This window comes from Flavobacterium antarcticum DSM 19726, from assembly GCF_000419685.1.
Classification (GTDB): Bacteria; Bacteroidota; Bacteroidia; order Flavobacteriales; family Flavobacteriaceae; genus Flavobacterium; species Flavobacterium antarcticum.
Genome location: NZ_ATTM01000008.1, coordinates 1 through 57,671, shown reverse-complemented (window position 1 = coordinate 57,671; position 57,671 = coordinate 1). Strand labels below are relative to the sequence as shown.

The 57,671-nt window shown below is 34.7% G+C and carries 49 protein-coding genes and 2 pseudogenes (1 of these 51 running past the window's edge); 31 read left to right on the top strand and 20 right to left on the bottom strand.

Translation table 11 applies throughout. From position 1 onward, the window contains the following. Together YWA_RS0113505 and YWA_RS0113500 are read left to right on the top strand one after the other, a co-directional pair. Positions 1 to 725: the 3' portion of an AAA family ATPase gene (locus tag YWA_RS0113505; protein WP_022829049.1), read on the top strand. 229 nt of this gene lie to the left of the window's left edge; only the last 725 of its 954 coding nucleotides appear in the window; its start codon lies beyond the left edge, outside the window; its stop codon occupies positions 723 to 725. A gap of 307 nt (positions 726 to 1,032) precedes the next feature. Continuing rightward, on the top strand, positions 1,033 to 3,297 hold the full coding sequence (locus YWA_RS0113500; protein ID WP_022829048.1) for an aconitate hydratase: 2,265 nt from the start codon (positions 1,033 to 1,035) through the stop codon (positions 3,295 to 3,297). Between the two features lie 291 nt (positions 3,298 to 3,588). Here YWA_RS0113500 and YWA_RS0113495 read toward each other — a convergent pair whose 3' ends face one another. The 3 genes from YWA_RS0113495 to YWA_RS0113485 form a co-directional block, all read right to left on the bottom strand. Next, the gene (locus YWA_RS0113495; protein ID WP_245557719.1) at positions 3,589 to 5,025 is read right to left on the bottom strand and encodes a glyceraldehyde-3-phosphate dehydrogenase; all 1,437 of its coding nucleotides are present in this window, start codon (positions 5,023 to 5,025) and stop codon (positions 3,589 to 3,591) included. A 221-nt stretch (positions 5,026 to 5,246) separates the two neighbouring features. Beyond that, on the bottom strand, positions 5,247 to 5,726 hold the full coding sequence (locus tag YWA_RS0113490; RefSeq protein ID WP_022829046.1) for a MepB family protein: 480 nt from the start codon (positions 5,724 to 5,726) through the stop codon (positions 5,247 to 5,249). Between the two features lie 89 nt (positions 5,727 to 5,815). Further along, on the bottom strand, positions 5,816 to 7,213 hold the full coding sequence (locus YWA_RS0113485) for a trypsin-like peptidase domain-containing protein (RefSeq protein ID WP_022829045.1): 1,398 nt from the start codon (positions 7,211 to 7,213) through the stop codon (positions 5,816 to 5,818). Between the two features lie 133 nt (positions 7,214 to 7,346). Here YWA_RS0113485 and dapF point away from each other — a divergent pair, with 133 nt between their 5' ends. The 5 genes from dapF to YWA_RS0113460 all read left to right on the top strand — a co-directional run bounded on the left by dapF (position 7,347) and on the right by YWA_RS0113460 (position 11,380). Further along, a complete protein-coding gene (gene dapF / locus YWA_RS0113480; RefSeq protein WP_022829044.1) occupies positions 7,347 to 8,126 on the top strand; it encodes a diaminopimelate epimerase in 780 nt (259 codons plus the stop codon). A gap of 6 nt (positions 8,127 to 8,132) precedes the next feature. Beyond that, positions 8,133 to 8,666: a GNAT family N-acetyltransferase gene (locus YWA_RS0113475; RefSeq protein WP_022829043.1), complete on the top strand. Its 534-nt coding sequence runs from the start codon at positions 8,133 to 8,135 to the stop codon at positions 8,664 to 8,666. A gap of 10 nt (positions 8,667 to 8,676) precedes the next feature. After that, a complete protein-coding gene (mltG, locus tag YWA_RS0113470) occupies positions 8,677 to 9,717 on the top strand; it encodes an endolytic transglycosylase MltG (protein WP_022829042.1) in 1,041 nt (346 codons plus the stop codon). A gap of 2 nt (positions 9,718 to 9,719) precedes the next feature. Beyond that, entirely contained in the window at positions 9,720 to 10,634 is a 915-nt protein-coding gene (locus tag YWA_RS0113465) for a DUF2279 domain-containing protein (protein WP_022829041.1), read from the top strand. 98 nt (positions 10,635 to 10,732) lie between these two features. Beyond that, positions 10,733 to 11,380: a hypothetical protein gene (locus YWA_RS0113460; protein WP_022829040.1), complete on the top strand. Its 648-nt coding sequence runs from the start codon at positions 10,733 to 10,735 to the stop codon at positions 11,378 to 11,380. Between the two features lie 53 nt (positions 11,381 to 11,433). Here the strand turns inward: YWA_RS0113460 and YWA_RS0113455 are convergent, their stop codons facing one another. From YWA_RS0113455 to dnaA, 3 genes are read right to left on the bottom strand one after another with little or no spacing between them, the layout of a single operon-like run. Then, complete coding sequence (locus YWA_RS0113455) at positions 11,434 to 12,147, bottom strand: SAM-dependent methyltransferase (protein ID WP_022829039.1); 714 nt, start codon at positions 12,145 to 12,147, stop codon at positions 11,434 to 11,436. Further along, complete coding sequence (locus YWA_RS0113450; RefSeq protein WP_022829038.1) at positions 12,147 to 12,614, bottom strand: low molecular weight protein-tyrosine-phosphatase; 468 nt, start codon at positions 12,612 to 12,614, stop codon at positions 12,147 to 12,149. The genes YWA_RS0113455 and YWA_RS0113450 overlap by 1 nt, the downstream gene beginning before the upstream one ends. Position 12,615: 1 nt before the next feature. Then, positions 12,616 to 14,043, bottom strand: coding sequence for a chromosomal replication initiator protein DnaA (dnaA, locus tag YWA_RS0113445; RefSeq protein ID WP_022829037.1), 1,428 nt, complete (start codon positions 14,041 to 14,043; stop codon positions 12,616 to 12,618). A 198-nt stretch (positions 14,044 to 14,241) separates the two neighbouring features. Between dnaA and YWA_RS0113440 the strand changes: the two genes are divergently transcribed. Then, a complete protein-coding gene (locus YWA_RS0113440; RefSeq protein ID WP_022829036.1) occupies positions 14,242 to 14,658 on the top strand; it encodes an acyl-CoA thioesterase in 417 nt (138 codons plus the stop codon). 7 nt (positions 14,659 to 14,665) lie between these two features. Here YWA_RS0113440 and YWA_RS0113435 read toward each other — a convergent pair whose 3' ends face one another. From YWA_RS0113435 to ribD, 3 genes are read right to left on the bottom strand one after another with little or no spacing between them, the layout of a single operon-like run. Next, entirely contained in the window at positions 14,666 to 15,277 is a 612-nt protein-coding gene (locus YWA_RS0113435; RefSeq protein ID WP_022829035.1) for an IMPACT family protein, read from the bottom strand. A 5-nt stretch (positions 15,278 to 15,282) separates the two neighbouring features. Then, positions 15,283 to 15,888, bottom strand: coding sequence for an HAD family hydrolase (locus YWA_RS0113430; protein ID WP_022829034.1), 606 nt, complete (start codon positions 15,886 to 15,888; stop codon positions 15,283 to 15,285). Then, positions 15,881 to 16,924 (bottom strand): bifunctional diaminohydroxyphosphoribosylaminopyrimidine deaminase/5-amino-6-(5-phosphoribosylamino)uracil reductase RibD, encoded by a 1,044-nt coding sequence (ribD, locus tag YWA_RS0113425; protein ID WP_022829033.1) that lies wholly within the window; start codon positions 16,922 to 16,924, stop codon positions 15,881 to 15,883. Before ribD ends, YWA_RS0113430 begins: the two co-directional genes overlap by 8 nt. 27 nt (positions 16,925 to 16,951) lie before the next feature. Between ribD and YWA_RS0113420 the strand changes: the two genes are divergently transcribed. The 3 genes from YWA_RS0113420 to hisS all read left to right on the top strand — a co-directional run bounded on the left by YWA_RS0113420 (position 16,952) and on the right by hisS (position 19,892). After that, entirely contained in the window at positions 16,952 to 17,437 is a 486-nt protein-coding gene (locus YWA_RS0113420; RefSeq protein ID WP_022829032.1) for a GNAT family N-acetyltransferase, read from the top strand. Positions 17,438 to 17,440: 3 nt separating this feature from the next. Further along, on the top strand, positions 17,441 to 18,337 hold the full coding sequence (gene prmC, locus YWA_RS0113415) for a peptide chain release factor N(5)-glutamine methyltransferase (RefSeq protein WP_022829031.1): 897 nt from the start codon (positions 17,441 to 17,443) through the stop codon (positions 18,335 to 18,337). 184 nt (positions 18,338 to 18,521) lie between these two features. Continuing rightward, the gene (hisS, locus tag YWA_RS0113410; protein ID WP_022829030.1) at positions 18,522 to 19,892 is read left to right on the top strand and encodes a histidine--tRNA ligase; all 1,371 of its coding nucleotides are present in this window, start codon (positions 18,522 to 18,524) and stop codon (positions 19,890 to 19,892) included. Between the two features lie 78 nt (positions 19,893 to 19,970). Here the strand turns inward: hisS and YWA_RS15155 are convergent. The 7 genes and pseudogenes from YWA_RS15155 to YWA_RS0113375 form a co-directional block, all read right to left on the bottom strand. After that, positions 19,971 to 20,416: pseudogene (locus YWA_RS15155) on the bottom strand (copper resistance protein CopD). Then, positions 20,413 to 21,630: a hypothetical protein gene (locus YWA_RS0113400; protein WP_022829029.1), complete on the bottom strand. Its 1,218-nt coding sequence runs from the start codon at positions 21,628 to 21,630 to the stop codon at positions 20,413 to 20,415. The pseudogene YWA_RS15155 and the gene YWA_RS0113400 overlap by 4 nt, the downstream one beginning before the upstream one ends. Positions 21,631 to 21,727: 97 nt before the next feature. After that, positions 21,728 to 22,462 (bottom strand): iron-sulfur cluster repair di-iron protein, encoded by a 735-nt coding sequence (ric, locus tag YWA_RS0113395; protein ID WP_022829028.1) that lies wholly within the window; start codon positions 22,460 to 22,462, stop codon positions 21,728 to 21,730. Positions 22,463 to 22,633: 171 nt separating this feature from the next. After that, positions 22,634 to 23,140, bottom strand: a complete 507-nt coding sequence (gene azu, locus YWA_RS0113390) for an azurin (protein ID WP_022829027.1) — start codon at positions 23,138 to 23,140, stop codon at positions 22,634 to 22,636. A 359-nt stretch (positions 23,141 to 23,499) separates the two neighbouring features. Then, positions 23,500 to 24,738 (bottom strand): pyridoxal phosphate-dependent decarboxylase family protein, encoded by a 1,239-nt coding sequence (locus YWA_RS0113385; RefSeq protein ID WP_026718807.1) that lies wholly within the window; start codon positions 24,736 to 24,738, stop codon positions 23,500 to 23,502. Between the two features lie 96 nt (positions 24,739 to 24,834). Beyond that, positions 24,835 to 25,308 carry a copper resistance protein NlpE gene (locus YWA_RS15150; RefSeq protein WP_022829025.1) on the bottom strand — a complete coding sequence of 158 codons (474 nt, stop codon included), beginning with the start codon at positions 25,306 to 25,308 and terminating at the stop codon, positions 24,835 to 24,837. A gap of 198 nt (positions 25,309 to 25,506) precedes the next feature. After that, a complete protein-coding gene (locus tag YWA_RS0113375) occupies positions 25,507 to 28,047 on the bottom strand; it encodes a zinc-dependent metalloprotease (protein WP_022829024.1) in 2,541 nt (846 codons plus the stop codon). A 316-nt stretch (positions 28,048 to 28,363) separates the two neighbouring features. Between YWA_RS0113375 and YWA_RS0113370 the strand changes: the two genes are divergently transcribed. From YWA_RS0113370 to ligD, 17 genes are all read left to right on the top strand, one after another. Next, positions 28,364 to 30,211, top strand: coding sequence for a PLP-dependent transferase (locus YWA_RS0113370; protein ID WP_022829023.1), 1,848 nt, complete (start codon positions 28,364 to 28,366; stop codon positions 30,209 to 30,211). Positions 30,212 to 30,627: 416 nt separating this feature from the next. Next, positions 30,628 to 30,933 (top strand): hypothetical protein, encoded by a 306-nt coding sequence (locus tag YWA_RS0113365; RefSeq protein WP_022829022.1) that lies wholly within the window; start codon positions 30,628 to 30,630, stop codon positions 30,931 to 30,933. A 188-nt stretch (positions 30,934 to 31,121) separates the two neighbouring features. Beyond that, positions 31,122 to 31,976: a DUF3347 domain-containing protein gene (locus tag YWA_RS0113360; protein ID WP_022829021.1), complete on the top strand. Its 855-nt coding sequence runs from the start codon at positions 31,122 to 31,124 to the stop codon at positions 31,974 to 31,976. An 87-nt stretch (positions 31,977 to 32,063) separates the two neighbouring features. Next, complete coding sequence (locus YWA_RS0113355; RefSeq protein WP_022829020.1) at positions 32,064 to 32,561, top strand: heavy-metal-associated domain-containing protein; 498 nt, start codon at positions 32,064 to 32,066, stop codon at positions 32,559 to 32,561. Further along, entirely contained in the window at positions 32,561 to 33,370 is an 810-nt protein-coding gene (locus YWA_RS0113350; protein WP_022829019.1) for a hypothetical protein, read from the top strand. Before YWA_RS0113355 ends, YWA_RS0113350 begins: the two co-directional genes overlap by 1 nt. 91 nt (positions 33,371 to 33,461) lie before the next feature. Further along, a complete protein-coding gene (locus tag YWA_RS0113345; protein ID WP_022829018.1) occupies positions 33,462 to 35,981 on the top strand; it encodes a heavy metal translocating P-type ATPase in 2,520 nt (839 codons plus the stop codon). A 17-nt stretch (positions 35,982 to 35,998) separates the two neighbouring features. Further along, a complete protein-coding gene (locus YWA_RS0113340; RefSeq protein ID WP_022829017.1) occupies positions 35,999 to 36,481 on the top strand; it encodes a DUF305 domain-containing protein in 483 nt (160 codons plus the stop codon). Beyond that, positions 36,471 to 38,747: a multicopper oxidase domain-containing protein gene (locus tag YWA_RS0113335; protein ID WP_022829016.1), complete on the top strand. Its 2,277-nt coding sequence runs from the start codon at positions 36,471 to 36,473 to the stop codon at positions 38,745 to 38,747. The genes YWA_RS0113340 and YWA_RS0113335 overlap by 11 nt, the downstream gene beginning before the upstream one ends. A 134-nt stretch (positions 38,748 to 38,881) precedes the next feature. Continuing rightward, the gene (locus YWA_RS0113330) at positions 38,882 to 39,724 is read left to right on the top strand and encodes a restriction endonuclease (protein ID WP_022829015.1); all 843 of its coding nucleotides are present in this window, start codon (positions 38,882 to 38,884) and stop codon (positions 39,722 to 39,724) included. 11 nt (positions 39,725 to 39,735) lie between these two features. Next, positions 39,736 to 41,109: an MBL fold metallo-hydrolase RNA specificity domain-containing protein gene (locus YWA_RS0113325; protein ID WP_026718805.1), complete on the top strand. Its 1,374-nt coding sequence runs from the start codon at positions 39,736 to 39,738 to the stop codon at positions 41,107 to 41,109. A gap of 399 nt (positions 41,110 to 41,508) precedes the next feature. Continuing rightward, a complete protein-coding gene (locus YWA_RS0113315; RefSeq protein ID WP_022829012.1) occupies positions 41,509 to 42,261 on the top strand; it encodes a LuxR C-terminal-related transcriptional regulator in 753 nt (250 codons plus the stop codon). Positions 42,262 to 42,746: 485 nt separating this feature from the next. Beyond that, entirely contained in the window at positions 42,747 to 43,907 is a 1,161-nt protein-coding gene (locus YWA_RS0113310) for a fibronectin type III domain-containing protein (protein WP_022829011.1), read from the top strand. 271 nt (positions 43,908 to 44,178) lie between these two features. Further along, positions 44,179 to 45,867, top strand: coding sequence for a PDZ domain-containing protein (locus YWA_RS0113305; RefSeq protein ID WP_022829010.1), 1,689 nt, complete (start codon positions 44,179 to 44,181; stop codon positions 45,865 to 45,867). A gap of 88 nt (positions 45,868 to 45,955) precedes the next feature. Beyond that, complete coding sequence (locus tag YWA_RS0113300) at positions 45,956 to 46,486, top strand: hypothetical protein (RefSeq protein ID WP_022829009.1); 531 nt, start codon at positions 45,956 to 45,958, stop codon at positions 46,484 to 46,486. Positions 46,487 to 46,776: 290 nt separating this feature from the next. Continuing rightward, positions 46,777 to 46,926: a hypothetical protein gene (locus YWA_RS15705; RefSeq protein ID WP_157505361.1), complete on the top strand. Its 150-nt coding sequence runs from the start codon at positions 46,777 to 46,779 to the stop codon at positions 46,924 to 46,926. 196 nt (positions 46,927 to 47,122) lie between these two features. Then, entirely contained in the window at positions 47,123 to 47,347 is a 225-nt protein-coding gene (locus YWA_RS0113280; protein WP_022829005.1) for a hypothetical protein, read from the top strand. A gap of 230 nt (positions 47,348 to 47,577) precedes the next feature. Next, on the top strand, positions 47,578 to 50,061 hold the full coding sequence (gene ligD / locus YWA_RS0113275; protein ID WP_026718804.1) for a DNA ligase D: 2,484 nt from the start codon (positions 47,578 to 47,580) through the stop codon (positions 50,059 to 50,061). Here ligD and ku read toward each other — a convergent pair. Both ku and YWA_RS0113265 read right to left on the bottom strand, forming a co-directional pair. Further along, positions 50,058 to 50,834: a non-homologous end joining protein Ku gene (ku, locus tag YWA_RS0113270; protein ID WP_022829003.1), complete on the bottom strand. Its 777-nt coding sequence runs from the start codon at positions 50,832 to 50,834 to the stop codon at positions 50,058 to 50,060. The two genes, ligD and ku, sit on opposite strands and share 4 nt — an antisense overlap. A 77-nt stretch (positions 50,835 to 50,911) precedes the next feature. After that, positions 50,912 to 51,409 (bottom strand): CinA family protein, encoded by a 498-nt coding sequence (locus tag YWA_RS0113265; protein ID WP_022829002.1) that lies wholly within the window; start codon positions 51,407 to 51,409, stop codon positions 50,912 to 50,914. Positions 51,410 to 51,731: 322 nt separating this feature from the next. Here YWA_RS0113265 and YWA_RS0113260 point away from each other — a divergent pair, with 322 nt between their 5' ends. Next, on the top strand, positions 51,732 to 52,115 hold the full coding sequence (locus YWA_RS0113260) for a response regulator (RefSeq protein WP_022829001.1): 384 nt from the start codon (positions 51,732 to 51,734) through the stop codon (positions 52,113 to 52,115). Positions 52,116 to 52,344: 229 nt separating this feature from the next. Here YWA_RS0113260 and YWA_RS0113255 read toward each other — a convergent pair whose 3' ends face one another. After that, entirely contained in the window at positions 52,345 to 52,602 is a 258-nt protein-coding gene (locus YWA_RS0113255) for a hypothetical protein (RefSeq protein ID WP_022829000.1), read from the bottom strand. 111 nt (positions 52,603 to 52,713) lie between these two features. Then, the gene (locus tag YWA_RS0113250; protein ID WP_022828999.1) at positions 52,714 to 53,454 is read right to left on the bottom strand and encodes a DUF3891 family protein; all 741 of its coding nucleotides are present in this window, start codon (positions 53,452 to 53,454) and stop codon (positions 52,714 to 52,716) included. 464 nt (positions 53,455 to 53,918) lie between these two features. Between YWA_RS0113250 and YWA_RS0113245 the strand changes: the two genes are divergently transcribed. Continuing rightward, the gene (locus YWA_RS0113245) at positions 53,919 to 55,550 is read left to right on the top strand and encodes a helix-turn-helix domain-containing protein (protein ID WP_022828998.1); all 1,632 of its coding nucleotides are present in this window, start codon (positions 53,919 to 53,921) and stop codon (positions 55,548 to 55,550) included. A gap of 1,073 nt (positions 55,551 to 56,623) precedes the next feature. Next, positions 56,624 to 57,671: pseudogene (locus tag YWA_RS15475) on the top strand (collagen-like protein); the annotation flags it as partial.

Here is a 57,671-nt window from a genome sequence, read left to right as displayed (position 1 = left end):
CGGATTTAATGCCGTCGGATATTTTAGGAAGTGAAATTTTAGATGAGAATCGTACGTTCAAATTTATTAAAGGACCTATTTTCTCGAACATTATTTTGGCAGATGAAATCAACAGGACGCCACCGAAAACGCAAGCGGCTTTATTAGAAGCGATGCAGGAACGGTCTGTTACGATTGCAGGACATAATTATAAACTCGATTTGCCGTATTTTGTTTTGGCTACGCAAAACCCAATTGAGCAAGAAGGAACGTATCCGTTACCGGAAGCACAATTGGACCGTTTTATGTTTTCGATTAATTTAGATTATCCTTCTTTTGCTGAAGAAGTACAAGTGGTAAAAAGTACAACTTCGGATCTCAAACAGACGATTAATCCACTATTTACCGCACAAGAAATTACGGAGTTCCAACAGTTGATTCGTAGAATTCCTGTAGCCGATAATGTGATTGAATATGCCGTGACATTGGTTTCTAAAACCAGACCTTCCAACGATTTGGCAACGGACTATATTAAAAATTATATTGATTGGGGTGCTGGACCAAGGGCTTCGCAAAATTTAATTTTAGCAGCCAAAGCACATGCCGCTTTTAACGGAAAATTTTCACCAGATATAGAAGATGTAAAAGCAGTTGCCATTGGAATTTTGCGCCACCGTGTGGTGAAAAATTACAAAGCAGATGCGGAAGGAATAACGATTGAGCAAATTATCAAGCAGTTGTTTTAACAGCAAAAAAATATACTTTTTTAAAAGGCCTGCGACGTAAAAGTCAGTGGGCCTTTTTAATACAAGCGTAATTTAGAAGCGTTCTAGGTAATTGCAAATAGAAGCAATTCCGAATTTGATAAAAAATGTTGCTTAAAATAGCAAAAGCATAATTTTTTAAACTAAAAATAAAAAATATTTAATAATAATCAACTAAATTGACGATTTGAAACTAATAATTGTTCGAATAGTTGTTTTTATTATTGATAGTGCAATTCTGCCTGAAATTCACTAATTTTGTGTGATTAAAAAACTAACATACTACATTATGGCTTTTGATATTGAAATGATTAAAAAGGTGTATGAAAACATGCCGTCTCGTGTGGATAAAGCACGTGAACTTGTTGGACATCCACTTACCTTAACTGAGAAAATTTTATACAACCACTTGTGGGAAGGAAATCCGAACACGGTTTTTACCAGAGGTAAGGATTATGTTGATTTTGCACCGGATCGTGTAGCTTGTCAAGATGCTACGGCACAAATGGCTTTGTTGCAGTTTATGCATGCGGGAAAACCAAAGGTTGCAGTTCCTACAACGGTACATTGCGATCACTTGATCCAAGCAAAAGTCGGTGCTGAAGCTGATTTGAAACGAGCTAATGCTCAAAGTAACGAAGTGTTTGATTTTCTTTCTTCGGTATCAAATAAATACGGAATTGGTTTTTGGAAACCAGGAGCGGGAATTATTCACCAAGTAGTATTGGAGAATTATGCGTTTCCAGGTGGAATGATGATTGGTACGGATTCACATACCGTAAATGCAGGAGGATTAGGAATGGTTGCCATTGGAGTAGGTGGTGCTGACGCCGTAGACGTAATGTCAGGTATGGCTTGGGAATTGAAATTCCCAAAATTAATTGGAGTAAAATTGACTGGTAAATTATCAGGATGGACGGCTCCAAAAGATGTTATTTTAAAAGTAGCTGGAATCTTAACCGTAAAAGGGGGAACAGGTGCTATCGTTGAATATTTTGGTGAAGGTGCAACAGCAATGTCTTGTACAGGTAAAGGAACTATTTGTAACATGGGTGCTGAAATTGGAGCTACAACTTCTACTTTTGGTTACGATGCTTCAATGGGTCGTTACTTACGTGCTACAGGAAGAACTGATGTGGCTGATGCTGCTGATCAAATTGCTCCATACTTAACAGGAGATGAGGAAGTGTATGCAAATCCAGAAAAATATTTTGACCAAGTTATTGAAATCAATCTTTCTGAATTAGAACCACATTTGAACGGTCCTTTTACGCCAGATTTGGCTACGCCAATTTCAAAAATGAGAGAAGAAGCAATTAAAAACAATTGGCCTTTACAGATTCAAGTTGGTTTAATCGGTTCTTGTACGAACTCTTCTTATGAAGATATTTCTCGTGCAGCTTCACTAGCCAGACAAGTTGCTGCAAAAGGATTGAAAACCAAATCACAATTTGCCATTAATCCAGGTTCAGAAACGATTCGATATACAATTGAACGCGATGGATTTATTGATACGTTTGAAAAAATTGGCGCCACAGTATTTGCAAATGCATGTGGACCCTGTATTGGAATGTGGGACCGAGAAGGAGCTGAAAAAGAAGAACGTAATACAATCGTTCACTCGTTCAACCGTAACTTCTCAAAAAGAGCAGATGGAAATCCAAACACTTTAGCTTTCGTAGGTTCACCAGAGTTGGTAACTGCTTTAGCAATTGCTGGAGATTTAGGTTTTAATCCATTAACAGATACATTGATCAACGAGAACGGTGAAGAAGTACGTTTAGAAGAGCCAACAGGTGACGAATTGCCACCAAATGGTTTCGACGTTGAAGATCCAGGTTTTCAAGCTCCGGCTGAAGACGGTTCTGGTGTTGTCGTTTCTGTAAGTGAAGATTCTGAGCGTTTGCAATTATTAGCTCCGTTCCAACCTTGGGATGGCAACAATATTACAGGTGCCAAATTACTGATAAAAGCATTCGGAAAATGTACGACGGATCACATCTCAATGGCTGGACCATGGTTGCGTTTCAGAGGACATTTAGATAATATTTCAAACAATATGTTGATTGGAGCTATCAATGCTTACACTCAAAAAACGAATTCAGTTAAAAACCAATTAACCGGAACTTACGATGCGGTTCCTGCAGTAGCAAGAGCTTATAAAGCAGCTGGAATTCCTTCAATTGTTGTGGGTGATCATAATTACGGTGAAGGTTCTTCTCGTGAACATGCAGCAATGGAACCTCGTTTCTTAGGTGTGAAAGCAGTTTTAGTGAAATCTTTCGCCCGAATTCACGAAACGAATTTGAAAAAACAAGGAATGTTAGGTTTGACGTTTGCAACGGAAAGCGACTATGATAAAATCCAAGAAAATGATATCATCAATTTCGTAGATTTAAAAGAATTTGCTCCAGGGAAACAATTGACTTTAGAATTTGTGCATGAAGATGGTTCAAAAGACATCATCATGGCAAATCATACTTATAATGAAGGACAAATCGGATGGTTTGTGGCTGGTTCAGCATTAAACTTGATTGCTGCTGGGAAAGCGTAATTAAAGTTTAGTTTTTACGAATATTTAAAACTCCCGAGAAATCGGGAGTTTTTTTATGGATTAATTTTGAATCATTAAGAGATTAAGAAAATTAAGTGTTTATGAATCTTAATGCTTTTTAAAATCTATTCCATTTTTCAATTTCAAAATCTGTGCTAATTCGTGTAATCTGTGTAAAACTCAACCAAAAAAAAAGTCCGTTTCAATTAAGAAACAGACTTTTAAATATAATATCGGAAATCTAATTTCAAACTTACAACTTACGTCATAATTCAAAAATCATAATTTCTACTAGTAGTAATTGAATCTTCTTACTTTAGCAATATATTTTGCTAAACGAATTACTTGGTGGCTGTAACCATATTCGTTGTCGTACCAGATGTACAATACGATGTTTTTACCATCAGCAGAAACGATTGTAGCGTTGCTGTCGTAAATTGACGGAGCTGAAGTTCCGATGATGTCCGAAGAAACCAATTCGTTGTTTACTGAATATTTGATTTGCTCTACTAATTCACCTTCCAATGCATATTTTCTCATGATTGCATTGATGTCTTCTACTGAAGTTTGTTTGTTCACTTCTAAAGTCAAAACCACTAATGATCCGTTTGGAACTGGTACACGAATCGCGTTAGAAGTTAATTTTCCTGCTAAAGAAGGCAATGCTTTTGCAACCGCACTTCCAGCACCTGTTTCAGTAATAACCATGTTTAAACCTGCAGCTCTACCACGACGGTATTTTTTGTGCATGTTATCGGTTAAGTTCTGATCATTAGTGTAAGCGTGGATTGTTTCCAAGTGACCTTTTACAACTCCTAACGTATCTTCAATCGCTTTTAATACTGGAGTAATCGCGTTTGTAGTACAAGAAGCTGCAGAGAAAATGTCAACTGTATCTGGGTTGTATTCGTTTTGGTTTACACCGTGAACGATATTTGGCACCCCTTTTCCTGGAGCTGTCAATAAAACTTTATGAGCACCTTTTGAAGTCAAGTGTCTTGCTAATGCTTTTTCGTCTGTAAAAGCACCAGTGTTGTCAATAATTAAAGCATCTTCGATTCCGTAAGTAGTATAGTCGATGTCTTCTGGAGCATTTGCTGTAATGATGTGAACAGTTGTTCCGTTGATGATCAACGCATTGTTCTCCACATCAGCAATTACTGAACCTTGGAAATCTCCGTGGATCGAATCGTGACGTAACAATGAAGCTCTTTTCTCTAAAGTAGTAGCGTCATTTTTATCTCTTGTCACAATCGCTCTCAAACGCAACTGACTTCCTTTTCCTGTTTTTGACATCAATTCACGAGCTAATAAACGTCCAATTCGTCCAAATCCGTAAAGAACTACGTTTTTAGGTTGGATTTCTTTGCTTTCTTTCGCGTCTTTCAATTTAGCGATGACAAAAGATTTTGCATCGTTATATTGGTCGTGCTCTAAATGAAATTCGTATGCTAATTTACCGATGTCTAATTTAGAAGGTGGTAAATCTAATGAAGCGATTGCTGCAGCGATTTCCACAGAATCAAACACAGAAATTGGTTTGCCCACGAAAGCGTTTGCATATTCGTGCAAATTGATAATGTCACTTACGTTACGGTCGATCAACTGATTTCTGAAGAAAACCAATTCAATTGATTTGTCGTACCATAAATCACTAATGATGTTGATGAATTTTACTCCGGCACGTCTTCTGTCTGCTTGAAAAGAAAGTTCCTTTTCGTAGGTCATGTTTTTGTCCATTTCTGTAATTGTAAAAAAGTTAGTGTTGTTTTTTAAAATTTGGTGCAAAAGTACTTAATTCAAACGTTTTCGTAAAGCATTTTAAGAACAATTTGCCAAATCGATTGAAATACTTTGCAAACCTCTTATTTTACGGTGTGAATTTGAGTTTTTATTTTCTAAAAAACTGATATAAAAGTTTTTATAGTATTCTAAAATAATAATTTCTGCTAATAACGAACTATTTTATTTAGTAAATTTGAAACTTCCCTAAATGATGAAAAATACAGCATTTGCCACTTTTGTGAAGCGAATCCTTGTTTGCTTTTTGGACCGCTTGATGGCGGATAAATTCGAAATCCTCGTTTACCTTCTTTTAACGATGTTGAAATTATATTTTTCTCCATAAGAATGGTTTTTGGAAAAATAAACCAACCAGAATCAATTTCATTTTTTACTTCAATTATTAAGAAGTCGAAATCATCATTTTTCTCAAAAGGTGCGATCACACCGCTTGGAATTCGTTTCCAAAAAGTTACAAATAATCCTTCTTTTTTAGGTGTTACTTTCGCTTTTCGAAAATGAATTTGTCGTTCCTCAATCTTAAACCGACAAGCGTCGTATTCTTGACTTTCTTTTTCACGCATAAAATCGGTTGCAATTAAATTTGCTTTTAAAAGGTTCTCATTTATTTGTTCAAAAAGTCGCATTGTAAATTTTTAAGGCTAAAATAGTTTTTTTTGAACAAAAAAAAGAGCCAACACGGTGGTTGACTCTTTTAAATACAATTCTTTGATTTCTAAATAATAATCCGAACGATTTGGCGGCTATTCGTCATAATTTCCAACTGAATTGCTTCCGATTCTTGTTTGCTATTAATCAACTTATTCACTTGTTCCATATCAGTAACCGGAATAGTATTTATTTTTAAAATAACAGCTCCTGTCAATTCACTTTTGAACTGTGCCAATCGCGGATTTTCAATGGATGTAATTTTTACTCCTGAATTAATTTGTAATTTTTGCCTGTCAGCCGAAGTTAGGTTTTCTAACTCCATTCCTTTGAATTTCGTTTGAACGATATCGTTTTTCGACAAGGTTACAGTTGCAACCATCATTTTTTCGTCTCTTAAAATGGTGACTTTTACTTGGTCGCTCGGTCGTTTCGTATTGATGTACCCGTTTAAATCTGCAAACGTGTTTATCGCTTTGTTATCTATTTTTATGATTACGTCTCCTTTTTTTAGACCTGCTTTTTGTGCTCCAGAATTTTTAGTCACATCACCGATGTAAAATCCTTCTGAAGTTTTTAAACCCAACTCTTTTGAAATCGTGCCGTTTAATTCAGCTCCTTGAACACCCAGCATTCCACGTTGCACCATTCCATATTCTAAAATGTCTTCAATAATTTTACGCGTAATATTTGAAGGAACTGCAAAAGAATAGCCTACGTAAGAACCTGTATTTGACGAAATCATTGTATTAATTCCAATCAGTTCACCTCTAGTATTCACTAAAGCGCCACCACTATTTCCAGGATTCACCACGGCGTCGGTTTGAATAAAAGATTGCAGTCCTGAAGTGTCTAGATTTCTAGCTTTCGCCGAAACTATTCCCGCCGTAACTGTTGAATTTAAATTATACGGATTCCCAACGGCTAACACCCATTCGCCCACTTTTACATTGTCCGAATCCGCAAAAGTCGAGTAAGGAAGTTTTTCATCTGCATCGATTTTCAGTAATGAAATGTCCATCTTTTCGTCTGTACCAATAAGTTTTGCTTTGTAGGATTTTCCGTTATTCAAGGTAATTTCAATATCTTGAGCGGCTTTTATCACGTGATTATTCGTCACAATATAACCGTCCTCCGAAATAATTACGCCTGAACCCGTTCCAATTTGCTCCTGCTGTTGTCCGCCTCGATACCCGTAATAATACTCTAAAATTGGGTTAGAAACCGTTCGGTACGACACATTTTTTACGTGAACCACCGAGTGAACTGCTTTGTCGGCCGCGTCTACAAAATCAATGTTTTCTGCTCCAAGACCAACCGTTTTCATATACGATTGCGGTGCAACACTTACCGTATTTTCTGATTTTGAAAATGTGTTATTTTCATCAAAGACCAACTTGTAAGCACCAAGTGTAGTCGCCCCACTTAACAATGCTACTGCGAAAAGACTAGTATATTTTTTCATTATCAATTAATTATTGGATTATTTAACTACAAATTTAGAAGTTTCATTTGCTAACTAAAATTCGTTTAACGCTCGATTAACAATGATTAACTTTTCATTAATAAGTGTAACTTTGTGAAACTAAATTGATCCAATGGAATTACAATTCGACAAATACCAAGGCACGGGAAATGATTTTGTGATGATTGACAATCGTTCGGGAGCTTTTCCAAAAAGCACACAGTTAATTAGTAAACTCTGCGACAGGCGATTTGGAATTGGTGGCGACGGTCTTATTTTGTTAGAAAATGACGCGACCACGGATTTTAGAATGGTCTATTACAATTCGGATGGAAACGAAAGTTCCATGTGCGGAAATGGCGGCCGTTGTTTGGTGGCTTTCGCCAAAAAGCTTCAGATTTTTGACAATGAAACTACTTTTATAGCGGTGGATGGTTTGCATTATGCAAAAATTAATTCGGATAAAACAGTTTCGTTACAAATGAAAAATGTTGATAATATTAAAGTTGAAGAAGATTATGTCTTTATGAATACGGGTTCGCCTCATCATGTTCAAATGGTGAATGCTATTAAGAATTTCAACGTAAAAGAAACGGGTTTTCAAATTCGATACAGCGATTTATATGGAAATGCAGGAAGTAATGTGAATTTTGTAGAACAGGTTAACGACGATACTTTTACGGTGCGAACTTATGAACGTGGTGTCGAAGATGAAACGTTGTCCTGCGGAACCGGAGTTACAGCTGTTGCAATTGCAATGTTTGTTATTGGAAAAACCAAGAGCAATGACGTAAATTTAAACGTAGAAGGTGGTTCGTTGACGGTGAAATTTCAAGGTGGAAAAGATAATTTTACGGACGTTTTTCTAACCGGACCTGCAACATTCGTCTTTTCAGGAAGTATTCAAATCTAAAAACATATGATTACTTTAAAAGGAACTAATTTATATTTAAGAGCGCTAGAACCTGAAGATTTAGAGTTCGTGCACAGCATTGAAAACGACGAAGCGATTTGGAATGTAAGTAACACCCAAACGCCATACAGCAAGTTTTTAATTCGCCAGTATTTAGAAAATGCACACCAAGATATTTACGAAGCCAAACAGTTGCGGTTGGCGATTTGCAAAAACAACTCTGAAGAAGCCATTGGTTTAATTGACTTATTTGATTTTGACCCTAGAAATAAAAGAGCAGGAATAGGTATTGTAATTCAAAATCTAACAGAAAGGGGCCACGGTTATGGCGCTGAAAGTTTAGAGTTATTAATCAATTATAGTTTTAACCAACTGAATTTACATCAATTGTATGCAAATATTGGGGTGGAAAATCAAACTAGTATAAAGCTTTTTACTACTTTTGGTTTTCAAAAATGCGGCGTCAAGAAGGATTGGAATTTAATTGAAAACACCTACCAAGACGAAGCACTTTTCCAACTTATTAATCCATTCATTTAAACTTTGACTCGTGAACTTTAAAAAAATTCTTACTTATTTATCTCTTGCAGTGGTAATTGGTGCTTCCGTTTACGGCTATTTGATTTACAAAAATATCTTTTCTGCGAACACGACTTTTTCAGAGAAAGAGGTTTACGTAAATATTCCAACCGACTCGAATTATAACGATGTGATACAAATAATCACGCCTTATATCAAGGACATGGAATTATTTCAAATGACGGCAGAAAAGAAATCTTATGTTGCAAACGTGAAACCAGGTCGCTTTTTGTTAAAAAGAGATATGAATAACAATGATTTAGTAAATGCACTGAGAGTTAATGTACCGTTGAATTTAGCATTTAACAACCAAGAACGTTTAGAAGATTTCGCAGGACGAATTGGTTCTCAAATCGAAGCAGACAGTAGAAGCCTAATGAGAAGTTTTACTGATGAAGATTTTTTGAAAGAACAAAACATGACGCGCGAAAATGTGTTGAGCTTATTTATTCCTAATTCTTATGAGTTTTTCTGGAACACTTCTGCGGATAAATTTCGTGAACGCATGGCAAAGGAATACCGCAAGTTTTGGACGCCTGAAAGATTGCAAAAAGCAGCAGCACAAAACCTGACTCCATTAGAAGTGGCTACATTAGCTTCAATCGTGCACAAAGAAACCGTAAAATCGGACGAGCGACCTAGAGTTGCCGGAGTGTACTTAAACCGTTTGAATCGCGGAATTAAATTAGAAGCAGATCCAACGGTGATTTATGCGGTTAAGAAAAATGCCGATGATTTTGACATTGAAATCAAACGCGTTTTATACAAGGATTTGGAGACCAATTCGCCCTATAACACTTATATGTATGAAGGTTTACCTCCAGGACCTATCGCGATGCCTGATGTTACTGCTTTAGATGCGGTTTTGAATCCGGAGAAGCACAACTATATTTTCTTTTGTGCAAGCGTGACGAATTTTGGATACCATGAATTTGCCGTAACTGCTGCTCAACATGAGGTGAATCGTCAGAAATATGTAGCGTGGATTAGTAAACAAGGCATTAAAAGGTAGAGTTGAACTACAAATTTATTTTAATTTTAATTTTCAGTATTGGTCTGCAATCGGTTTTTGCGCAAGGTAAAATAGAATCATTTTTAACACCTTCCGATACCTTGAACCTGAAGAGACAAAATGCTGTTTTTACAACCCAAATTGTTACAGCATCCGCGACACTTTTGGCACTCAACCAATTGTGGTATAAGGATTATCCCAAAAGTGATTTCCATTTCTTAAACGATAATGGGCAATGGCTCCAAATGGACAAAGCAGGTCATATTTTTTCTGCTTATCATGTCGGTCGCGTTGGTGCAGAAATGTTAGAGTGGAGCGGAAGTAGTGTCAAAAATCAGCGTTTGTATGGCGCTACTTTAGGTTTTGCATTTCTTACCGCTGTTGAAGTAATGGACGGTTTTTCGGCAGAATGGGGAGCTTCTTATGGTGATATTATAGCGAATGCATCAGGAACTGCATTGTTTATTTCCCAAGATTTACTTTGGAACGAACAACGGATCATTCCAAAATTCTCCTATCATCAAACCGTTTATCCATCGGCTCGTCCAAATACGTTAGGAAGCACTTGGAACGAACAAATTCTAAAAGATTATAACGGGCAAACCTATTGGTTATCTGCCCATATTGCTTCTTTTGTTCCTAGTGCGAAAGTTCCAAAATGGTTGAATTTAGCTGTTGGTTATGGTGCTGAAGGAATGATTACAGGCGATGCTGTTTTAGTGAATAGTATTTTCTTACCTGAAACGAAGAGAATCCGCCAATTTTACTTGAGTTTAGATGTCGATTTAACCAAAATTCAAACTAAAAACCATACTTTAAAAACCCTTTTCTCCCTTTTTAATACAATTAAAATTCCTGCTCCATCTCTAGAAGTCCTTGGTAATGGTAGGTTTAAATGGCACGCTGTGTATTTTTAGATTTTATTAACACGCTGATTATCAGATTTATATTTTTATTCGTATATTTGCAGGCTGAAATTTCTCAAAGTGACAGGGTTTGAGAAGAAATTCAAGTTATGATCAAAAAATGGATATATTACACTAGTATTGCACTTATTACTGCTTTTATTACTTTAAGTTTTAAAGCGACTACACACAACAATCGAAACGTTGTAAAACAAGACGAATCGTCTTTTTACATTCTTCCCTCTTTAGAAGAAATAGACAACGGCACCGACGAATACCTCAATTTCAATTTTCCTTATACTGGAAAAACCTTTACTGGGTTTAAAGAAGCACTTGCCTGGAAAGAATCTCAGGGAAAATATACTTTGATTAATTCCCTTGGTTATATGGGGAAATATCAATTCGGTATTGCGGCACTTCGAGCAATCGGAATTCACGACAGTTCAGAGTTTTTGAGAAATCCACGTATGCAAGAGAAAGCGTTCAAAGCATTGTTAGCTAAGAACAAATGGGAATTGCGCAAAGAAATCAAAAAGTACGACGGAAAAGTGGTAAATGGAATTGCAGTTACAGAATCGGGGATTTTAGCAGCTGCTCATTTAGGTGGAGCGGGTTCAGTGAAAAAATTCTTTAAGAACAATGGCAAAAGAAGTATTAAAGACAATTACGGAACCAGTTTGCAAAGCTATATGAAGAAATTTGGCGGCTACGATACTTCCTTTATTGAGGCAAATAGCAACGCTAAAATCAAGCATTAACAAAACGAATTATACTGAAAAAGCGACTTGTGAAAGTCGCTTTTTTTATGAATTTACATTTTATGAATGATAAAAATACAAGGTCGATTGTGTAAATCGACGTTCGTCTTTTTCCATTCTTGAACACGCATGCTCTTAATGTATTCTGTAGGTAATGTAATATCGGCTGCCACACAAATATGAGTGGAAGGTTGGAGAATTTGCAACAAATCTTCCAGCATTTTATTATTGCGGTAAGGTGTTTCAATAAACAACTGCGACTGGTTTTTATCAGCTGACAATTTTTCTAAACTTTTCAGCATCGCTTTCTTTTCGTCTTTTTCAATGGGTAAATAACCATTGAAAGCGAAACTTTGACCGTTCATTCCAGAAGCCATTACAGCCAATAAAATGGACGATGGACCAACTAACGGGATAACTTGAATTCCATTTTCATGTGCCAGCTTGACTATTGCAGCACCAGGATCAGCAACACCTGGACAACCTGCATCCGACATCAATCCAATATTCTCGCCGTCTAAACAAGGTTTAATCATTGCAAAATGTTCTGATTTTTCCGTTCGTTTGTTGAGTGAACTTAATTTTAAAGTAGCTTGGACTTTCTGGGGACAAATACTTTTGATGAATTTTCGCGCGTCTTTTTCGTTTTCAACTACAAAAGTATCCATCAGCTCAATCGCGCGTTGAACCGTTTGCGGAAGCACATCCATCGGATTGCTATCGCCTAACGTATTGGGAATTAAATAAAGTTTTCCTTTGGGTTGCATTATAAATGGTTCTTTTTGAGATTTTCAGCGATGGTTTCACATACTTCATCGAGCATGTTATATACGATTGGAAATCCATTTTCTAAACCAAAATACGGATCCGGAACATCGACATTCTCACCTTCGAAAAGTTCGTTGAGAATCATTTTTACCTTCTCTTTCGAGTTCGCATCAGGTGCTAAGGCTATAATATTTTGGTAATTTGATCCATCCATTGCATAGATATAATCGTAATCGATGAAATCTTGTGCGGTAAATTGTCGCGCTTGTTGGTGCGAAATGTCTAAACCTTTTTCTTTTGCAATAGCTATAGAGCGATGATCGGGATTTTTGCCAATGTGATAATCGCCTGTTCCAGCAGAGTCGACGGTAAAATGTTCAGGCGAAAGTTTTGAAGCAAGGATTCCCTCGGCTAATGGTGAACGGCAAATATTGCCCAAGCAAACCATCAAAATCTTCGTTTTCATTTTAGAGTGAAAGTTTTTTGTGAATATCGTCCACGTACTTTTTAAACTGCTTGTCGGTCGACACTAAATTGTCGACAGTCTTACAAGCGTGTAAAACAGTCGCGTGATCGCGATCGCCAATTTGTGAACCGATATTGGCTAACGAAGCTTTCGTGAATTTCTTTGCAAAAAACATGGCCAACTGACGTGCTTGAACCACGTGGCGTTTTCTTGTTTTTGATTGTAAAATTTCAAGATCCAATTGAAAATAATCAGAAACTACTTTTTGAATGTAGTCAATAGAAATTTCTCGTTTTACGTTTTTCACGAATTTTTCAACCACATGTTTGGCTAAATCAATCGTCACTTCTTTTTTATTGAAAGAAGATTGTGCGATTAATGAGATCAAAGCCCCTTCTAATTCACGAACGTTTGATTTAATATTTCTCGCAACATATTCAATAATTTCTTCTGGAATTTCAACACCATCTCTATAAAGGATGTTCTTCAAAATTGAAATTCTAGTTTCATAATCCGGTTGATGCAATTCTGCTGAAAGTCCCCATTTGAAACGAGACAATAAGCGTTGCTCAATGTCTTGCATGTCAACAGGCGCTTTATCCGAAGTCAGAATAACTTGCTTTCCGTTCTGGTGCAAATAGTTGAAAATGTGAAAAAACACATCTTGCGTTCCGGTTTTACCTGAAAGAAATTGTACGTCGTCAATAATCAAAACGTCAATCAGTTGATAGAAGTGAATAAAGTCGTTCCGGTTATTTTTCTTAACCGAATCAATGTATTGTTGTGTGAAAATCTCGGCTGAAATATATAAAACCGTTTTTTCAGGATATTTATCTTTAATTTCTACTCCAATAGCGTGTGCCAAATGGGTTTTTCCTAAACCAACACCACCAAATATAAGTAATGGATTAAATGCGGTTCCGCCTGGTTTATTAGCGACAGCCATACCTGCTGAACGTGCCAATCGGTTTGAATCACCTTCTAAAAAGTTGTCAAAACTATAATTTGCATTTAATTGAGATTCGATTTTTAAATTGCGAATACCAGGAATTACAAACGGATTTTTCAATTCTGGATTCAAATTCTTAAAAGGAGCGTCAACTTCCTGCGTCTTCATTGGTCCACGATGAGCACTTGGCAATTGTTCCGTAAAAGGTTGTTTGTTGCCATAAGTGTTCTCCATTTTAATTTTATAGAGTAACTTTGCGTTTTTCCCGAGTTCTTTGGTAAGTGCAACTTTTAATAATTTAACATAATGTTCTTCAAGCCATTCGTAAAAGAATTTACTAGGCACTTGAATGTACAAAGCATTGTCTGTTAATTCTACTGACTTAATCGGTTCAAACCAAGTTTTGTATGCTTGATCTTGGATATTGTCTTTTATAAATAATAGACAGTTTTCCCACACTGATTGAGCAGTTTTGTTCATAATTAGACTTTAAAATGTGTTATTTATTAGTGGTTGATTTTTATAAAAAAGAAAGGCTCTTTTCCATATCTTTCGGGACAACAAATATGTGAACAATTTTCTTCAAAAAAAAATTATTACCGATTGATTTTGTAAAAAAAATGTTGTAAGTCATGTAAAATTGACGTTAAAATTAATTTAGAAAGATACGAATTTATTATGAGAATACATGAGTTTAAAGTTAGAGTTCGTTATTCAGAAACGGACCAAATGGGAGTGGTTTACCACGGAAATTATGCCCAATATTTTGAGATGGGACGCGTGGAGTGGTTGAGAAACATGGGGATTTCGTATAAATGGATGGAGGAAAACGGAGTGATGCTTCCGGTGGTCTCTTTAACGATGAATTATAAAAAACCGGCACGTTACGACGATTTGATCACCGTCAAAACTATTTTCAAAAGCCAGACGTCCGTGAAGATTGAATTTGACTATGAGATTTATAACGAGATGCAAGAGTTATTAACAATTGCCCATTCGGTTTTGGTTTTTGTGGACATGAAAACAGGTCGTCCAATTACACCTCCAAGTTATATTTTAGACAAAATTTCCGAATTAAATAAGGAAATCAAATAGAATGGGTTTATTCCTTAATTTTAACTTCAATAGGATACAAAGAATTGAAAATGTCGAATACGTGTTCGGCATTTTTTTTGCGGATTTTGAGTTCAATCTCGCAGCTCATTTCCATTTTTTGCGCTACAATTTCTAAATTCTTTTCTTTAATTACTCTCATGACTTTATTCATGTTTTCATAATTGAATGAAACTATAAAATGTACGTCAATCGTTTTTTCAACGATATCTGACTGTTCCAGCGTCATTTGAGCAACTGTTTTGTAAGCAGTAATCAATCCGCCAACGCCTAATTTGATTCCTCCGTAATACCGTACAACAACAATTAGCACGTTCGTCACGTCAAATGATTGAATTTGGCCGTAAATAGGCATTCCTGCAGAGTTATTTGGTTCGCCGTCGTCATTAGCTCGATAAGCGATTTTATCGACGCCCAATTGATACGCATAACAAAAGTGAACTGCACCAGTATTGTTTTTTCGCAAATCCTCAATGATAACTTTTACATCATCTTCATTTTCTATTGGAAATGCGTAGCCGAAAAATTTACTGCTTTTTTCTTTCAGCAAAAAAGGTTCAGACGCAGAAGCAATCGTTTTGTAAGTATCGTTTATTTCCAAAATAGCTAAAATTTTACTTTATCAAATAATTCAATCACATCTTCTTCGCCAACTTTTAAAGTCCAAACCTGAATTCCTAAATCTTCTGCCGCGTCTGTATTTTCTTTTTTGTCGTCTACGAACAATGTTTCTGATGAAATTAAATTATTTTCGCTAAGTACTTGCGTATAAATTTCAGTTTGTGGTTTTCGCAAACCCATTTCAAATGAAAAATATACTTTTTCAAAACAATTGTAAAATCGATTGTAAAAATCGCTTCCAACCTTTTTTTGAAAATGTGCAATATGAATGGCGTCTGTGTTGCTCAACAAAAACAGTCGGTAATTTTTAGTTACTAATTGTTCTAAAAATTCTAAACGATGAAGTGGAAAGTCGCCCAGAATTGTACACCAACTTGATTTTATTTCTTCTAAATTCTTATTCGAACTATGTTTTTGAATTTCCGAAAGAAAGAATTCTTCAGAACAACGGCCTTTTTCAAAAGATTCATTTAATGTGTTTAATTCCGAATTCCATTCTTTAATTCCCAAAGATTGTAATGAATGACGCAAACCTTCTTTGTCTAAATCGATAAAGACATCGCCGAAATCGAAAATGATATTTTTAATCATGATTTCTGAAAATTAAAAGTGCGTCTTCTAAAATGCTTTTTTGTGCTGTTAATTGTCCAGAAAGTTGTGGTGCTTTTGTTCCTTCTGTAAAAGATGTTTTTCCTTTAAATACACGAGCCTCGTCCCAAAGATTTTCATCGATGAAAGTTTGCAAAGTTCGGGCTCCACCTTCAATGATTACAGATTGAATGTTATGTTGAAATAAGGAATTGCAAATTTCTTGTGCTAAATCCCCTTTGAAATTAATAACTTCTGAAATACAATTTGGGTTTTTAAAACTTCTTTTGCTTTCCGAAAAAACAATTGTTTTTTCTGTCGAATTAAAAACTGCTGCACTTTCAGGTATCCGATTTTGTCGGTCTAAAATGATTTTCACTGGCGAATTACCTTTCCAATCTCGAACATTCAAACTCGGATTGTCGTCTAAAACGGTTTGCGTACCCACTAAAATTGCTTGCTCTTCCGTTCGCCATTTGTGCACCAATTGACGCGAATATTGATTTGTTATCCAAACTGGTTTTTGTTCGTCCTTACTCAATGGAGCAATTAATCCATCGGAGGTTTCCGCCCATTTCAATATAATATAAGGACGTTTCTTTTGGTGAAAAGTAAAAAAGCGTTGGTTCAATTCTAGACATTCTTCGTCTAATACGCCAATGGTAACATTATGTCCGGCTAAAAGTAATTTCTGAATTCCTTTTCCTGCAACTTTTTCATTTGGGTCAATAGTTCCAATCACTACATTGGGAATTTTATGTTCAATAATTAAATCGGAACACGGCGGTGTTTTTCCAAAATGGCTGCAAGGTTCTAAACTCACGTAAATGGTAGCTTTCGGTAATAAACTTTTGTCTTTAACCGAATTTATTGCGTTAACTTCTGCGTGAGGTTCGCCTGCTTTTTTGTGCCAACCTTCACCTATAATTTGGTTTTCGTAAACAATTACACTTCCTACCATAGGATTTGGATAGGTCGTTCCCAAGCCATTTTTGGCGAGTTGAATGCAGCGTTTTAGGTATTTTTCATGTATCTTCACGTCGCAAAAATACTATTTTGTTTTGTAATGACTGCAATATCAATCCGACCCATTGAACTTCAAGATAATCCATTTGTCGAAGCGCTGATTAAAAGTGTCTTTGACGAATTAGATTTACCTAAAACGGGAACAGCTTATGAAGATGTTTCTTTAAAAACCATGTTTGAAAATTACAATGTGGAAAACTCGATTTATTTCGTCCTCGAAAAAGAGGGAAAAATTATCGGTGGAGCTGGAGTTGCTCCGTTAGAAAATCCATCAAATGGTGTGTGCGAATTGCAGAAAATGTACTTTCTGCCGGAAGCTCGTGGTTTAGGTTTTGGAACGGAATTAATGCAATTGTGTTTAGAAAATGCAAAAAAATTCGGTTTTAAAAGTTGCTATTTGGAAACATTGCCTGAAATGAAAGACGCCCAAAAACTTTATGTGAAATCAGGTTTTGAATATTTAGAAAAACCGTTAGGGTCAACAGGTCACACCTCTTGTCCGATTTGGATGTTGAAAAAATTATAAAAAATGAACGCAAAATTATACCGAACTAAATTTATAGAAGCCTTGGAGCCAATTCACGGAATGGACGAAGCAGAAAGTTTTTTCTACCTTATTTTAGAAGACAAACACAAAATGAAACGCATTGATTTGGCACTTAACACAGATTTTGAGTTTTCAGGTGACGCGATAAATGTTTGGGAAAATTTAATTACAGAATTAAAAAAGGAAATTCCCATTCAATATTTATTAGGAAATACAGAGTTTTATGGTTTGCCTTTTGCGGTCAATGAAAATGTTTTAATTCCGCGTCCTGAAACGGAAGAATTGGTGGATTGGATTATTACTGAGGAGAAAAAGATAGAAAGATTTAAAGATAGAAGGATAGAAGGATTGCAAGATTTAAAGATTTTGGATATTGGAACGGGAAGCGGCTGCATTGCGATTTCACTGGCGAAAAATATTCCATATGCGAAAGTTTTTGCGATTGATGTTTCACCTGAAGCATTGCAAGTTGCAAAATTAAATGCGGAACAAAATAAAGTGGAGGTGATTTTTTTAGAAAAAGACATTTTGCAAACCGGAGATTTAATGGAGCAGTTTGATATCATTGTTTCGAATCCGCCGTATGTTCGGAATTTAGAGAAGCACGAAATAAAAGCAAATGTGTTGGAAAACGAACCGCATCTTGCGTTGTTTGTAGATGATTTTGATGCGTTGATTTTCTACAGAAAAATTGCCCTTTGGGCAACTAAGAATTTGAATAATGGCGGACAATTATTTTTTGAAATCAATCAATATTTAGGAAATGAAATGATTCAACTTTTGAACGAATTATCGTTTTCTGATATCGAATTGCGAAAAGATATTTACGGAAATGACCGAATGACTCGTGCGGTTTGGAACAAACAAAACAAATTTTAATTATCGCGCTTTAACAATTAGAAATAGTCTCGCAAAGGCGCCAAGACGCAAAGAGTAACAAATAGCTTTGCGACTTGGCGCCTTTGCGAGATAAAAAATATAAATTGAAATTATACGAAACAATCGTTGTAAAATTTAAGATATTTGCACAACAATATAATCAGCATAACTCATAATTAAAAAAATGGCATCTAAACCAAGCATACCAAAAGGAACAAGAGATTTTTCGCCTTCAGAAGTAGCGAAAAGACAATATATCATGCAAATTATCAGAAGTAATTTTGAGAAGTTTGGTTTCCAACCGATTGAAACGCCATCGTTTGAAAATTCGGATACCTTGATGGGGAAATATGGCGAAGAAGGTGACCGATTGATTTTTAAAATTTTGAATTCCGGTGATTATTTGGCGAAAGCCGACGTTACATTATTAGAAAATAAAGACAGTCTAAAATTGACTTCAACTATTTCTGAAAAAGCATTGCGTTACGACTTAACGGTTCCGTTTGCGAGATATGTAGTGCAACACCAAAACGAAATTGAATTTCCATTTAAAAGATACCAAATCCAACCTGTTTGGAGAGCTGATCGGCCTCAAAAAGGACGTTTTAGAGAATTTTTTCAGTGTGATGCTGATGTGGTTGGTTCAACTTCGCTCTGGCAAGAAGTAGAATTAGTACAATTATACGACAGTGTTTTTTCTGAATTAGGATTGAAAGGCGTGACGATTAAAATCAATAACCGCAAGATATTATCTGGAATCGCAGAAGTAATTGGTGCGTCGGATAAGTTAATTGATTTTACGGTAGCTTTAGATAAGTTAGATAAAATTGGTGAAGACGGAGTTAAGAAAGAAATGATGGAGAAAGGAATTTCGGAAGCCGCATTAGTAAAGGTGCAACCGTTATTTTCATTCACCGGAAGTATTTCTGATAAGATTTCACAATTGAAAGAATTACTTTCTAGTTCTGTTGAAGGAATGAAAGGAGTGGAGGAGTTGCAATTTATTTGTGATAATGTAAACGAATTGGGTTTACAAGATTCTATTTTAGATTTGGACGTAACTTTAGCTCGTGGATTAAATTATTACACAGGAGCTATTTTTGAAGTTGCTCCACCAAAAGAAGTTTCGATGGGTTCCATTGGTGGCGGTGGTCGTTACGACGATTTAACTGGAATTTTTGGTTTGAAAAACATGAGTGGTGTGGGAATTTCTTTCGGATTAGACCGCATTTATCTGGTTGTGGAAGAATTAAATTTATTCCCAGAAACAGTAAAAGTGACGACAAAAGCCTTGTTCATCAATTACGGAACTGAAGAAGCAAAATATGCGATGAAAGCGATTCATTCTTTGAGAAAAGAAGGAATTAAAGTGGAAATGTATCCCGATGCAGCGAAAGTAAGCAAGCAATTTGGTCACGCCGACAAACGAAATATTCCATTTGCAGTGATTGCTGGAAGTGAGGAAATAAAAGAAGAAAAGTATGCGTTGAAAAACTTAATTTCTGGTGAGCAAGCGCTTTATTCTTTAGAAGAATTAAAAAAGAAACTTATTTAATAAGCACACTACTTTATAGAAAAAGGGTTTAATGCAATTGCAATTAAACCTTTTTTTTGTGGATAGCTGTTTCTTTTTCTAAATGCCTCCGTAACGTACCGTTGAACCTAAAATCAGCATTAAAACGCCAATTGTTGTGACTGAAATAATGTGAAAAGCCATTACATTCAAATTCTTTGGACTTAATTTAGGAATTACACGCGTTTGAGCATTGATGGCGAGTGCGAAGGTGAGAAAAAGTAAAATTAATTTTAGAGAAACTACAGTTTCAATTGGTGAGGAGAACGAAAACCATGTACTAATTGTGGCATTAAAATCGTACGCCATCCAAATCCCGGTGATTATTAGTGTTGCCAATGAAGGAAGTCCAATTCTACCGTATTTTTCTTCAAAGATTAAATTATTTTTGGATCTTTTTTTTGCAATGCTTCGGGTAAAAAACTAACGCTTAAAACCAAGTGACCACCCACCCAAACAGCAGCAGCTAGTAGATGTAAAATTAATAAAAGATGGTGTGTAGTCATTGTTTTGTCGTTTTTAAGGTCAATAAACTTCCCATAAAAACGAGAAGTCCAATACCGATGCATGTAGTTGCAATTAAGATTGAAACATAGTAAAAATGATGGTAGCCATTTCCCATAAACAGATATAATCCTTCGCTAAAAAGCAAATATTCCATTACAGTAAAGCCAAGTAGAAATACCATAATTCCTATGTCTGCAATTTTATTTTTAATTCCGTATAAAGAAGTTTGTGTAATAAAAGCGAATAAAAAACTATTTACTACTCCGATCATTGCAAGGTGAATAAAGCCTACCGTAAAATTTCTGATCGCATGAGAAGCAATTGCCAGTTCAGTAATTGCAGTACTTGATTGAATTATTATTTTCAAAAACAGGCACGAAAAAGCAAAGTAATAAAGGAATTTGGTGATTGGTTGTTCTGTTGCAAAAATAGTTTTAATATGTGGTTTTAGAAGCAGCACGAAATAGACCATTCCTACAAATTGAAAGAGCAGTCCGATTGAATTTATAGTTCTGAATAAATTTCCATCAAAATACCAACTCAAAGGTAGAGCAAAAGTCAGTACAATTCCGATAACGGTACTTAGGTAAAACTGATTAAATGTTTTTTGCGAAAGCGAAATTTTTAAGCGTTGCACCTTGTGAATGAATAATGCAAAAACCGCTAATATAAACCACCCGTTAAATTGAAAATGCAAGAAAAACTGAATGGCCGTATTGTAAAAGGGCGAATCCTTAGCACCAGTTGAAGCTATTGGTCCTAAAAACCAAACGCCAATGGTAGAAACTGCCATGAAAATTAGTGCGGCATGCAACAGTTTGGTTTCAATTAAAGATTTTGATTTGTGGTCTTTGAAGATCAAGAAGACAAAATAATAACTGCAAAGAATATGTAATGTGGAGAAAACAATAGAGAACAAAGCATATCCTGTAATAGGAAATGTAATTGCCATTCCAAGAACGGATATTTCGGTCAACCAAAACAACCGATTGTATTTTGGCTTATCGCGCATCTTTTTAGGTATAAAATTAGCGACAATAAAAGTATACACTGCAAGATAGCACCAACCCAATATTACGGTATGCGAATGAGAATGTAAGAGGTACGTATAATTAAAATTTGTAGGGAATACATAAGCGGAACGCAAACCGATTGCCATTAAAATTGCGAGGCAAAAGTTGATCAAGCATGTGATGAGCCAAGATTTTTTCATCGAATTCACGTTAGAAAGTAATTATTTTCCGATTTAAATAGAACATAAAAACAAGATTGCCGAGGTTGTGTTATTTCCTCGGCAAACTTTTATTTATTTAGTGTGCTACTGCTTCAAATGTTTTTTCAAGCGCGATTGCTCTTGGGAACATGATGTTGTTTTCAATATGAATGTGCGTGTGCAAATCTTTTTCGAATTCATCTAACATTGCGAAAGTCACTTTGTAGGTATTACAAGCATCTGCCGGAGGTGTATAGTTGTTTGATAATTCCACAATTTTTCTGAAACGGTCGCCTTCTACTTCGTGTTCGTGTTTCATCATTTCCACTGGATTTTCCACTGTTCCAAAATGAGGAGTTGCGATGTCGCGGTTTTGTGATTTGGCTTCAGCCATTAAACGAATGAATGGGAATAAAACGGTTTCCTCTTTAATCATGTGAGCGCCTAAATCTGCTGCTGAACCTTTAAAAAGTGCAGTAATTTCGAACAATTCAGGATGAGTCGCACCATGTACTTTACATAATTTGTCTAAGAACTGAATCAATACAGGCGTTTTTTCTGTTACGTAACGGTGGTGTTTTTTCTCTACGTAATCTGCAAGTAAATCCAGAGGCCATGATTTGTAATCAATGGATTCTCCACCTTTATCATTCATTACATCGTTTAATTCTTGCGATAACGACGCGGGATTTAAGTTATTTTTTTCGCAAACTTCTGCGATGCTGCGTTGTCCTTTGCAACAAAAATCGATTCCGTGTTTTGAGAAAACAGCTGCTGTTCTAAAATCGAATGCTACGATTTCGCCTATTGGAGAATTATTATTTGTTTCCATAATCTATTTAATTTATATAATTTTAGTAATCACTTAAAATAATTTTTAACGTCTTTTGTCCTAATTTTTAGACATAATTAGCCTCCTGCGGAAAGAAAAACACGTCTTAAGTGTTGTTTCTCTCCGCAAAATTTTAAAAAAATAAGGCTAATGGATTTGTTTAGAAAATGCTTATTCTACGATTAGCTTTCCTTTCATCAAAGCTAAATGTCCAGGGAATGAACAGATGTAATCGTAGGTTCCTGGCTCAGAAATTGTGAACGTGATTGTGTCACTTTCTCCACCACCAATTAATTTTGTGTGTGCTACAACAGATCCTGACTCAGAAGCTGGAATGTAGTCTTGGTCTTTTGCTTCAGCTGCTTTTGCGCCAAATGCATTTACATCAGTACCTGGTTTCAAAATTACTAAGTTATGACCCATCACTGCTTTTTCCATTTTTCCAGTGTGTTTCAATGTCAATGTAATCTCTCCAGCCTTAGCACGAAGTTCGCCAGTAGAATACTGCATCGCGTCATTACTTTCAATTGTAATGTCGTTTGATGTTGTAGCATCTTCTACTTCGTAAACTTCTTCAGTTGTAGTAGTTTCTTCCGTTTTTTCGGTTTTTCCACCACAAGAATTCAATGCAAAAATTGTCGCGAATGCTAAAAACGAAATCTTAAAAATTCTCTTCATAATAATAAATGTTTGTAATTAGGGTTAAAAATTAGTGTTACTCGTGATTATATAAATGTACTTGAAATGTCTCTCAAATCAGCTCATCAAGTTCTTATTTTTAACACTACAAAGATATAGTGGACTTTATTGTCCGCTTTATGATTGTAATCATAAGAGCGTTATTATTTTGACTTAAAATGAGCAAAAAATAGAGCCAATTCGATACTAAAGTTACATCTTTTTTTAATAATAAAAAAATCAATATATTTTAGCAAGTGGTTAAGCGTATATAAACCCATTGCTTAGCGCAAAAAAAATACCTAGAAAAAAAGTGGGGACAAATTTTTCTAGGTAGATTAACCAAATAAAAGTAGGTATTACAGCACGATAACTTGTTTTAATTCATCGATCAATAGGGTGAGATGTTCAATTTCTACATGTTCCATCATGATGACTTTGTACCACTGATTCGTATGATCGTGTTTTTGGGGAACCAAATCAAAACGCTCCGCTAAATGTTCTGGAATATAGGAAGCTTTTAGCGTTACAATATTCATAAAAGGATTTCTAAAATAGGCAATTCCCAACGCGTCAAGTTCTTTACAAAACCATTTTGTTCGCATTTGTAAGATGCTGATTTTTTCAAACCAACCATTTCCTCCGTAAGTGAATAAAATCATCCATACGGCAACTGCATTGGCTCCAGAACGACTTCCGCAAAGGGTTAAGTCCATTCCTTCTACATATTCGGCTTCTTTAGTTAGTACGTTTTCAATCAAACCCTTTCGGCAGATGAAAATACCAGTTCCGTAAGGCGCTTGCAGCATTTTATGTGCGTCAATGGTAATCGAGCTCACATGTGGATTTTCAAAATTTAAAACGCTGTCCGGATTGCTAAACGGATAGAAAAATCCACCGTAAGCCCCGTCAATGTGTAATTTGAAAATGATATTATTTTCAACGAGAACGTCGGTGAGTAAATTTACATCATCCACAGCTCCAAACATTGTAGTACCCATATTGGCAGTAACGATAAAATATTTCTTGCCTTTTTTCTTTGCTTCTAAAATGTGGTTTTCAAATACTTCTTTTGAAATCGTTCGGTTGTCAAAATTGACAGGAATTTTTATAGAATCAATCATCAACAAATTAGATGCTTTTGCGATTGAATAATGCGTGTCTTCTGAGGCAACCAAAACAATTTCGTCTAAACGTGCATTAAAATCTTTGATGTATTGGTTTCTGTAAATCCAGAATGCTTGAATATTTGCTTCGGTACCTCCTGGAGAAATGTATCCGTCAAAACCGTCGGGTTGCGCCTTAAAAATGTCAACTGCAATTACGTTTAATACTTCGCGTTCGATATTCTGTGTTCCCGCAAATGCTTTTTCAGAAGTACCAAATGTATGGCAACCAATATTATTAGGATTAGCAACATATGCTTGTAAAGTAGGTGCGTCTTTCAAAAATGGAGCATCGTCGTAAAAAACCCTATTGTCCAATTTTGAGGCAGGATAGCCAAGAGAAGTGTCTTTTGAAAAGTTGACATTCTTTTGCAACGCTTCGGCAATTCGATTCACGCGTTCCTGTTGCGATAATTTTTTCCAATACTGCATGGTGGTAAAATTTTTCACAAAAATAAGACTATCCAGCAATGCAAAAGTATGATAATTGTTAGTTTTAGATGAAAAACACGAATTCGAAAAGATTTGTTATTTATTTGCTACCTCTTTTTTCATCAAAAAATAATTCTCCTTATCTGTTTCAGGCATCATGTTTCCTTCATTATTCAATAAAATTAATTTGTTTTCGCCCACTTTATACATGGTTGTTACACCTTTAATTTCCATTGAAATATTTGAACCTGACTCATCCCATTGGTATAAGCCTTCCTCGGAAGTTTTGTCTTTTTTGTCACCGTTCATTTTTGTAGAATGCAAAATAAATTTATTGTCGGTGCTAATTGTTAGCTCAGTAAAAGTTCCGTCGCAGCCATCACAAGGCAATGTTCCTTCGTACGTTCCTTGCCAATCTAGAGAATTTATACTCGTGTGACCGTCCATATTCTGTTCTTCGTTTACAATTTCTTTTTGCTCATTGAAATCACCGTCCGTTTTTGCCTCTTCTTTGCATGAAATGAATACGGAAGAAGATAATGCGATTATAAATAGTGCTACTTTTTTCATGATCTTTTTATTTTAAAGTTGGGGTAAAGCTATTTAACAATCATTCGTTTACTGTTACGACAAGCATGTCTAAATGTTATAAGTTCTACTGTTTTTGTTTATGATGAAATTGAATTTGGTGTAAAAACATATTCGAACTAGTACAAAAAAAACCATTTCAAATGAATGAAATGGTTTGTAATAGAGTTAGTCTAAAAACTATTTTGGATCTAAAGCCATGCTGATTTTCGACACTAAGTCTAACAAGTGGAACTTGCTCAAACGATCAGAATTTCTAGAAGCGCCTAATTTAAGCTTGTTTTTCAATTCAGATAACTGACCTCGTGCAATTGACGGAATATCAGTTTCGTTGTACTGAACCGGTCTTCTATTCAGTCCCGAAGCTGACTTTTTACCTTCGTTGTCTAATGCTTCAATCAAATTGTTCACATAGAGTTTTTGAAGATTTCTTCTGTAAATATCAATTGGAGCATTTGTATTTACTTCTGTGAAAATACCTTTTCCTAAATCCGACATCAATTTATCTACCGAATAATTCGTTTTGTCTAAAGAAGAGGTTTCAATTAATCTGATCAATCGGTCTCCAGCCATCAAACTATTTAACGTACCGCCTTGTAATGATTTCATTGCTTCAACACCATTGTCAGGATTGATTTTGTTCAAGATATTTTGGTCTAACAACCATGTTGGCGTTTTGAATAATTGATTTTGTAAGAATGTAATAGCTTCAATTTGCGTTGCTGCTGGAACTACATCGTATTCATTCCCTTCCATTTCAGAAGTTTTTGGGTTGAAATAAATTCCTCCCACATTTTTAGTAACGTGTCCCATATATCTTCTAAATTGACCTGTTAATGAATTGTACAAACCGTTTAGCTCAGAATAATCTTCGCCACTTTCGTTCGCCCAAGTTGCCAACTGCGGTAAAATTCTTTTCAAGTTTTTGATTCCATATTCAGAAGCTTTCATCGCGTTATCGCCTAAATCTTCGGTCTGGTATCTTGGGTCGTACGGACTTGATTCAGTTCCAAACCACAAACGTCTGTCTTTATAAGCTTCCTTAGTCATTTCATTTAACAATGCTTTTTCTTCTTTAGAATCTTTCGCATCAGGAAAATAAGAATAACCCCATTTGATCGCCCATTTGTCGTAATCACCAATTCTTGGAAACAAATCAGTTACATTATCTTCTGGTTGTGCCACGTAGTTAAAACGAGCATAATCCATAATTGAAGATGTATGTCCTTTTTCTTTCTGGAATTTAGCATCTCTCAATTTTTCAACTGGCGTTGCATTACTCGCTCCCATATTGTGGCGTAAACCTAAAGTATGGCCAACTTCATGCGAAGAAACGAAACGAATTAATTCGCCCATTAACTTGTCGTCAAATTTTTTATTTCTCGCTTGAGGATCAACAGCCGCCGTTTGAATCAAGTACCAATCTCTCAATAAACTCATGATGTTGTGGTACCAACCGATGTGACTTTCTAAAATCTCACCTGTTCTTGGATCGTGTACATTTGGACCATAAGCGTTTTGAATGTCTGCTGCGAAATAGCGTAAGACAGAAAAACGGGCATCTTCAAGACTCATCGTTGGGTCATTTTCAGGCCAATATTCACCACGAATTGCGTTTTTCCAACCTGCAAATTCGAACGCTTCTTGCCAATCGTCAATTCCAGCTTTGATAAAAGGCCTCCATTTTTCTGGAGTTGCTGGGTCGATGTAATATACAATTGGTTTTTTAGGTTCAATCAATTCACCTCTTTTTTGTTTCTCAGCATCTTCGGCATTTTTAGGCTCTAATCTCCAGCGAACCGCGAAAACATCTCTTTCTACTTTCAAAGATTCATCTTCAAAAACAGAATATCCATTGGCGAAATAACCCACACGTTTATCGTATGTTCTTTTACGCATTGGCACTTCTGGTAAAAGTAAAAGCGAAGTATTCAATTCCACTGTAACCACTCCAGCATCTAAACCAGCAGGAAAATCTACGCCAATTTGTGGAGTAGGAGTTCTTGAAATTTTTCTTGCTTCAGTTGTAAATGTTTTTACACTTCTGATTTCAGTATTGATTGGGAAACTTTTTATGCCTTGAATAAACGATCTGTCTTTTTGAAAAGATTGAATTTTCAGAAGTTGTTTGTTTACAGGACTCAAAGAAAATGTTTGCATATCGGCGTCGAAACTTGAGTTCATGTCAATCACATAACCTGTATTTTTCTTTCCGTCAGCTCCTTTTTTGTAAGCTAAAATATCGTAGTTTCCAATAATTGGATCTGCACTTGAATTTTTTACGGCTTGACCAATTGGTTTATCCTCATCTGGAGTCGTAATTACATACGTAATGGAACGCAGTAGAATGTTGTCGTTTGGACCTTTTTCAAAACGAACAACTTGACGATTGATTTCTTCACCACCAAAAATCCCGCCACCGGCTGGCACTTTTGAATACCTCGTGATGGTCATGATTTCTTTGCCAATTAACGAGTCGTTAATTTCAAAAAGATACTTGTCTTTTGTTTTGTGGATGTCAATTAATCCCTTTTGAGTAACAGTTTTCGAAGAGTCGATAACTGTATTGTAGGGTTTAGGTCCTTTTTTCTCTTCGGGTTTTTTCTGTGCAACTTCAGTCTGGTTCTTCGACTTTTTATTTTTGTCCTTCTTTTGAGCCAGAGTCGAACAGCCAAGAAGCATTACTGCACAAGTGGAAAGTAGTGTAATTTTCTTTAACATAAAATAATTGGTTAATGGTTTCTGTATGAGTTTTCAAATCTATTTTAAATTGTATAGATTTTTGACTTTTCAGACCAATTATTAGATTTATTTAACAATTTTATGACTTGTTTAATTTTTTAATGCGCTCAAATTTATATTTCTAAAACGTATTATAATCTTTTCAGCACTCTCAATCATATGTATAACGCTAATATAAATTTATTATCACTTTAAGATTATTAGATTTAAATTCAAACGTCCTTTAAAATCACCTTAGGTTACTTTCTTAAGAAGTCTAAAGTCCGTAAATTGCGAGTTCTATAAAAACAGAATGATGAGCGACAATAAAGTATTAAGTTTTATAAAAGAAGTACTGCAAAACAGACCTGATGGATGGTTGACTACGACCACACATCGCCTTGATATTTATGAAGAAGAATTGGCTAAAACGCAATTTTTAGAGCAGTTTGAAATTTTGTACAAGGAGTCAAACGCCTCTTCAATTGCATTAAATAAATTGCCAACGGCTTATGATTACATTCGTCTGGGTCATCCACTTTCGTGCGTTTTAGAATGGGGAATTGCAAAATTAAACCACCAAAACGCAGAGAATGTAATCAGCTTTTCGTCCCAGGCGGTTCCAATTCTATCTGTTTTGCGTAAGAATGGATTGGAAAATAAAAAAACTCAAATTCTATATGTTGGGAAATTGCCTGCAAACTTTGATCTAGAAGTAGTTCGAAATATCTACGGATACGATTTTGAATTGAAAGCATTTGATTCTTCGCAAGATGTACCTGAGTTTAACGGCAGTACAATTTTAATTGCAAATGAAGATAAATTTGGACCGACTAAAACACGAACCGGTGTTGATTTTCACATCAGTCTTTACAATGGTTTGGGAAGTGTATTAGTGGTTAATGGAGTTGAAAATGAAAATTATATCGCAGATATTCAACATGTACGAAGAAGAGAAACAGTAGCAATGACTCCTGCAGATTGTTTTATAGCTTTAGCATCTTTAGTTGCTGAAAGTCCGTTTAAACTTGCAGATCACAACAGTGATAAAGAAAAAGAATCGGTAGTACGTTCCATTCAAAAAATTACGGAAAGTCCTACAAATGCATTGGTAGCCTCAAGTGGATTGTCCATTCAGTATGCGATTATGATGGGATTGATACACGATGCAGATGAAAATCATACCGGAAAATCAATTAAAATTATTGTTCCGCCCAATTGTTACGGAGGTACAAATGATCAAGCAAGACGCGTTGCAGAATGTCTTGACCATGTTGAAATTGTAGATTTACCAGTTGACGGAGAGAACGATATGGTGCAAAGTATTGATCGGATTCTTGGAGAAATTGCATTGCAGGATGCCGTACCTTACATTATTGCAGAAATCCCAACAAATCCACGTGTTGAGGTGCCTAATCTAATTGATTTGCAAACCGTATTAACCAAAGAGCGGAAAACGGCGAATGGTGCGGTTGCAATTGATCCTGTTTTTATTTTAGATCAAACATTTTGCCCCAATGTCCATTTTTTAGGGGAAGGGAAAACACTTTCAACAGTTCGAACGATTTCTTTTGCCAGCGGTTCTAAGTTTCCAAGTGGTGGTCAATGTACCGCAGGCTATTGTGTGGGAAACAAAAAAACGGACGAATTGATGAAAAAAATAGAGGTGCATTTGGCACTTTGTGACAATGAAGCGACTGCTCTTCAATACGAAATTCTCGCCAAACAACTGCCTTCCATGAATCAACGAATTGTGGACGCTTATAAAAACACCCGCGAATTTGTGACTTACATTCACGAAGTGTTACCGACGGCGAAAATCAACTTTGTTTCAGAAGAATTGGCCCAACAAGGTTTTACACCTTCTGTTTTTTCTCTAGATCTTCCAACAAAAGGAAATTCAGACGCTGAAAAAGAAGCGTATAAAAGAGAAGAAAATTTAAAATTAATTCATCTAATGATTACCAAAATTCCGGACGAAAGTAAATTTTGCGTGAGTTATGGTCAGTTGAAAGGATGTTATTGGACGATTCCCGCAACTTCTACACAAGGCACAACGAAAGAGGGTGACAAGGATTATATTGTTCGTGCTTCACTTTCAGGAAACATGGATTTAGAAAAACACAAAGAAGTATTCTTGGAATTTGTAAAAAATAGGAGCTAAAAAAAAGCGGTAGTAAATAAATTTTACGAGTAGCAGATTCGGTTACGATAAACAAATCACAGAAGCTGAGTATCAGTTCGAATAAAGAAAATAAAAGTCAGAATAATGTCTGACTTTTATTTTTTAAGAAAGTTGAACCACAACACGTGTCTTTCTGAAGTTTTGAAAATAAAGCAACTGCAGCACATTTTCATAATTATATAAAACGAATTTTATAGTTCGTTTTCAACTAGTAAGTTAAACGCAATAAAATTAAGTGGATTTGCATTGAAAGAATTAAAAGCACGATTAAAATTTACCTTTCAAAAAGTTAAATCTAAATAGAAAATAATAAAAAACAGTATCTTTGACTTATGCAAAAAAGGTTTCACACTTATTTTATAATATTCATTCTAGGCTTATTTCTATTGCCTACGATGAGTTACGCGTGTGAAATGAAGGTAGAAAAAGCATGTTGTAAGAAAGAAATTCCTGTAAAAACGGAGAAGAAATCGTGTTGCAAAGACAATCATTCGCACGACGACGAGAAAAATTGTGGTGGGAAATGCGGTCACTCTAATTGTACTTCAACAGTGGCATCTTCTAGTTTTGCAGTTTTAAACGACTTTTCGTTTACATCCAATGCATTTGATTTTTCGACTGAAAAACAAAAATTTCAAGACACAAAAACCTTTATCTCATCAGGTTTTTCATCATTATGGCTTATTCCTAAAATAGGCTAGATTTAGTATTTGACAGCTACACTTATGTCAACTTTATAGCAAACGCTATACTTTTTAAACAACTTGTTACAGAAAACTCACCTATTTACACAGGGAAGAATTTCGTTTTGTTGTTACTTATTCGAAAAATTTTACTAAAAATCAAATTCAAAAAAGGCTAATTCTTTTTTGAATCTAAAATTATACTGATGAAAAATTCAATATCAAAAATTCTGGTAGCACTAACTTTGGTGCTATCCTTTACTGCAAGTCATGCACAAATAAAAAATGCAACAACAGCAAACGTAAAAATTTACGGCAACTGCGGCATGTGCGAAAAAACAATTGAAAACGCAGGCAATCTGAAAAAAGTTGCTTCTGTAGATTGGGACAAAAACACTAAAATGGCAACGCTAACTTTTGATTCTAAAAAAACGAATCAGGATGAGATTTTAAAGCGTATTGCTTTGGCAGGTTACGACAGTGATTCTTTTTTAGCTCCAGACGATGTGTATGAAAATCTTCACGGATGTTGTCAGTACGATAGAGAAGCAAAAGTTGCCGTAAAAGAGTCAGCTGAAGTTGGAACTCATAAAGATCACATGCAAACTATGACTTTACAAGCGCCACAAAACAAACCGTTAGACCCCGTGTTTAATAATTATTTTGCTGTGAAAGATGCATTGGTGAAAACAGATGCTGCATCTGCTTCTAAAAATGCGACTGCATTATTAGCTGCAATCGGAGATGTTAAGATGGATAAATTAGAAATGGATGTTCACATGGTTTGGATGAAAGTTTTAAATGATTTAAAAAAGGATGTAAAATATATTGCAGATTCTAAAGATGTTGCTCAGCAAAGAGATGGTTTCATAAATCTCTCAAAAGACATGTATACGTTGATTAAAATTTCAAAAACGGATACTCCTGTCTATTATCAATTTTGCCCGATGGCAAACAACGGAAAAGGTGCTAACTGGTTGAGTAAAGAAAATGCAGTCAAAAATCCATATTACGGTTCTCAAATGATGAGTTGTGGTAAAACAGTTGAAACTATTAACTAAGTCACTTTTAATTTGAAATTATATTCGCAAAAATTAATTGTAGCGTTATAATTTCTTCACTAAAAATTAATTCAAAATACAAATAAAATGAAAATAGTAAATATAAAATACATCGTACTAATACTAATTGTTGCTTTATTCAGTACAGCTGCTTCAGCTCAAATTTCAAAAGCCGAAATCATAGCTACAGGTTTAACGTGTTCTATGTGTTCCAATGCGATCAACAAGCAATTGCAATCGCTTCCAGAAGCAGTAAATGTGGAAACGGATTTAAACACAAATACTTTTACTGTTACGCTGAAAGAAGGCAATACATTAACGCCTGCTACTTTCAAGGAAAAAGTAGAAAAAGCAGGGTTCTTCATTGGTTCACTTGTTTTAACTGTTCCTTCAGAAACTGCGAATAAAAGTCCTTATATTATTGTAAAAGATGTAACGAAAAAATCCAAAGAAATTCAAATTCAAGTATTGGATAAAGGATACGTAGTAGATAAAGAGTTTAAAAAATTAGCAAAAGCGTATAAAAATATTCCTACATACGCAAGTTCGAATGAAGCTGATTTTCATGTAAAAGTGTTGAACTAATGAAGAAGATTTTAGTAGTCCTTACATTAGTTATTTTTCAAAAAGGGATTAGTCAGGAATTGTTTCTAATGACCGATCCCGCAAGTAATGTGCCCGCGAATTCTTTAGGTGTAAATGTGTTACAGTCGCTTTTTAAAGAGGAATTTAAAAGTGGTTACGATTACCAATTAATGCCTGAGGTTTCTTACGGACTCAATCGGAATTTGATGTTTAGAGCAACCGCGTTTCTCAGCAATCGCGATAATAATTTTGCAGCAGAAGGCGGTAGTTTGTATACAAAATACCGCTTCTACTCTTCGGATGATTTAAACAGTCACTTTCGAATGGCTGCGTTTGGACGATATAGTTTTAACAACGCGAAGATTCACCAAGAGCAGATAGAAATTATGGGTAATAATACAGGAATTGAAGCCGGAATTGTGGCTACAACTTTGATTAAAAAATTGGCCATAAGTTCGACGGTGAGTTTTGAAAAAGCCTTTGACAACACATCCAGTAATCCGTTTCCAGATAATTTAGGAAATAATGCTACGAATTATACATTGTCATTTGGTCAATTAATGTATCCTAAAAAGTACACAAGTTTTAAGCAAACCAACATTAATTTGATGGTTGAATTTGTCGGCCAAACCATTAACGAAAATGGAAAATCATACTTAGATGTTGTTCCGGTTGTACAATTTATTTTCAACAGTCAAGCTCGAGTGGACTTGGCTTACAGACATGAATTACTAAGTTCGATGACACGTTCTGCACCAAATGGAGTGTATTTGAACTTGTATTATACTTTTTTTAATTTGAAAAAGTAACGGTCTATATTTATGCAGGAACGCTCAGCTTTAGAATGAAAAGTAAAGAATACTAATTAGCTAGTTCACGCTGCTATTAATGTACATAAAAATGACACATAAATATACGGTTACAGGAATGACTTGTTCAGGTTGTGAAAGCACTGTGCGAAAAGACTTATTGAAAGTTGAAAATGTTACAGAAGTGCTTGTTTCGAAAGACAATGAAGAAGCTACCATTACAATGTCAAAGCATGTTGAATTAGAAATTTTTCAGAAGGCATTAGGCGGAAGCGAAAGCACGTACCAAATATCTTTACCAAATTCCAAAGGTGCTTCGGAAATAAAAGATAGTTGTTGCTCCACTGAAAAAAAAACAAGTAAATCTAAAGCTTCAAGTAAAAACGAACCAGGCACTTATTATTGTCCAATGCATTGCGAAGGAGAGAAAGTCTACGATAAAGCTGGAGATTGTCCTGTTTGCGGAATGGATTTGGTCAAACAACCTTCTCATAATCAAGCAACACAATACACGTGTCCGATGCATCCTGAAATCGTTGAGGACGAACCGGGAAGTTGCCCAATTTGCGGAATGGATTTAGTGCCTATGGAACCTACAGAATCGGACGAAGAAAAGGCATATTTGAAGTTATCTAAAAAGATGAAAATCGCTTTGATATTCACTATTCCAGTGTTTATAATTGCGATGTCAGAGATGATTCCTAACAATCCGTTATTTCAAATTATGGAATTGCGGTACTGGAATTGGGTTCAATTTGTTCTAACACTTCCTGTTGTATTTTACGCATGTTGGATGTTTTTTGAACGAGCGTGGAAATCCATTATTTCTTGGAATTTAAATATGTTTACGCTAATCGGAATCGGTACCGGAGTTGCATTTCTATTCAGCATATTTGGAATGTTATTTCCAGAATTTTTTCCCGCACAATTTAAAACTGAAAGCGGAACTGTTCACTTATATTTTGAAGCAGCGGTTGTGGTTTTAACTTTAGTGCTATTGGGTCAATTATTAGAAGCAAAAGCACATAGTAAAACCAGTGGTGCGATTAAAGAACTGTTGAAATTAGCACCTACAGAAGCGACTTTAGTTGTTGATGGTGAAGAAAAAGTAATTTCTATTCACGAAATTAAAAAAGGAGATAGCATACGAGTAAAACCAGGCGAGAAGATTCCAGTTGACGGGAAAATTACAGAAGGTCATAGTACAATCGACGAGTCGATGATTACCGGCGAACCGATTCCTGTAGATAAAAATGTCGATGATGCTGTAAGTTCAGGAACTATTAATGGCACGAAATCATTTTTAATGGTTGCTGAAAAAGTAGGTTCAGAAACGTTATTATCTCAAATCGTACAAATGGTCAGCGACGCCAGTCGCTCTCGAGCTCCAATTCAAAATGTAGTTGATAAGGTCGCTAAATATTTTGTTCCAATTGTCGTTGTTGTTTCTATAATCACATTTTTTATTTGGTGGCAATTTGGCCCTGAGCCTAAATTGGTTTATGGTTTTGTGAATGCTATTGCGGTACTTATTATTGCTTGTCCTTGTGCTCTAGGTTTAGCAACACCAATGTCAGTGATGGTTGGCGTAGGAAAAGGTGCTCAAAATGGTGTACTAATCAAGAACGCCGAAGCCATCGAAAAAATGAATAAAATCGATGTGCTAATTACCGATAAAACGGGAACAATTACAGAAGGTAAACCATCTCTAGAAAAAATTGTTGTTAAAGAAATTGATGAGATTGATGTCTTAGGAAAAATAGCTTCTATTAACCAAAGTAGTGAACATCCTTTAGCGACTGCAGTTGTAAATTTTGCCAAATCTAAAAAAGCTGATTTTTCGAAAGTAGAAAACTTTGAGTCAGTTACTGGAAAAGGTGTGAAAGGAACTATTAATAATGAGCAAATTCTTTTAGGTAATAAAAAATTATTGGAACAAGAAGGCGTTCAGGATTTTTCAGAAATTGAACAAGAAGTTATTGCAGAGCAAAAGTTGGGAAAAACCGTTTCTTACATTGCCATTGATAAAAAAGTGGTTGGTTATATTACTATTACCGATGCTATTAAGCCATCAAGTATTGAAGCAATTATAGAATTAAAACGTCAGGGTGTTGAGGTAATAATGCTAACAGGAGATAACGAAAACACAGCAAAAGCAGTGGCTTCTGAATTAAATCTAACCGACTTTAAAGCAAGTTTTTTACCACAAGACAAATTGCAATATGTAAAAAAATTGCAAGCTCAAGGTAAAATTGTTGCGATGGCAGGAGATGGAATCAATGACGCGCCAGCTTTAGCTCAAGCCGACATAGGAATTGCAATGGGAACTGGAACGGATGTAGCTATTGAGAGCGCTAAAATCACTTTAGTAAAAGGAGATTTACTTGGCATTGTGAAAGCGAAAAATCTGAGTCATGGTGTGATGAAGAACATCAAACAAAATCTATTTTTTGCATTTTTCTATAATGTTTTAGGAATTCCAATTGCTGCTGGAATTCTTTATCCATTTTTCGGACTATTACTTTCACCTATGATTGCTGCTTTAGCCATGAGTTTTAGTTCGGTTTCCGTTATAGCCAATGCTTTAAGACTGAGAATGCTTAAAATTTAAATCTAAAACAAATTAAGATGGACAATACACATACACATACACAAAAATCTAAATACACCACCTTCTTTTTAATGATTGGCGCGTCATTCATAGCGATGTATATCACGATGTATTTAAACACCTATTCAATTGACCATGTTTATTTCAGTATGACCCGCTTCTATATGGTGTGTTTGGGAATTTCAGCGATGGCGGTAATTATGCTGTTGTTTATGTTAGGCATGTATACAAATAAGAAAAAGAACAGGGCAATTCTGCTTGGAAGTTTAGTGCTTTTTAGTACCGCACTAACTTTAGTGCGTATTCAAAAGCCAATAGTTGGAGACCTTTTGTGGTTAAAAGGAATGATTCCACATCACTCAATTGCGATTCTTACCAGCGAAAGAGCCGATATAAAAGACGCTGAAGTTCGAAAATTAGCGGATGATATCATTCAAGCACAAAAGAAAGAAATTGAACAAATGAAAATAATGATTAAACGTTTAGAAAATGAAAAATAAAATACTACTAACACTCTTAGTTGTAATAGGGTTTGCATCCGAAAATTACGCTCAGAACATAGTTCGCTACGATTTACACGTTCGGGATACCCTCGTAAATTTCACAGGAAAAGAAAAAAGAGCTATTGCTGTAAATGGGCAGATTCCAATGCCAACCTTGACGTTCACCGAAGGAGATATTGCCGAAATTCACGTCCACAATCATCTGAAAGAATCGACATCCTTGCACTGGCACGGATTGTATATTCCCAATGAATATGATGGCGTTCCTCATTTGACGCAAAAACCAATTGAGCCAGGTGAAACATTCATTTATCGTTTCCCAATTATCCAAAACGGAACGCATTGGTACCACAGCCACAGCGGCATGCAAGAACAAATAGGAATGCACGGTTCGTTGATTTTGAAGAAAAAAGCAGACGATCCCACTTTTAGAAAAGGCATTGATGATATCCCGCAAGTCCCCATTATTTTGAGTGAATGGACCGATATCAATCCAATGAATGTACATCGAATGCTTCACAATGCTTCGGATTGGTTTGCTATTAAAAAAGGAACTACTCAAAGTTACATCGAAGCAATTAAGGAAGGACATTTTAAAACGAAGCTTAATAACGAGTGGAAACGAATGTTAGCCATGGATGTGAGTGATGTTTATTATGACAAATTTTTGATTAATAATAAAAATGAAAGCCAACTTTCCCAATTCAAAGCAGGCGACAAAGTAAGATTACGGATAGCAAATGGTGGTGCTTCGTCTTATTTTTGGTTGCAATATGCTGGAGGAAAAATAACAGTTGTTGCCAATGATGGAAACGACGTTGAACCCGTTGAAGTGGACCGATTAATCATTGGGGTTTCTGAAACGTATGATGTTGTAGTAACTATTCCTGCAGCAAATACTTCTTACGAATTTTTGGCTACAGCCGAAGACCGAACGAAATCTGCATCGGTTTACATTGGCGAAGGCATTAAGCAATTAATCAGTCCACTTCCAAAGTTAAAATACTTTGAAGGAATGAAGATGATGAACGACATGATGAACATGGACGGAACCATGAACGATATGGGAATGGATATGTCTTTGCAAAAAATGGATATGAATACCGTCATGTATCCAGAACTATCTGGAACTTCTATGAAAATGGAACATGGGAAAATGGACATGAAAGGGGATAAAATGAAGATGGAGAAAAATACTGACATGAAAATGGAAGGTATGGACCATTCGAAACATTCTATGAATGCTGATATCGTGACTTTAAATTACGGAATGCTGAAATCTCCAACAAAAACCACCCTTGATAAAGACGCTCCAGTAAGAGAAATCCGCTTTGAACTTACCGGAAATATGAACCGGTACGTATGGAGTATGGACAATAAGGTACTTTCAGAAAGCGATAAAATTTTGATTAAAAAAGGGGAGATCGTTCGCATTACGTTGTATAATAATTCGATGATGCGTCATCCGATGCACTTACACGGTCATGATTTTAGAGTGTTGAATGGACAAGGTGATTATGCTCCATTGAAAAACGTGTTGGATATTATGCCAATGGAAACGGACGTGATTGAATTTGCGGCTAATGCAGATGGAGACTGGTTTTTTCATTGCCACATTTTATACCACATGATGTCGGGAATGAACCGCGTGTTCAGTTACGAAAACTCTGAACCAAATCCATTTCTACCAAATAAAGCACAATCCTATAAAAAGCTACAAGCCGAAAGTAACGAATTGCATTTTATGGCAGAAAATGATTTTGCTACCAATGGAAACGACGGACAAGCGATGCTGCAAAATGCACGTTGGAGTTTTGGAACCGAATGGCGTTTGGGTTACAACGACAAACACGGTTACGAATCAGAAACACATATTGGAAGATATATCGGCACCAATCAATGGTTTATGCCGTTTGTAGGTCTTGATGCCCGTTATAGAAAATTCGGACACAACGAAGTAGAAGAGAATATTTTTGGTCAAAAGAATACGAAAGACAAACGAATTCTGGCAAGCATAGGTTTTAATTATACGTTGCCTTTATTAGTAATTGCGCAAGCTGAGGTATACCACGATGGGACATTTAGATTCCAATTGATGCGTGAAGACATTCCGCTTTCACCAAGATTAAGAGGTGCTTTTATGATCAATACCGACAAAGAATACATGGCAGGTTTCAAATATATTGTTGGGAAAAACTTAGGAATCACGACGCATTATGATAGTGATATGGGAATTGGATTTGGTTTGAATGTGAATTATTGATAAATAACGACGTTTATTTTTAAAAGTTTACCATCAATAAAAAGTGTACCTTTCTGAATGAGAATACGATCGGTTTTGAACAAAGGAAATAATTTTTATGACTGAATACAGACCGATCGTCCTAAATCTTCAAAATGAAAAGTACAATCAACATAATAAAGCATTCAGGAGAAATTCAAGAATTTGATCTGGAAAAATTGAAAAGCTCTTTAAGACGTGCTAAGGCAGATGAATCACTTGTTCTCTTAATCGCTGACGAGGTGCAAAACAATCTAGTAGAAGGGATGACAACCAAACAAATCTATAAGATGGCTTTTAAAATATTAAGAGGAAAAGCAACAGCAACGGCATCGCGTTACAAACTTAAAAAAGCGTTAATGCAATTGGGTCCATCCGGGTTTCCTTTTGAAAAATTAGTAGGACAATTGTTAGCACATGAAGGTTTTGAAACTGAAGTAGGCGTTTTTGTGCAAGGAAATTGTGTCCAACACGAAGTAGATGTCGTTGCTCAAAAAGACAACCATCACTACATGATTGAGTGCAAATACCACAGCGATCAAGGACGGTTTTGTAATGTGAAAATTCCACTTTACATCCAGTCGCGATTTCTTGATGTTGAAATAGAATGGAAAAAACAGCAAGGCCACGATACCAAAATGCATAAAGGATGGGTCTACACCAATACACGATTTACGGCGGACGCACTTCAGTACGGCAACTGTGTGAATTTAGGTCTAGCAAGTTGGGATTATCCAAAAGGAAATGGAATTAAAGAGCGAATTGACAAAGTGGGAATGCATCCTTTAACGGCCTTAACAACACTTACAAAATCTGAAAAAACAAAATTATTGGACAAAGGAATTGTACTTTGTAAAGAGATCCACGAACATCATGAGTTTTTGGATCAAATTGGCATTAGCAGAGAAAGAAAAAAAATAGTTTTAGAAGATTGCCAAGAATTATGCAGCACCAATTAAATCACGTCCCTATGAAAAATAATAAAATTAGCATCCATTTTTTAGGAGCAGCTGGAACAGTTACCGGTTCTAAATATTTAGTGGACACCGGAGAAAAAAAGATACTGATTGATTGCGGACTTTTTCAAGGTCTTAAAGAACTGCGACTCAAAAATTGGGAATATCCACCGGTAGATGTACCTGATATTGATATTGTTTTACTGACACACGGCCACATGGACCATACCGGTTATTTACCTCGATTGATCAAGCAAGGTTTCAATGGGAAAATATATGGTACGAGTCCAACATTGGAAATTGCAAAAATCATACTTAACGACAGCGCTAAAATTCAGGAACAAGAAGCAGAGCGAGCGAATAAACAGGGTTATTCTAAGCACGATCCGGCCGAACCATTGTACGATTTAAAAGATGTTGAAAAGACGATTCCGCATTTTAAAAGTGTTCCACAATCTCAATGGATTGCGTTGTTTGATGGCATTAAAGCACGATTCAAATATGTAGGACATATTTTAGGAGCTACGTTCATTGAATTGGACGTTCGCGGCAAACGGTTTGTCTTCTCAGGAGATATTGGAAGAATCAACGATTTACTGTTATATCCTCCTTTGAAACCTAAAAGAGCCGATGTGCTTTTTATAGAATCGACTTACGGAGGTAGGTTCCACCAGGAAGAAACAGACGCGATCCCGCAAATTGAAGCCATCGTAAACGAAACAATCAGTAGAGGAGGAAGTTTATTTGTGCCTAGTTTTTCAGTAGAACGAGCCCAACTGATGATGTTTGTTTTTTGGAAATTAGTGAAAGAAAATAAAATTCCAAAAGTACAGATGATTATGGACAGCCCTATGGGAGCTGATGTTTTAGAATTGTTTCAACGCACGAAAGATTGGCACAAGTTAGAAGAATATGAATTTGCAGAAATGTGTTCTTACTTTACAATCGTCAGCAGTTACGAAGAAACGATGGATTTGCGAATAGACAAAAGCCCAAAAATTGTAATTGCCGGAAGTGGCATGCTTACCGGTGGAAGGATGCTCAACTACCTCGAAACAAACGCGGATAATGCTAAAAACACGTTGCTTTTTATTGGCTACCAAGCCGAAGGAACACGAGGCAGAAAACTATTAGAAGGTGAGAAAGAGCTAAAAGTGTATGGGAAATGGGTTCCATTCAATATGCAAGTCGCAGAAATTGAGGGACTTTCAGCACATGCAGATCATGCGGAACTTTTGGATTGGATCAATAAAATTAAAATCAAACCAGAACGCATTTTCATTATACACGGGGAGAAGGAAGGTGCAGAAGCGTTGCAAATAGGTATAAAAGAAACCTACGGTTGGAATGCGGAAATCCCAGAATTGTACAGCATTGAAGAGGTGTAAAGTCCGTTTGTTTTATTTTACTATTGCTTAGCTGATTGCAAAAGCTTAAAGGAGAAGACTTAGTTGTGCCTGGTTTTATAGTGTATCGTGGAAAAGGACTCGCGTAGTGTCACTATTGTCGGTTGTTATAAAGTGGAATTTTATAAATACGATACTGTTTCATTTGGTTTTATAATTTTATTTTTAATCTGCTTTTACAATGGAAGTAAAAAATGCAACTAATTTATGTTTAGATTTTGGTGCCAAACAGTATAAGCTATTTGTGATTTTTTTTAAATTATTTTTTTTAGGAGGTACTTTGCTTAAATAAAATAATTACTTTTATCTTAACAGTTACATTATGGAAATCAAATATTAATAAGTAATTCTGCCCCACATAATTACATTTACTTGAACGTTATGACAAATAAACTTCAACAATTGTGGGATTCGGCAGATGAAATTGCCAGACAAAGTACAGCATTACCATTAATTGATTTTAATGAATTACTTAATTCGCTGATTAGCATTGGTCCATATTATTTTTATGTTGTCGACTTTTACGATCGTTCTCTTTCACATGTAAGTCCTTCTATAAAGGAAATCCACGGCTTTGACCCCGAAACCGTCACTTTTGATGCAATTATCAACGCAATACATCCGGACGACATGGAGTTCGTTGCTAAAGCGGAGGAAACGAATATTAAATTTATCTATGATATTATCGGAAAAGAGAATGTACTACAGTATAAAAGCAATTACTGCTTCAGAGCTCGATTAAAAAACGGATCGTATTCTTTGTTTAATCATCAAGCTATTGTTTTAACAACAGATGAAAATGGCGGATTTGGAAAGGCTTTAAATATTCATACTGACATAGGTCATGTTTGTAAACAAAATAGTTATACTACTTCTTTAATTGGAATGAAAGACCAGCCTTCCTACACTGATATTAAGGTTTTATTTAACTCGAATGATTTTACCTATTTTTCGCAACGGGAGATTCAAGTCCTCAAATTGATTTCGCAAGGCTATATTACTTCTCAAATAGCACGTCAGTTAAACATAAGCGAACACACTGTAAAAACACACCGTAAAAACATTAACAAAAAAGGGGACTGTAAGAACGTTTCCGAGTTGGTGAACAAGTGTGTTTCAAAAGGATTGATTTAAAAATATACCCACTTATAGGTATTGACTTGCGTTTTATTTTAACTTTATTTTACATAAAAGGATTAAAATCTGTAAAACTAAAAGCCATAAACTAGCAATTATTAGGTGTTTAGTTGCGCTACATGTTTTTTATTAATGCACAAATCTCCGGTTATAGATTAGATTTTAAATTCAGCATTTCAACGAGAAAATATATTATTTCATTATGTTCAATAGATAAAAATCAGATTTATTTAGTGTAATATCATCATTGATAGTAAAAAAAGAATATCATTTATTGGATTGCTAGAAGGTTTTATTTTGCCAAAATATAAAATTTAAAATCTTTTGAATGAAACAGTATATTCTTTGGTTTGTTTTTAAAACAACATACAACTAGGTGTTCACTCTTAATAAAGTTCTCATAAATCGGTTTGAACAAGCAAGTCTGAATTATTATTTTCTAAAAACGAGTGGTAAGAAAAAACAATAAAAATTAAAGACAAATGAAAAAAATAATTCTTACCATCGTTGGACTACTGTTTTTAGTCAATTTTTATGCGCAATCCGTTTCTCCAAAGTTATTTATAGGTACTACAAGTATAAAAAAGAACATCTGTAGTGATACGAAATGGGTCCAACATGAAGTAAATGATCTTCAGGAATACGAACAAAAAAGAAAAGAATTTAGGGAAGAAAATAAACCTAATTCTTATGCATCTCCTGGCGGTGTCTATGTCAAAGAAACGGAATCTGTAATCGTTTACGAGTTCAAAGTGAAGCGATCTGGTTTTAATTGTCAACCTACAGTTCATGCTATTATTAAAGGTCCTTCGTTACAATTTTGTGAGGATCAATTGAAACTAAAAATAAATAAAATTCCAAACGAGTTTATCACTCCACCTCAAATTGTTTTTAGATGGACGGGGAAGGCGATGGCACGTTCAACAAATAATCCATCGGTAAAGAAAACTGAAGAAGAATCTTCAAGATTAAATGACGAAAAAAAGAACTTAAATGGAAGCGAAGCTGTTTCTTGCCCGACCTTTGATTTTAAAATCAGTAATACCCCAAGTTATAACTGTGTAGCATTAGAATGGTGGTCATTATCTACTAAAACGAACGTTGTTGATGAGGCTGGAAATTTCAAACAATCAAGTGATTCAGAAATTGTAGCATTCACTGTCGAGTCTCGTAAGGAGGGAAATACAGTTTGGACTACAGAAAAATATGGAAATAACGGCAGAAATTTGCATACATTGACCGGTCTTGAGCCATGTACACGATATGAAATTCGACTTACTACAATTTGTGCCAATAATGGGCATTCAAATCCTTCAAACATACTACGGTTTACGACATCGTGCACGAAGCCAGGGCTTTTAAGTGTTGGTAATATAACAAACTCCTCTGCATCGGTAAGTAATAAAAGGCTTTCCGCGGCCGTAACGTATCCTTGTAATAGTGCAGCGAAGAGCCAAATAAAAATTGTTGAATATAGAACGAGTACCTCCAACTGGCAGACTGTAATTTGTAATAGGGGTGAAACCTGTAACTTGTATGGATTGACACCTGCAACAACATATATTGTAAGAGCCCGATTTCACTATGGAAGTACACTTTATTCAGACTATACGAATGAAGTTGCTTTCAGTACAAGGGAATAGGAATAATGAAGAAAATTTATCCTGATAAAAAAGCAAATGAAATAAGTATAAATTTTGAAAGTGTTTTATTGAGCGGTTTTTATTTTTTATAAGTGACTCATTTATAGATTCCTATAAGCTAAAGTTGGAATCATTGAACATTAAATTGATCATTGATCATTGCAATAAATAATTATATAAAATAAAAACGGACAGCTACTAACGCAGGTAACATTTTTGATAGAAGTCATTTTTTGAGCAATTTAAAACAGCAATTTAAAACCACATTATTATGAAAAAGCAATTTATATTAGTAGCACTGTTGATTTTTAGTATGATTATCTGTGATTTTAGTAAAGCACAATGTACCGAGGCTAAAGATTCTGAAATGGCAAAGTACATGCTGCTGACAAAAACACAAGATGCACAAGGATGTTCTCAATGTGCAATGCTTGCACTTTATTTTTGTAGTGCAAAATATTGTGTTAAAAGTGAAGATGTGAACAAAGTTGGGCAAATGATTAACGCATGTAAAGAAAATATACGAAATATGGGACAACCCTATTGCTGTCCGGATTATTTAAATAAAGTTCCAGAATGGGGAATTATGGGAGATAACGCAAGTAATTCAGGAAGTAACTTGAATTCCGTTTCTAATCCGATGATAAATAACATGAGTAGTCCATCGGGAACATCTCAAGTTTTGAATACACTGAGTCAATTGAATCCTAATTCAAAAGAATTAAGTACGTATGCCGCAAATTATCAACAAGGAGAACAAATAGCAACTGCGGTAGCCGGAATAGTAGATTTATTTACACCGTCTCCGGAGGAACAAGCCAGGAAAGAGCAGGCTAGGTTAGAAAGCGAAAAAAGAGCAGAAGAGCTTCGACAGCGCCAACTTCAACTAAAAATTCAAAATGAAAATAATGCAAAAGAAGATTTTAAAACAAATTTTTTAATTGGTGTAGATGATTCCGATGAAAATAATAGGGTTGCTGCTGTTATAAATGGAATGGATAATTATATTACGAAAAAATACACGTACGATGTTAGCGAATTATTACCTAATTGGAAACCTTGGATGATTGAAGCTATACGTAACGATAATAAATTTGTAAGTGTTGTTTTTTCAGCAAAAACACTTGGTTTCTGTCTTAATAAATTCGATTATAATTTAGGTCTGACCGTTCCAGAGGCGATTGAATTACTTGAAAAAGTGGCTAATAGTGGGGCGGAAACGACCAGCTATTTAGGTATTTCGTGGGAATCGGTACAGAAAAAAATAAAGGTCAAAAACAAAAAAAAGAAATTAATTTCAAAAGATGTTTTAGTAAACAAAGTGACTTTTGTAGCAGAAGGTTCCGCAGCTGCAAATATGGGTTTGAATATCGGAGATGAAATACTAATGATTAATAATGAGCAAGTTGATCACTTAATGCATCAAAAAATTCAAAAATTCAAACCTGGAGAAAAGATCAAAATCACCTATTCGCGAGATAGTAAAGAATTTGTAAAAGATGTTGCTTTAGGAAGCACGATTAAAAACCTATATAATGTTGATGCTATGTTGGTTCTTGCAAACTATTACAATGTAAAAGCGTTGGGCAATAATCCCGAAAAGACCCTTTATTACTTTACTAAAGCTGCAGAAAATAAAAGTCCTAATGCTATGTATGCTTTAGCTCAAATATATCAGTACAATCTGTTTGGACATAAAAAAGTAAATGTAAAATTTAAATTTAAAAACAATGTTGCATTTGCTCATGAATGGTATCTGAAAAGTTTAGAAGATTTGTATTATACAAACTCACAAATTAAAAGATTGTACAACATAGGTACAGACTTCGAGATAAAATCATTTGATGAATTAATTACGATGTCTAAAAAAGGGATTGGCTGTAAGAAGGATTTACTGATGGCAGAAGAACTCTTAAAACAAAAAACAGCATATTTAGAACAAATTAGTAAAAACAATTAACCAGACAGTTTTCGTTAATTCATTTAAGAATTATGCTGCGATTGAAACTTAAATTCATTAAAACAAAAAATAATTTAAAATTCATATTATGAAAAATATTTTAATAATTTTAATTTTATGTACTACAGGTCTTTTTGCTCAAAATAGGACACAAAAGGTTGCAGAGTATAGTGATTGGAACACCTTTAAAAATCCATATGAAGCTTTACAAATAAGGTATAAGTTGGAAAAGAAAGACGGAGATGTAGGTTATTACAAAGCCCAAATTAGGATCAACTTTGATGAGCCTACAATCTGTAAAGACCAACGATGTCAGGGATATGCATTGTCTTTTGGAATACCTTCTGTAGATGATAATGGGGAGAAATTTTATCATTATAAAATATTTTTCTCGTACAAGGAGAACTATACCATACCAGATTTAATTCCAATAAAGCTTTCATTTTCAGATGGTTCTAAAAGATTTTTAAAATCAGATGGATTTTACTATCAAAAAAATGATACTGCTGAGCCACAATATTTACAGTATTTTTTTATAAAATCTGCCGACTTAATCTTAGAAGGTTCACGACTCAATTTCAAAAATTTTATTGAATCTGAAGCAATTACTTTAAAATAAAACTGAAATCTTCCCAAGAAGAAAAACAAATCTAGCAAACGTATTATCATTTTGAAAAACTTTCGCAACTTCCTGAAAAGCGGCAACAAATTTGGCCCGTTATGGAAGCGAAAATGATGAATTCTTTAGTTATTTTACTTTGAGAGTTACAAGCGTTACAAATATTCATTTAAAAGAATCTTTAATTAGTGACGACGCTATAAAGCACATGTTTAAGTTTAAAAAGTTCAAAATTTCTATTTGAGAAGAAAAAAAATACAACTAAAAACTCCATTCCCTACATCGATGAGTTGAAGCGTTTGGAGCGTTTGAATAGTACCGGAACAAAAATTACATTATCGGATTTATGTGAACATTTAGACATTCAAAACCTTAACGAAGTATTCGTAGATTCTGACGAAGATGAAATTAATATTGAAGAAAAAGGTTCTGCCTTATGATGAAAAATGCCTAATAGTACTATTTATTTAAATTGTTCGGAAACTACTGAAGTTTTAGGAGTCGAAAATAAACCGATTTTTTTAAAAAAAATAAGAGCGTTTTTCGTGAAGTTGGGTGGAATTGAAAGTCTTAAAATATGTAAGTTGAGGATTTCTTCATCAGGCACACATTTTATTAAAGAATACTTGATTTTTAATGTACGAATTTTTCAGTTGTGAACCGTTTAAAGTTCCAGAAAAAGACTTTTACAAAATAGACATCGCAATAAATACCTATTCAATTTCTTCCGTTAGATTTTCTTTGACAGGAATTTACGGGAGTTATTCGGAAGTAAAAAACCCTAAATCATTTTACTTAAATGATTTAGGGTTTAATTTAGTAGCGAAGACGGGAGTTGAACCCGTGACCTCAGGGTTATGAATTGCGTAAAATTCTAATAACTTGCTTGATTTTGTACTTATTGACTCAAAACCGTATACTAAACCGTATACTGAATTTAGACATTGTTAGAGACAAATATAATTCTTAATTTAGTTTTTTCAAAAGTAATTCTTACATTTAAATTTTAGAGTTATTGAAAATAATTTTGATTAAAACTTTTTTTAAAGTACCTCTTTTTAAAGATTTAAATGTGGATAAGCATTAATGTTATGTCTCTTAAAAAATACAACGAAAAACGTGATTTTAAACAAACGACTGAACCAGTTGGAGAAAAAAAAAGTTCCTCTGGTAAACTTATTTTCGTTGTTCAAAAACACAATGCATCTCATCTTCATTATGACTTTCGTCTAGAAATAAATGGCGTACTTTTAAGTTGGGCAATCCCAAAAGGCCCATCGCTAAATCCCGACGACAAACGTCTTGCAGTTTTGGTAGAAGAGCACCCTTACGATTATAAAGATTTTGAAGGCACTATACCCAAAGGTAATTATGGTGCTGGAGCCGTAATCGTTTGGGATAATGGCACCTATCAACCTACAAAAGTACAAGAGGGAGAAGATCCGCAATTACTTCTTGAGAAACAATTTAAAAAAGGGCATATGAGCTTCGAGCTCAACGGTCATAAGTTGAAAGGTGCCTTTTCGTTAGTGCAATTAAAAGAAAAGGGGGATAAAAGTTGGTTACTCATTAAAAAGGAGGATGAGTATGCGTCGGAATTCGATATTCTGAAAAATGATAAATCTGTACTCACAGATAGAATACTGGATCAATTAGAAACAGAAAAGAAAGTGATTCATAAAACAGAAGTTGCTTTTCAGACGCCCATGTTCGCCACTGCTACAGATACAGCATTTGACCATCCGGATTGGATCTATGAGAAAAAATACGACGGATACCGAACTATTGCGGTAGTAAAAAATAAATCTGTAAACCTCTTCAGTCGTAATGAGAATTCATTTAATGAAGATTTTAAAGCTTTGCATGAAGAATTAATGACATTAACGCATGAAGTTTCATTGGATGGCGAGGTAGTGATTGAAGACGAGCACGGCAAAGATTCATTCCAAATGCTACAAAATTATTTAAAAGATAAAGTAGGCACTTTAAAATATTACGTATTCGATATGATAAATCTAGACGGCAGCGACTTGAAAGAGGTTCCGCTATCAAATAGAAAGGAACTTCTAGAAATGCTTTTTAATAAACATTCGTTTAAGAATATTATACTATCTCCCTTTGTTAAGAAGAAGGGAATTTTACAACTCGAAAAAGCCGCCATAGATAAAAGCGAAGGTATTATTGCAAAGCACGCTGAAAGCAGCTATCAAAGTGGGAAAAGAAGTAAAGATTGGCTAAAAATTAAATTAGTCCAACAAGAGGAGGTTATCATTGTAGGATTCACTGAACCTGCTGGATCAAGACGAAACTTTGGAGCGCTATTGTTAGGACAGTACAATGGAGAAGAAATTAGATATATTGGAAAATGCGGAAGTGGATTCACAGACCAGCTCTTAAAAGACATCCACGAGAAAATGAAACCACTAATCATTTGTGAAAGCCCTTTACAATCTGCTCCAAAAATTAAGGAAAAAATAACTTGGGTTAAGCCTGAATTAGTTTGTCAAGTTAAATTTACGGAATGGACCAAAAACAAACATTTGCGCCATCCAGTTTTTTTAGGATTACGAGTAGATAAATCTGCGGAACAGGTCATGTTTGAAACCGAGATTCATAAAGCTAAACTATTAGTTATACGTTCTTTGGCACAAAATGAAAAAGTAGAAGTTGAAAATGATCACAGTTTTAAAGTGGGCAAAACAATAGTGCACCTAACCAATCAAAACAAAATTTACTTTCCAGAAAGCAAGATAACAAAAGGCGAAGTAATAGAGTACTACAACCAGGTTTCCCGCTTAATTCTTCCGTACTTAAAAGACCGTCCACAGTCTTTATATCGCTTTCCAAATGGCATCGACCATCAACCTTTCTATCAAAAAAATATAGAGGTGGACAAAGTGCCGTCGTGGCTTAAAACAGTTGAAATTAATTCCGAAGAAAACGAACATGCTGTAAATTACCTTCTGTGCAATAATAAAGAAACGCTGCTTTATATGGCAAACCTAGGATGCATCGAAATAAACCCTTGGAATTCAACCATAAATAAACTTAATAATCCAGATTGGGTAATAATTGATATTGATCCTGAACTAGATGATTTTAACAAGGTAGTCGAAACCGCATTAGTTGTAAAAGATGTCATGGACGAAGTGAATACACCCTGTTTTTGCAAAACTTCAGGGGCTTCAGGACTGCATGTATATATCCCACTTAAAGCACAATACGACTACGAGACCGTCAAAATATTTGCGAATCTAATTGCAATTGAAGTGCAATCACGTCTTCCAAATACGACAACATTAGAGCGAAGTATTAAAAAAAGAAATCATAAAATATACATTGACTATCTACAAAACCGGAAGGGACAGACCATTGCAGCACCATATTGTGTAAGACCTCAACCAGAGGCAACCGTTTCTACTCCACTAGAGTGGGATGAGGTAAATGCGGACTTATCTCCAAAAATGTTTACCATAAAAAACGCAATCGACCGTTTTGAAAAAAAGGGGGATTTATGGAAAGGAGTATTAACTGAAAGTGCAAACATCGAATCTATAATAAGTCTGATGACTTAAGAAGATTTTTTCTTCTTCGATTCTAAGCTTGCTTTCAACATAGTCATTAAGTCGTCTTTTTGAGAATGTACAACCTTCATAGGAGAAGCTTTAGTTTTTTTGCCTTTTGCTTTTGCTTTTATGATTTTCATTAGTTTTTCACTGTATTCATCCTTATACGCAGAGATATCAAATTTCTCCGTCAATTGCTCAATAAGTTTATGAGCCATTTCAACTTCTTTTGTTTTTGTAGCACTGACCTTGGGTAATTTCAATTCCGCAGTAGAACGGATCTCCTGTTCAAACCGAATTCGATTTAAAACAATTACTTCTTTATAAGGTTTTAAAATGGCAAGCGCTTGTTTGTTTCGAAGTACAAAATTGGTCACACCCACTTTCCCTGATTCAACCATAGCATCTCGTAAGAGTGAATACGCTTTTGCAGCTCCTTTGGCAGGCTCTAAGTAATAAGGCTGTTCGTAATATAAACTATCAATTTCTGTTTCATCAGTGAAACTTAAAATATCAATCGTTTTGGTCTTTTCAGCATCCGCAGCTTCAAAATCCTCATCTTCTAGGACCACATATTTCTCGTCGATCTTGTATCCTTTTACAATATTTGAGTAAGCTACTTCCTTACCTGTATTTTCATTTACGCGTTTAAATTTTATATTAGCAAAATCGGCTTTATCTAACATGTCCAAATCTAAATTGGTTGTTTCAATAGCTGATAATAATTTTACTGGAATATTAATAAGTCCGAAGCTGATTGCACCTGTCCATATTGCTCTCATAATGATGTTTATTTAGGTTGTTTTAGTTTTAAAACTATTTTAAATATATTAAATGCTAAATAGGAACGAATATAAGGTTAAGCAACTTCAAGTGGCCAATCACATCCACCACCGAATTTAGTTATAATAAGTTCACAGATTCGAGAAAGAATTTGATCAACAATTGGAGTGCCATTACAGGTTAAATTGACTTGTTCAGAAAATTGCGAGTCTGGAAAGAGAATATGGATAAAAATGGGGCTTGTGGGTTCTTGCACTATTGAATCAGATATAATTCCCGTAACTGAAACGCAAATTTTGGCATCTAAATAACTACGTAAATTCTGTGCCATTAGGGAGGCTATTTCTGAGGATTCACTGCCACAGCGCTCTATTATGTTGCTGTCAATATTAAAAAAATACTCCTTCATATGATTTTTTGCAGCCACTACACTTCCAATAAAGACAGAATCTGCACAAGCGAATGAGGAAAAGGCTTCAGATAAAAGACCATTTGTAGCGCCTTCCGCAAAAGCAACTGTAATCTTATTCAACTTTAAAAAAGCGATGCAATTAAATATTTTGTCTAAAAACATAGTAGTATATTTTAAAGGATTAATAGTTAGACTTTTAAATAGTTATTCAGAGGAACATTGATTGTAATCAAAATTTCGCTCGGTTTTACAAGACAGTCTCACTTCGTGAAAGAACCCTTTCAAAGAGCTATAAAATTAAAGAGATTACATAAAATGCGTATTACAACATTGTGATCGCATTTTATAGTATTCAAAGTAAGGACGCGATAACTAAAAACAGGAATTCTAAATTTATTTACCACTTAACTGAAAAATAAAAAAAAATCAATATATTAGTCATACTACAACTTGGTAATTAATTTAAGAATGAAATTTTTTATATATGGTTTACAACACTATCTTCCATATCGACGACGATTTAGACGACTGTCTAATTTTTAGAGATGCTATCAGTGAAATTTCAGACACCACTTATATTTGGGAAAATAATCCTCTAAAAGCTTTAGAGAAATTAATTTCGGGTGAAGTTGCTCCACAGCTTATATTTCTTGACTTAAATATGCCCAGTTTAAACGGTTACGAATTACTTTCAGAAATCAGCAAGCACAATAATATTAGTGTAATTCCAGTAATCATATTTTCAACATCGCTCGCTGGATGCACTGCGGAGTCAAATAGCTCCAATATCTTAATGCAGTTCACTAAGCCATCAGACTATGATGAATTAAAAGCAATTATGAATCAGATAATTTTTGGAATAGATTAGTACAATTTATTTCGACATAATGTTTTTAAACGTAAAGAAACATATACCAGAAGGTTATTAACTAATTATAATCACAGAGAACCATATTACAAATATTGAGCAATAAATAATCATATCAGATTGAATTTTATCATTTTACGGATGCAATTAAATTCCTGCAATATTAGTGCTTTAATGCGATGTGTATAGAAAAACCTGCTTAAGCAGGTTTTTCGATAATAGTTTGAATTTATTTTCCAGCAGGATCTTTAGCATCACTACCTTCCACTTTTACAATTTTATTGTAGATTCCTAAAAGTAAAAACGAAGTAGCCCACTGTCCTACGAATAAAGAAGTTTTCCCCCGACCTGTCAGTTTCAACGTGGCAGATGCTGCCATTGATCCTAAAGCAGCCCATAGAAATAAATCGGACGGTAATTTTGCCGTTTGCTGCTCAATTTTTTTAGCAACCGGTCCTTCTGAATGATCATCTTTAATAAAACTCATAGCGTCAATTTTTTAATTAATAATGTGATTCTGTAAAATTATAAAATATTTAAAGTCATATCATTACAGGATTTAAACGCGGTCTTATAAAATTAAGAAGTGGGATAGAAATTATTTCGAAAAAGTAAATTTCTGTGTTCTAACAGGAGTAGATCTGAATACGGCATCAAACTCTTCTAGGGATTTAAACGCCAATTGCTCAACAATTCTATACTCATAAAATATCTCAAACGTGTCAATTTTGAAAACCCATGGTTCTACGCCAATTACATCTTCTGATTTATAAAAGGTCTGATTTACGTCACCGTCCGGACTTTCGGACACATCCATTTTCCGTCCTTCGGGTTGGATTTTATCCATGCAAATAAGCAAAGAAAAAGCGTCACACCATTCTACAAGTCGATAAAGTCGATCTGCATATTTTTTATCAATATCTAAATGCTTTAAAATAGCAGCTCTATTTCTTGTTTGGTATTTTAAAAAGGCTGTTAGTTCTTTATCTACTCCCTGTTTTTTACCACTAAAAATAAAAGCTAAATGCATAGAAGTAAGCAAAGCATTCAGCTGGCTTTTAGAAGTGGAAAGTTCCATAACATTTATATACTGCTTCAAATCTGTTTTTTCAGAACCATCGGGAACAAGAAAATGACGCGGTGCTCCCGCTTCGGTAAGATTTTTATTTTGTTTGGTTTCTGCCACACCATCATCGTGTTCAGCAATAGCAATCAAGGTTGGAACAATTATATCATTCGGCAAATCAATGGCATACTGATAAGCAATCATTGCGGCAAGAAGTCCGTGGGAACGTTGAGTGATTACTTTCCAACCTTTTGTATGTGACAGAACAATCATAGTGTATTATTTAAAGGTGTATAATATTGAAGCATAAGGTTAATTAATTTGCTAGTCGGATTATCATTATTTAAAGTACACCTCAGCCAATTAGGTTTCAATACTTGTTTTAACAACTGCAAATATTAATTAAAAGTAGTAAAATTTATTAATAAATATGCCGGCCTAAGAGCAGTTCATACTTTTTTGACTTTGTCTAGCCAAGCAAGCAAACCATAAAAAGCATTTAAACAATGCTATAAGGTTATCTTGCTATTACTTAGGACTTATTAATTAAAACTTTCTTTAACAACAGTTAATATTTGAAAAGCTTGCTAAATTTGTAATGTAAATACTACTAATGGAATAAAGATTTGTTATTTTTGCTTTTTTAACTTTACAAGGATAAAATTTTTGTTTTTAGCACAAACAATTTCATTTAGAAAGTGCCTTTTGAATCATCAGAATTTCAGAATTTAGTATTTATGCGTTTTAAAGAAATATCTCGAAAATTTTATAATGTCACCTACTACTTTATTATAGTACTAGCCACATTGTTTACTTTTCTTCAATCTAAAAAAGCTTATTCGCAAAGAACAAAATTTGACAGTATTTTCTATCACACTGCGGTTAATATTAGTGGTACGGATACAAATAGAGCTCTTCAAATTGCTGACTCGCTGTATATTAATACTCCCGATAAAATTAATAGTATCAGAGCATTGATGTTAACTGCAAATATTTACTCTAAAAGAGGTGAAATATTTAACTCTATTAATTTTGCTTTAAAAGCTGATTCCATAGCTGAAGAATCAAATAATCATGAGTGGGTCGCACGTATTGCAGGTTTTCTATCAACACAGTATCGAACTAGCGGTCTTAAAAATTCTGGACTAAACTTTCTTGCAAAAGGAAGAGAAGCGTCGCGAAAAATACCAGATGGTAATCAAAACATCCAATTTCAGGGACTGTCCTACCAGGAAGAGGCTTATTACCACATGGGTGATGAGGATTATAGAAAAGCTATAAAAAGTCTTACACAGGGAGACCGTTTATTCAAGAAATTAATAAATGACAAAACCAAATTTTTTCTATTAGCTACCAACGAAGAGATGCTAGGTAAAAATAATTTTCTTTTATCAGAATTACAATTAGCTAAAAAACACTATAAACAAGGATTAATTTATATAGATAAAGCTTCAGGTGGCGAATCAGCGTTAATCGGTTTTATATACGACGGGTTAGGTAAAGTATATTTTCAAGAAAAAGAATATGAGCAAGCTCACCTCTATCTTTTAAAGGCAGTAGAAATTGCTGATAGAGCAGATTTTGTTGCATTAAAAGTTGAAGTCTATAAAGATTTACTTGATTATTATGAATTTTTTGAAGATAATACGAACTACAAACGATTCAATGCGCTTTACAAGAAAGCTATTGAAGAGCAAATGAACGAAAATAAAAAGAGCGCGGATGAAATTATATCTACCCTCAATACGCAAGCGGTTAAAAGTTCATCAAATCAAAAAAATTATTTTTATAGTTTTGCATTTATAACAATTTGTTTGATATTTCTTTTTATGATATATAGAAGAAAAAAGAATATTGAGAAGAAAAAATTTGAGCGTCTTGTAAAAATACTTAAAGAAAAATCAGTAGAGAAAAATCTAGACTTAGAATTGAAGTCGGTTGTGAAAATCAAGAAGTCTGAGAATGTAGAGAAGGAAAACTCCTCCATTATGTCAGTAGAAATGGAGCAAATCCTTTTGAAAAAATTAGATGCCTTTGAATTGGAAAATAACTTTACTGCAAATAATATATCCATTTCTTCGCTTGCAACTATCCTCGGTACTAATTCGAAGTATATTTCTTACATTATTAATCATCATAAGGGTAAGGATTTCAGCAGTTACATAAATGAACTTAGAGTTTTCTACATTATCAATAGAATAGAAAATGATCCGCTTTATGGACAATACAAAATTAGTTACTTAGCTGAAGAGGCCGGATTTTCATCTCACAGTAAATTTTCTTCGATTTTTAAGCAGGTCACGCAGCTTTCGCCTTCAGCATTTTTAGAACAAGTAAATATTGCAAACAAGAAAGCCAAAATTACTTAATTCTATTTTCTAAGATTTTTTTAAAAACTTAAAACTTTTTTCTAGTTAAATTTTTTAAGATCATTTTTTTTTTAAATCTATCTTCATTCTAATCTTCAATTTTTTAGTAGAGTAATACCACAATATTTTCCGTGCTATTTTATTTCTATTTACTATTCTTGATTACATATTTTTTTTTTTTGCTTCATTACAAAATAAAATATTTTTATAATTAATCAAGAAATTGCGCTTCATTAGTATTGGTGTTTTTATTTTTTGAATTTTTTCGTGTTTCAATTTGAAGGTATTGAGTCTTTATATTCTATACTTTTCATTTGAATTCAAATTGATACTTTCTCTCATAAACTTATTATTCTCAAAAAAAATCTTGTCTTCTCATCTTGACTTTTGATAAATACACTTTTTAATACTGGTCGCGTAATTAGTTCATTAATTAAATCACGTTTAAAATAATATTATGTCACATTTAAGAATTTTATTCTTGAATGCAATAATTATTGTTAATAATAACTGTACTTCAATACTTTACAAAAGTAAGTTTTCGGAAGAAAACTTCGCTTCACCGTATATGTTAACTATTAAAATGCCGAATATGGATATACTAGGTATCTATTCTAAGAAAAAAACTAAATATTTTTGCCGCTAGTTTATAATCCCGTTGTGCTACAAATCTTTCTTGTAATAAAATGTTATAACCAAATGAAAATTTGACTTTATCAAATTGCAATTTGATGTAATCAATTTAGGAGGTATTTATCAATAAGCATTTACAATAACTTAATAATAATAATATGTAATGAAATCAAAATGTTCTAAACAGTATTTATGAATTAATAAAATTTCACTTAACACTGTTCTGATTTTTTATCAGGAAAATAAATAATCCAACTTAAACACAGTTTAAAATTTTAGAAAAAAAAAATATGTATCAAAAATTACTATTAATATCAGGAATGTTGCTTTTTGGAATATCGGCAACCGCTCAGGTGGGTATTGGAACTGATTTGCCAAATACTTCCACTCAACTTCATATAGTATCTAATGACAGAGGAGTATTATTACCGCAAGTACCTTTGATTAGCACTACAGATACTGTAACAATAGCGAATGGTAATGTAGAGAGTTTGTTAGTTTACAATACAAATACAATTTCCGATATTACACCCGGCTACTATTTTTGGTATCAAGGAAAATGGAAAAGAATCGCAGACTCTAATGATAATGGTTTTGCTCAGACTTTGACAACTCTTTTATATAATCAAATTAATCAAACCTTAGATTACACTGATGAAAATGGAATAGTTCACGTTATAGATTTAGCTCAATTAGTCAGTAATAATGAATCCCTTACAATATTGGGGATCGATCCAATTACTGGTGATCTTGTTTATAAAGATGAGAATGGTAACTCGACTACAATCAATATGGCACAAATTGTTCAAACTCACGAAACAGTTACCAATATAGTTGTTAATCCGAATGGAACTTTTACTTATATTAATGAAGCAGGTATTTCAGTAACTATTAATGTTCCTAGCGGTTCAAATGGATTATCTGCTTATGAAATAGCAGTAAACGATGGATTTCTAGGTAATGAGATTGATTGGTTAGCTTCATTGGCAGGTCCAACAGGACCTCAAGGTATTCCCGGTCTTCCTGGGGCTGATGGTAATAACGGTCAAGACGGACTAACTCCAGTAATAGGATCTAATGGCAATTGGTTTTTTGGCAGTACAGATACAGGCATCTTTGCTCAAGGACCCGCTGGAATTAATGGAACGACGCCAACAATTGGAGCGAATGGAAATTGGGTTATTAACGGAATCGATACTACTATCTCTTCTACAGGACCACAAGGCCCCAACGGTATTGCAGGAGTTGGTGTTGCAAGTTCTACTTACGATGCTGCAACGGGTATTGTTACTATTACTTATACAGACGGATCCACTACAGTTACTTCAGATTTACGTGGTGCATCAGGTGCTCCAGGTGTTGACGGAGCTGACGGAGTTAGTGTAACAAGTTCTACATACGACGCTGCAACAGGTATTGTTACTTTCACTTATTCAAATGGAACAACTTCTACCACTTCAGACATTAGAGGAGCAGCCGGTAATGGTG

What these genes read in the sequence shown, in the direction of transcription:
- YWA_RS0113500 (WP_022829048.1), top strand. Translation starts at nt 1,033, where the DNA reads ATGGCTTTTGATATTGAAATGATTAAAAAGGTGTATGAAAACATGCCG.
- YWA_RS0113495 (WP_245557719.1), bottom strand. Translation starts at nt 5,025, where the DNA reads ATGACCTACGAAAAGGAACTTTCTTTTCAAGCAGACAGAAGACGTGCC.
- YWA_RS0113490 (WP_022829046.1), bottom strand. Translation starts at nt 5,726, where the DNA reads ATGCGACTTTTTGAACAAATAAATGAGAACCTTTTAAAAGCAAATTTA.
- YWA_RS0113485 (WP_022829045.1), bottom strand. Translation starts at nt 7,213, where the DNA reads ATGAAAAAATATACTAGTCTTTTCGCAGTAGCATTGTTAAGTGGGGCG.
- dapF (WP_022829044.1), top strand. Translation starts at nt 7,347, where the DNA reads ATGGAATTACAATTCGACAAATACCAAGGCACGGGAAATGATTTTGTG.
- YWA_RS0113475 (WP_022829043.1), top strand. Translation starts at nt 8,133, where the DNA reads ATGATTACTTTAAAAGGAACTAATTTATATTTAAGAGCGCTAGAACCT.
- YWA_RS0113460 (WP_022829040.1), top strand. Translation starts at nt 10,733, where the DNA reads ATGATCAAAAAATGGATATATTACACTAGTATTGCACTTATTACTGCT.
- YWA_RS0113455 (WP_022829039.1), bottom strand. Translation starts at nt 12,147, where the DNA reads ATGCAACCCAAAGGAAAACTTTATTTAATTCCCAATACGTTAGGCGAT.
- YWA_RS0113450 (WP_022829038.1), bottom strand. Translation starts at nt 12,614, where the DNA reads ATGAAAACGAAGATTTTGATGGTTTGCTTGGGCAATATTTGCCGTTCA.
- dnaA (WP_022829037.1), bottom strand. Translation starts at nt 14,043, where the DNA reads ATGAACAAAACTGCTCAATCAGTGTGGGAAAACTGTCTATTATTTATA.
- YWA_RS0113440 (WP_022829036.1), top strand. Translation starts at nt 14,242, where the DNA reads ATGAGAATACATGAGTTTAAAGTTAGAGTTCGTTATTCAGAAACGGAC.
- YWA_RS0113430 (WP_022829034.1), bottom strand. Translation starts at nt 15,888, where the DNA reads ATGATTAAAAATATCATTTTCGATTTCGGCGATGTCTTTATCGATTTA.
- YWA_RS0113420 (WP_022829032.1), top strand. Translation starts at nt 16,952, where the DNA reads ATGACTGCAATATCAATCCGACCCATTGAACTTCAAGATAATCCATTT.
- prmC (WP_022829031.1), top strand. Translation starts at nt 17,441, where the DNA reads ATGAACGCAAAATTATACCGAACTAAATTTATAGAAGCCTTGGAGCCA.
- hisS (WP_022829030.1), top strand. Translation starts at nt 18,522, where the DNA reads ATGGCATCTAAACCAAGCATACCAAAAGGAACAAGAGATTTTTCGCCT.
- YWA_RS0113400 (WP_022829029.1), bottom strand. Translation starts at nt 21,630, where the DNA reads ATGAAAAAATCTTGGCTCATCACATGCTTGATCAACTTTTGCCTCGCA.
- ric (WP_022829028.1), bottom strand. Translation starts at nt 22,462, where the DNA reads ATGGAAACAAATAATAATTCTCCAATAGGCGAAATCGTAGCATTCGAT.
- azu (WP_022829027.1), bottom strand. Translation starts at nt 23,140, where the DNA reads ATGAAGAGAATTTTTAAGATTTCGTTTTTAGCATTCGCGACAATTTTT.
- YWA_RS0113385 (WP_026718807.1), bottom strand. Translation starts at nt 24,738, where the DNA reads ATGCAGTATTGGAAAAAATTATCGCAACAGGAACGCGTGAATCGAATT.
- YWA_RS15150 (WP_022829025.1), bottom strand. Translation starts at nt 25,308, where the DNA reads ATGAAAAAAGTAGCACTATTTATAATCGCATTATCTTCTTCCGTATTC.
- YWA_RS0113375 (WP_022829024.1), bottom strand. Translation starts at nt 28,047, where the DNA reads ATGTTAAAGAAAATTACACTACTTTCCACTTGTGCAGTAATGCTTCTT.
- YWA_RS0113370 (WP_022829023.1), top strand. Translation starts at nt 28,364, where the DNA reads ATGAGCGACAATAAAGTATTAAGTTTTATAAAAGAAGTACTGCAAAAC.
- YWA_RS0113365 (WP_022829022.1), top strand. Translation starts at nt 30,628, where the DNA reads ATGAGTTACGCGTGTGAAATGAAGGTAGAAAAAGCATGTTGTAAGAAA.
- YWA_RS0113360 (WP_022829021.1), top strand. Translation starts at nt 31,122, where the DNA reads ATGAAAAATTCAATATCAAAAATTCTGGTAGCACTAACTTTGGTGCTA.
- YWA_RS0113355 (WP_022829020.1), top strand. Translation starts at nt 32,064, where the DNA reads ATGAAAATAGTAAATATAAAATACATCGTACTAATACTAATTGTTGCT.
- YWA_RS0113350 (WP_022829019.1), top strand. Translation starts at nt 32,561, where the DNA reads ATGAAGAAGATTTTAGTAGTCCTTACATTAGTTATTTTTCAAAAAGGG.
- YWA_RS0113345 (WP_022829018.1), top strand. Translation starts at nt 33,462, where the DNA reads ATGACACATAAATATACGGTTACAGGAATGACTTGTTCAGGTTGTGAA.
- YWA_RS0113340 (WP_022829017.1), top strand. Translation starts at nt 35,999, where the DNA reads ATGGACAATACACATACACATACACAAAAATCTAAATACACCACCTTC.
- YWA_RS0113335 (WP_022829016.1), top strand. Translation starts at nt 36,471, where the DNA reads ATGAAAAATAAAATACTACTAACACTCTTAGTTGTAATAGGGTTTGCA.
- YWA_RS0113330 (WP_022829015.1), top strand. Translation starts at nt 38,882, where the DNA reads ATGAAAAGTACAATCAACATAATAAAGCATTCAGGAGAAATTCAAGAA.
- YWA_RS0113325 (WP_026718805.1), top strand. Translation starts at nt 39,736, where the DNA reads ATGAAAAATAATAAAATTAGCATCCATTTTTTAGGAGCAGCTGGAACA.
- YWA_RS0113315 (WP_022829012.1), top strand. Translation starts at nt 41,509, where the DNA reads ATGACAAATAAACTTCAACAATTGTGGGATTCGGCAGATGAAATTGCC.
- YWA_RS0113310 (WP_022829011.1), top strand. Translation starts at nt 42,747, where the DNA reads ATGAAAAAAATAATTCTTACCATCGTTGGACTACTGTTTTTAGTCAAT.
- YWA_RS0113305 (WP_022829010.1), top strand. Translation starts at nt 44,179, where the DNA reads ATGAAAAAGCAATTTATATTAGTAGCACTGTTGATTTTTAGTATGATT.
- YWA_RS0113300 (WP_022829009.1), top strand. Translation starts at nt 45,956, where the DNA reads ATGAAAAATATTTTAATAATTTTAATTTTATGTACTACAGGTCTTTTT.
- YWA_RS0113280 (WP_022829005.1), top strand. Translation starts at nt 47,123, where the DNA reads ATGTACGAATTTTTCAGTTGTGAACCGTTTAAAGTTCCAGAAAAAGAC.
- ligD (WP_026718804.1), top strand. Translation starts at nt 47,578, where the DNA reads ATGTCTCTTAAAAAATACAACGAAAAACGTGATTTTAAACAAACGACT.
- ku (WP_022829003.1), bottom strand. Translation starts at nt 50,834, where the DNA reads ATGAGAGCAATATGGACAGGTGCAATCAGCTTCGGACTTATTAATATT.
- YWA_RS0113265 (WP_022829002.1), bottom strand. Translation starts at nt 51,409, where the DNA reads ATGTTTTTAGACAAAATATTTAATTGCATCGCTTTTTTAAAGTTGAAT.
- YWA_RS0113260 (WP_022829001.1), top strand. Translation starts at nt 51,732, where the DNA reads ATGGTTTACAACACTATCTTCCATATCGACGACGATTTAGACGACTGT.
- YWA_RS0113255 (WP_022829000.1), bottom strand. Translation starts at nt 52,602, where the DNA reads ATGAGTTTTATTAAAGATGATCATTCAGAAGGACCGGTTGCTAAAAAA.
- YWA_RS0113250 (WP_022828999.1), bottom strand. Translation starts at nt 53,454, where the DNA reads ATGATTGTTCTGTCACATACAAAAGGTTGGAAAGTAATCACTCAACGT.
- YWA_RS0113245 (WP_022828998.1), top strand. Translation starts at nt 53,919, where the DNA reads ATGCGTTTTAAAGAAATATCTCGAAAATTTTATAATGTCACCTACTAC.